Here is a 57671-nt window from a genome sequence, read left to right as displayed (position 1 = left end):
CATCGGTCAACTCCTGTTGAGAGAGTCCGATCAACTCCCCGGCCGCCACTGCTACGGCGTGGGCACCCCACGTGACGTAGTCGAATCCCCTGTTCCAGATGGTGCCGGTATCGAATCCACGACCCTGAATCTCGTAGGCGAGCACGATCGCTTCAAGAAGTTCTGCCCCGCTCGTATCTTCTTCTTCCGCCACCGAGACGAGCGCCGGTATGTGATCGCTGGGATGGCAGACCGACTCGCCAGTGGTGTTACATTCGTTGAAGTCCAGATACCGTCCCATCGTCGAGTTGACGAGCGCGGTGTACTCTGTCGGGATGGTTCGGTTGCTCCCGAGGATGGTCGCACCGTCGTCTCAAGGTGCTCGATTGCCGTACGTTCGACTGAGGCTCTTACTTGGCTGGCTGGTGAACCCTCCGATGGTACACCCAAGTGCATAGAGTGTGAGTGCGTTCGTCTGTTGGATTACCTCTCGGAGAAGTCGCTGATCTAAAGCGAGAGATTATACTCTGCGAAATCGGAGATTGTCAACGCTATGTCAAAACTATATATGATGACAAATAAACTTTCCGGGACCGAAAAAGAGCACCACTTGACTAGATCCCACCTCGTTCGTTCGACGATCAGCGATACAAAGAACGGGAGAGATGACGGCTCACGATTGACCTGATCGGTTACACACCAGTTAGACCGACCGATATTATTATTTGTGACGCACTCTGAAATCCACCACGTGTTATGAAAATCCTTGTCACGGTAAAGGAGTCCGCGGTCGTCGCTGACGACTTCGAAATAGACGGAACATCGATTGCGGAGAAGGATCTCACGTATTCAATAAACGAATGGGACGAATACGCCTTGGAGGCGGCTGTTCGGAGTCGGGAGGACGGTCTCGCCGATGAGGTCATCACGGTTACGATCGGGCCGGAGCGCAGCGAGGAGACGATTCGAACTGCGCTCGCGAAAGGTGCGGATCGGTCCATCCGAGTCTGGGACGACACACTCAAGACGCAGGATTTGCTCGACGTGGGATCGAAGACGGCGATCCTCGCGGCAGTAGTAGCACAAGAGTCGCCCGGTCTCGTTCTCACAGGCGTTCAGGCACACGACGACGGTTTCGGTGCGACGGGCGTCTCTTTAGCGGATGCGATTGGATTCGATTGGGCCGCGGTGGTTACTTCGCTCGACATCGATGCTGAAGACGAGACTGCAGAAGTACGGCGAGAACTCGAAGGCGGGCTGGAAGAACGGGTCCGGGTCCCGCTTCCCGCCGTCTTTTCTGTCCAGACCGGTATCAACGAGCCCAGGTACGCCAGCTTGCGTGGCATCCGACAGGCGCAGCGCAAGCCGGTCTCGATCCAGTCGCTCGACGACCTCGGAGTTGATCATGAACTTGCCGAGAGCACGATCACCCTTTCGGGACTATACGAGCCCGAATCGGGGACAGACACGGAGTACTTCGAGGGGGACGCCGAGTCACAGGCTAAGCGTCTCGCCGACGTTCTCGCCGACAGAGGGATCGTCCAGCCATGAGTGTCCTCGCCGTTGCCGAGCACCGGCAAGGTGAACTCCGGGATGAGAGCTACGAAATCGTCACTGCTGGCCACCAACTGGCCGATGCCGTCGGTGGCGAACTCGATCTCGTGGTCGTCGGTGGAAACGTTGACGAGTTCGCGAATGCTCTAAAAAAGGAAGGCGTCTCGACGATATACACGATCAACCACGGGATAGAGTTCCAGCCAACGGTCTACACGCAGGCGGTCACTGCGCTGTACGATGAGATCAGACCCGATATCGTCCTGACTCCCAACAGCGTGAACGGTCTGGGCTATGCCCCGGCTGTTGCGAACAGACTCGGCATCCCAATCGTCACCGATGTCGTTGATTTCTCCAGCGAGGCTGGCCTCGTGCTGACGCGTGAAATGTACGGGTCAAAGGTCCAGACGACTGTTCAGACGCCGACCCCGGCCGTCGTCACGATCCGCGGGCGGACGTGGGAGCCAACGGAAGCCGATGGGAGTGCAGAACGCGTCGACTTCGACTCGGGAATCGACGAGGCGTCCGTTCGATCGACGCTACTCGGATTCGAAGAGACGATGGAAGGCGACGTAGACATTTCTTCGGCGAACTTTATTGTCTCGATCGGTCGCGGGATCGAAGACGAGGACAACCTCTCGCTGATAGAAGAACTCGCGGACACCCTCGGAGCAACGCTCGCCGCGTCGCGTCCCATCGTCGACAACGGTTGGCTCCCACGCGCCCGGCAGGTTGGTCAGTCCGGTAAGGAGGTCACTCCTGATGTGTACATCGCCATCGGTATCTCTGGGGCTGTTCAGCACGTGGCCGGCATGAAAGGAGCAGATACGATCATTGCGATCAACACTGATCCCGACGCGCCGATCTTCGACATCGCCGACTACGGTATCGTTGGGGACTTGTTCGAGGTGATTCCGGAACTTATCGAGGCGTTCGAGTAAATAAGTATACACATCGAGCGAGTCGGTGATCTTCGATTCGTTATTTGACCAAAATTATAAAACGTCCTGTAGTGAACTATCTCAAACACGCTGTGACATTTACTAGCGAGCGGAGCCTAGTAACTGGCTGGCAGGGACGCTATGATGAAGATTTCGCCATCGGCGACATCTACAAACACCCGTACGGTCTGACGGTGACGGAAACGGACAACGTCTGGCTGACGAACTTGACGATGAACCTGAGTTCGATGCACTTCAACGAGGCGTACGCTGTCGAGGCTGAGTTCGGTGAACGCCTCGTTGACGGGACTTTCATCATCGCGCTGGCCATCGGAATGAGCGTCATCGACATTAGCGCGAACGCGACAGCCAACCTCGGATACAACGATATCCGAAACCATGCCCCCGTCTTCCACGGGGATACGCTGTTTGCCGAGTCTGAAATCATAAAAAAGCGAGAGGAGTGAGTCCCGCGAGCACGTCTGCTTCGTCACTGTGGAGCTACGAGCGTATAATCAGGACGACAGCAAGACACTTTCGCTCGAACGGACGGTCATGGTCCTCAAACGGTCACACACCAAACCGACGGCCGCAAAACCGACCAGCTGGCCCGAAGGTATCGGAACGCAACCGGAGACTCTTGATGAGTGAGTGGATTTCCCAGCGAATCAACGGAGACGTTCCTATCGTCGCCGTGACAGCGGCGGCGGCGCTCGTTGACCACTTCGGTCTCATTGCGGTCAATCCCGTCCCCTATATGGACCTCTACGGCCACGCGAACTCCACGCACTAACGGTACGAGGATGCTAAACGGCGTCGGCGGCAGTGGCGATTTCGCGAGGAACGCGCACCTCTCTGTCATGGCGTTGGGTTCGACGGCGAAAGGCGGCGAGATCTCGCGGATAGTCCCGATGGTGCCTCACGTCGACAATCCCGAGCACGACGTGGACGTCGTGATCACCGACCAGGGCATCGCCGATCTCCGCGGAACGGTGCCCCTCGAACGCGCGACGGCGTTGATCGACAACTGTGCGCACCCATCGTTCAGAGACAGGTTGCGTGGCTCCCTCGACAGAGTGGACGCTGGCGGTGGAAATATCCGGCACGACCTCGAAACGGCGATCTCGTGGCATCGTCGATGGATGGGTGGCTGAGGGAGCGACTGGTCGGCGGGTAGTAAGATCATGTCGATGCTCTTCAACACTCGAACATGGAGAAATTCACTATTTTTGAAAACAGTAAAGACTTTACGCTCTCTCAATGATACGCGGTTATGGTTGAGCGATTGACCAGACGGCAGTTAGTGCAGGTAGCAGCAGCATCGGGTATCGTTGGATTGGCTGGATGTACCGAACAGAGTCTTTCGGGTGGGGGCGAATATCCATCACAGGAGATCAGAACCGTTGTCCCGTGGTCCGCCGGTGGCGGAACGGATCAGACCGTTCGACAGTTGGTCAACGTCGTTGAAGACAACAGTGACCATCAGTTCGTCGTCGAGAATGTCACCGGTGCGTCGGGGACAGTCGGCCAGAGCGAGGTCTTGAACGCCGAGCCTGACGGATACACGATCGGGCTCATCTCGAGTACGCTCTGTATACTTCCGCACATCGGGCTGGCGGATTTTGCGCCGACGGACTTTACGCCGATCTTTCAGTACAATTCCGATCCGCGAACACTCATCGTCCACGAGGATACGCCCTACGGCTCCCTCGAAGAGTTCCAGCAATACGCTTCCGAGAACCCCAGTGAAGTCACTATCGGTCCCGGCGGGCTCGGGAATATCGATCACCTCGCGGCAGCTGGACTGGGCGACGTGATGAACGTGGAACTGAACATCGTCCCGTACGCTGAGGGAGCGGCGAACGCGATCCAGGCCACCCTGAACGGGGAAGTCCATGGCACGACCGTCGGTGCAGGCGATGCTATTTCGCAGATCGAAGACGGGCCACTCGAAGTGCTTGGCGTGATGGGAAATGAACGGCTTGATATCCTCCCTGATACCCCGACGTTCCCTGAGGCGGGATACGAGTGGGAAGTCGCAGTCTGGCGGATCTTCGTCGCGCCGCCGGACATGTCACAGGAGCGTGCTCAGACGCTATACGACATTCTAAATACAGGTTGGGAGACCGATGAGTACCAATCATGGATGTCCGAGCGCGGCTACGGGCTCGTCAACCGCGGTCCGGACGAGCTTCCCGAGTACATCGAATCACAGTTTAACTCCTTCGAGGAACCAGCCCAGCTGATGGAAACAGAGTGATCAATATCGACATGGTACACACGAGTATCGCTGTACGCGACGAACTCTCGTCAGTCCTGTTTATCGCTCTCGGAATTGCGATCGTCTACGTTAGCTCCTCGTTTCCGTCGGGTACGACCCGTGCTCCCGGTGCGGGCTTTTTCCCGCAGTTGCTCGGGATCGCGATCGTCGTGCTCGCGAGTATCGACATCGTTACGAGACGAAAGTTCGAGGCCGACTCACACCAGCAGATCGAGCTGGCCGATGCGAAGACGTTCCTCACCGTTGTCGGCCTGTTCGCTGCGTACATTTTTGTGATCCCGCTCATCGGGTTCATCATCTCGACGGCGATCTATCTCTATTTGATCGCGGCGTACTCCGGCGTGACATTCAAGCGCCGGGTATTGATCACCATCGTTACGCCGGTTGTGTTACATTATCTGTTCTCGGAATTTCTCTCACTACCGCTCCCCGAAATTCCGTTCCTCGCAAACCTCCTCTCTTGACCTGGATGATCGTCGGGTCACGCCGACCCGATACATCCCGGTCGTAGTAGCCGATCACCACACTGGAGCAGACGATCGTCCCGACAATTTGTAATCGTCAATCATGCAAAGATTCTTAGTAATGGATGACAGTACGTTTTGGAAATGAACATTCTAGCTAACCTTCTAGCGGCGAGTGAGCTGGTGTTACAACCGTTACCGCTGACACTACTAATTGCGGGCGTCGTCCTCGGAATCGTCGGAGGCGCGATTCCTGGCGTAAGCGGAACCATGTCTGTGGCCTTGTTCGTCTCGTTCACCTTTACCATGGAGCCTGTCCCTGGGTTGATGTTGCTGCTGGGGATCTACGGGGGTGCGATGTACGCGGGATCAATCCCGGCGATCCTCATCCGGACGCCGGGAACGCCCGCCGCGGCAGCAACGATCTTCGACGGATTTCCAATGTCGAACCAGGGACAGGCCGGTCGGGCGATCAGTATCTCGACAGTCGCCTCGGCGGTGGGGGGATGATCGGCGTCGTGATCCTGGCGGTAATGGCGCCGCAGATTGCCAAGGTCGCGCTCAATTTTCGCTCTCCCGAGTTCTTCGCGCTGGCGGTGTTCGGTCTCACTATCATCTCGAGCGTCAGTAGCGAGAACCTGAACAGAGGTCTGCTTTCGGGGCTGCTGGGGATGTTCCTCGCGACGATCGGCCTTGATCCGATGATCGGTTTCAGCAGATTCGCCTTCGGTATCCCGACGCTCACCGCTGGCGTCGACTTCATCGTCGCTATGGTCGGCCTGTTCGCCCTCTCTGAGGGGATCGACCGTTACATCAAGGGGATCGAAAAGTCGGTTCCGAGACAGGAACTACAACTGAGGAACATGCTGCCGAATACGAGCGACCTGAAATCGATCTCCGGAACGACGGTCGGTTCGAGCGTTCTCGGCGGCTTCCTCGGTGCGCTCCCCGGCGTCGGTGGGACTATCGCTTGTTTCGTTACGTACAACGAAGCGAAACGGTGGATAGGGATCCTGAAAGGAAAACTTCCTACGCCACCTTTTGGCGAGGGTAACATCCACGGTATCGCGTCGGCTGAGTCAGGGAATAACGCCAGTACGGCGGGCGCACTTATTCCGGCGCTAACCTTAGGTATCCCCGGTGACTCCGTGAGCGCGATTCTGATCGGGGCACTTCTGGTCCACGGGTTCCGACCGGGGCCGTCCATGTTCAGCGGAGACACAGCGCTCGTGTACTCCATCTTTTTCGGCTTCTTCCTCGTCTACGTCGTCGTCCTCGTTGTCGGACTGTTGGGTGCGTCAGTCTGGGCTCGCGTGATCAGTATCCCGCAACGATATCTCTGGCCGGTCATCTTTGTGATGGCACTTCTGGGCGCGTTCGCGATCCGGGGTAATCTCCTCGACATGTGGATCATGTTCGGAGTCGGTATCCTCGGGTATCTGCTTCGAACCAACGAGTACCCGCTCGCACCGATCGTCCTCGGGATGATCCTCGGCCCGATCGCCGAAACGAATCTCCGGCGCTCGCTCGCGCTCTCTGGTGGATCACTGGACATCATCTTTACAAGTCCGATCGCACTGTCGATCTTGGCAATCTCTTTGATTGTGTTGCTGTTCCCAATTCTCAAGCGAGTTATCGCGGCGGCGCGACTACTCCAGAACGATGCTGCTCAGTAGTACACGGCAGCAATTGACCGGAATTGCGTGTTCGACACGTGTTGTTTTCCGGACGACTGGTGCCTCCTTAGGATATCTGTCGAACTAACGAGATGATCCCCCATAATTAATATGTGCGTTTGAACAAGAGAGAGTGTAATATGCTGAAGAAAAGCATTGATATCGGAATGATTGGACTCGGGAAGATGGGGGGTAACATGGCGCAAAATCTCCTCTCGTCCGGCTTTCCCGTTTGCGGGTTCGACGTCAGCGACGCTGCTATCAGCAAGTTCCGTGAATCTGGCGGTACGACACGGGACTCACCCGCCGCGGTCGCTGCGGACGTCGACATTATGATCACAAGCCTCCCGAAGGCATCTGCTGTCAAAGAAGTATATCGGGGCGGCGACGGCATATTCCAGAGTGGTGACCCTGGCCTCATCGTTCTGGAGATGAGCACGATCAGTCCCGATATGGCGACAGAACTCGCTGAAGAGGCTGCTACGCACGATATCGATGTACTCGGCGCACCCGTGAGCGGGGGTCCCGAAGAGAGTCGCGATGGCACGCTGACAATCATGGTCGGTGGTCGTCAGGAGGTCTTTGACGACGAGCGGACCCAGACAGTCCTCGAGCACCTCGGTGAGGACCTCTACTATACCGGTGATATTGATTCGGGCCACATGATCAAACTGATAAACAATGTCATGACCATGGGGAACCTGCTGCTGGCGATGGAAGCTGTCTCGCTGGGTGCGGCCCGAGACATCGACGGAGAGGTCATGCTTAAGGTACTTGGAAAGAGCGGTGGCGCGTCGAACCAGTTTCACAAACGGATGCCGCGCGTGTTGAACCGCAACTTCGAGGCGGGGTTTACCATCGACTTAGGGAAGAAAGATGTGGGACTCGCACTCGATACGGCTAGGTCGATGGATCAATCGATGATCACAACGAGCGTCGTGTTCAATTTATTTACGCAGGCCAGTCGCGATGGCTACGGCGACGAAGATATCAGTGCGATCGTGAAACTGCTTGAGGAAAATCGCGGAACGACTGTCGACGCCGAAAACGAGGTTGACGAGGCTTACGATGGCTACTGACGCGCCGATGTCCTCGATGAGTTGTCTTCCGATCGGTTCCTCAATCGAACTATCCAGTTCCGCCCGTTTCGTCCCGCCCCCACAAGTTCCGTCGCGTGGCGGCACACGCACACCAGCAGGGTCTTCTTCGCGTTTTGTCCCTGATTAACGGACGACCGACTCTACGATGCTGTGAACAAGTTTTAAGTAGCGAAGTTCGGATTTCTTTCCATGGACCTCCAGTCAATTCGCGTCCTCGACCTGTCACATACGCTCCCGGGACCATACGGCACGCAGTTGCTCTGTGACATGGGCGCAGACGTTATCAAGATCGAACGTCCGGAAACCGGCGAACCGGGTCGCCAGCTCGGACGAACCCAGACGGACAGACGTCACGCACCGGTGTTTGAGGTGATGAACCGGGGAAAACGGAGTGTGACACTAGACCTGAAGCGCGAACGCGGGCTGGACGCGTTCCTCGAACTCGCACGAACCGCCGATGTCTTGGTTGAGCAGTTCCGCCCCGGTGTGGTTGACCGACTAGGCGTGGCCTACGACGACATGTGTACGGTCAACGACGAGATCGTGTACTGTTCGCTCTCCGGCTTTGGCCAGACCGGTCCGCTCAGTGAGCGCGTCGGCCACGATCTCAACTACGCGGGCTTTGCCGGCCTGATCGACATGAACCGACGTGACCCCGAGACGAAACCTACTCTCCCGGGGTTTCCCGTCGCTGACATGGCTGGTGGCGCGTTCGCCGCACTCTCAATCGTCGGCGCACTTCTCTCACGCGAACTCGGGGAAGGTGACGGCGAATACCTCGACGTTTCGATGACCGACGCATTGCTCTCGTTCTCACAGCTCCTTGCTGCACCGGCGATGGCCGGTGTCGAGCAGCGTCCGGGCGCAACCCGAACCACGGGTAAGTACCCCTGTTACGACGTCTACGAGACTGCCGACGGGCGATATGTGACTCTCGCTGCGCTCGAACCCGAGTTCTGGCAACGATTCTGTGAACTGATCGACCGCCCGGACCTCGTCTCAGACCACAAGTCCAACGACGAGACGACTCGAAAACGTCTTCGTAACGACCTCTCAGCGGTGTTCACACAGCGGTCGGCAGAAGAGTGGGAGACTCTTCTCGGCGACGAAGATGTGATGTTCGGCCCGGTACAGACTCTGGCTGAGGCGTTTGAGAGTGACCACTTTGAGGCGCGCGGCGTCATCGAATCGGACGACGGATTACTCAAGCGGATAGGATTCCCGGCTATAACGAATCGCGACCTAGGGCAGATCGAGTCGGCTCCCCCGGCCCTCGGCGAACATACTGACGAAGTCCTTCAGGAGGTCGGATTCTCTGCGGCGGAGGTAGCCACATTGCATGAGCAGGACGTGGTCTGATCAGCGAACGGTCAGGGCAGCGAGTTACCGAGGAAGGCCGCGTCGTGACCACCGACGAGTCTCCCCGCCTCGCCGACCCGTTTTCGGAGGCGTTCGATACTCTGATAGCACTCTTCGAGATCGACGAGTACCCCTGGGGGGAGATAGTCCCAGTTGAGCGGGGTCGTCTGTACTTCTCTGCCTGAGGCATCGACGAACGAGGTTGTCTTGGGGTTGAGGTTGTGCTCACAGTATGCCAGATCGCCGATCAAGGCGTGTGGTCCCGCGGCTGTCTCGACAATGACGGACTGCATCCCTCGTGAATGACCTGGCGTCAGTAGTATTTCGATACCCTCCCGAAGTCGATAGCCGCCGTCGACGATGGACGTCTCGACATGGTCGAGTGAATCGATATTTTCTGGGAGATAGTACTCTGCCATCGGTGGTAGCGGATCCTTCGCGGCGTCTAGCTCGGCGCGCTGGACGAAAAACTCCGCCTCCTCGAACAGGTCGTTGTTCGAGGAGTGATCGTGATGGAGGTGCGTGAGAATGACGTAATCGACGTCCGCTGGAGTGAGGTCTTGCTCGGCCAGTCCGTCCACGATCGGCTCCGGACCCCCTAGATCAACTTCGTTGCCGATGACGGTGCCGTCGCCGTCGGGTTCTTGTACACCCGTATCGACGACAATAACCGTGTCTTCGTCGGGGTCGTCCGCGGTAACAAGGAAGCTAATCGCCGGAATAGCCATCGCCGATCCCATGTCGGTCAAATACGTGTATTTGCCCTTGACCGAGTCGATCGTCGCACAGTGGATCGGATGGATGGTATACATGAGTACCCGATAGAGTGGCCCGAAGTCAAAAAGATTCGGGTGAGATTGTATCAGGTACGTCAGACGCGGCGGTCCCAGACCGCTCCCACGTCGCGCGAGAGCTTCGCTTTCTGAATCTTTCCGATCGCTGTTCCGCGTGGAATGGCGTCGACGAACTCGACGTACCGCGGAACCATGTAGCCGGGGAGTTCGGTTTCACACGCTTCGACGATGGTCTCCGGAGACAAATCGACACCATCGGCGAGCTGGATCACCGCCTTGATCTCTTCGTCGCCAACCTCGGCTGGAACGCCGATTACGGCGACGGCATCGACGCCCGGAATCTCCCCAATGCAGGTTTCGACGAGTTCGATGTTCACAAATTCGCCGCGGACGCGGATGCTGTCTTCCATCCGCTCGAGGAAGTGGATACGTCCCTCCACGTCGCGGTACCCGAGATCGCCTGTGTGGAACCAGAGGTTCTGCCAAGCGTCAACTGTCTTCTCGGCGTCGTTGTAGTAGCCGTCGAAGATAACGTGGGGTTCGGTAGGGCGAACGACGATTTCACCGGGTTTGCCGGTTTCGACCTCATGATCGTTCTCATCAAAAAACCTGACCTCCATGTCGTCGCGTTCGACGCCACCCATCTGCGTAAGCTTCTCGTCGTCTCGAATGTTGTCGTATGGTTTCGAAATCGTCGTGAGGCTCGTCCACGCGCCTGCTTCCGTCGACCCATACCCAGTGATGGTGGCTGGAATCTCGAACCGGTCGAGGAACTCTCTATCTCCTCCCTGGACGAGCCGAACAGCGTGTTGCGTCTCGATGTCCCGGACCGGTTGTGTTTTGAGGATGTCGATCATGCCAAGGTGGAGGAGTAACACTGACGGATCGAACGTTACCACCTGCTCCCAGAACGCTGACGCAGAGAACTGTTCGACTTTGATTGCTGTCGCTCCCGCGTGCACCGTGCCGTAGAGATGGAGGATCTGTGGACTGAGGTGGTACATCGCGAGCGGATCGAATATCCTGTCTTCGTTTGTCAGTTCGGCAGTCTCGCTGATGGCTGTACCCGCCGATATCGCGTACTGGTGGCTGAGCTGACACCACTTGGGTAGCCCCGTCGTCCCGGACGTGTGAATAAGGGCGAGCGGATGACCGGGTTTCATCTCCGGCGAATCAATCGGCTCGGTGTCGTACCTCGCCCGCAGGTCGGCCAGCGTGCCCGCACAGGTTGCGCTGGTGACGTCGACTTCTTCCTGTCCGCCTCTTTTCTCGACCACGACGACTGTCGACGGTGGTTGGTCGAGCCGTTTTGCGGCCGAATCGTACCGAGAGAGGAGGGTATCGCTGACGAACGTGAGATCTGCATCGGATTTACGGATTAGGTGTTCGAGCCCACCGCGTCTGAACTTAGTGTTCAACGACGCGGCTACCCCGCCCACTTTCGGAATCCCGAACAGCAGGGTCACGTACTCTATGCAGTTGGGTAAAAAGAGCAGGACAGTATCGTCGTCTTCGATTCCCTGATCAGTCAGTAGCCTCGCAATCTGCGTCCCTCGATTCGAGACCTCCCGGTAGCTCGCCTGTTCGTCCGGAAATTCGATGAACGTGTGCGCTCCGTATTGCTGGACTCGCTGGTTGAACCATTCGACGACGTTCATATTGACTCCAGCGTTCAGTGCCGTGATAAGGTTTGCCACTCCACACGTACTCTTCACAGTGCTAGCCGTCCTTTCCAGGGAACGATTATCACTGCACTATAGTAGCATTTGAAAGAATCCACTCACGCGATTGGTGAAACCTCTCATACACCCGCTGGAACAGCAACGTAGCCGGTTGCGAAGAGTTTCAAACGCTACTATAGCTCACTCCAGATGTGCACTCACGACGGTCTCGATATCTTCGGAAACCACCCGGGGATTCGTCTTCAATCGGCGCTCTTGGACGAGCGTCGCCTCGACGATTCGGTCGGCGTCGCTCTGGTCGAGACCGAGCTCCGAAAACGACGGGGGGAGACCGATGTCGTCGCGGACTCGCGTGATCTCGGCGATGAACGCTTCGGCGGTGTCGCCGACGCCGAACTCGTCTGCAAGTTCGGCGTACGCGTCGCGGCGGATCGGCAGGTTGTACTCTAGTGCAGGTTCGACTGACGCCGCGAGACATTCCCCGTGTGGTCGACCCGTGATTCCGCCGACTGCGGACGCAAGCGCGTGGATCGCACCCAGCCCGGAGTTCGAATGGGCGACCGCCGCAAGACACGACCCGAGACTCATCCCGCGCCGTGCCCCATGATCGTCACCGTCGAAGACAGCTCGTTCGAGCGATCCGTATACGAGTCCGAGTGCTCGGCGCGCGAGTGACCGGGAGATCGGGTTCGCCCCCTGGTAGGTAATGGGACGGTCTTCGACCCATCGGTAGTCCCGCGCGGTGAGACCTTCGAGAGAGTGCATGAGTGCGTCGAACCCCGACCGGGCAGTCACGGACTGGGGCAGATCGTAAGTTAGCTCTGGGTCGACGAGGGCGAGCATCGGCCGGAGCCGCTCGTCGCTAATCCCCCGCTTCACGCCTTCGTGGGTGACGACCGCGGTCTGGCTGACCTCCGAACCGGTACCGCTCGTCGTTGGAATGGCGACGAGCGGGGAGATTTCCCCCGGGATCTTCCCGGAACCGATATACTCGCCAGGATGGCCGCCGTGTGCGAGCAAGAGCGCGATTACTTTCGCCGTATCGAGCACCGAGCCGCCGCCGATGGCGACGACGCTGTCTACGTTCTCTGTCGGGAGATCGTCGAAGTCGTCTGTCGTCGGTTCCGTGGTCGATTCGTAGATGTGTTCCGCGTCGGTCTCGGCTATCACCCGATCGAGAAGCCCGGCCTCTCGGATGCCCGCATCAGTCACGACGAGCGGAGACGAGATGGTAAACTGGTCGAGTACGACAGGTAACTCGTCGACAATACCCTCGCCGAAGCGGAATCTGGTGGCGGTAAACGACAACGGAGTCGGATCTATGCTGTCCATTGCCACATCCACAGATGCCCACCATCTTAAAGATGTGAGGGCGACCATCGCGCTCACTTTCAGGATGTCGCCATGTCGAGATGGTGCTCCAGACGGGTGGAGCACCTGTCGGATGGGCCGTCTGCGTGCCGGTGTGGCGAACCCTTCGCCGGCACAACACTTTTGACGATACGAGTGATGTTTCGGCCAAGGTTCATGAAAGGCTACGACGCAGTACTTCGGCTTCTCGCCAGCGGAGATGTTGGAACGATTTTCACCCTCCTGTCCGAGGACACGATGCAGCTCGTTTCCACGCTCGATCACGAGTGGGGGGACGACATCGGAATGATCGATGTCAGGCACGAACAGGGTGCACTGGCGATGGCGGACGGCTACGCTCGGGCCACTGGCCGGATCGGCGTCTGTCTCGTCGGACGCGGCCCGGCGATCGCTCAGACGGGAACAGCGTCGGTGACGGCACGGAAGAATGGTTCTAACGTTCTCGTGATCGTTCCGGAAACGCCGCTAAAGGACGACTACGATGTAAAAGAGTTCGAACAGGAGAGCTACCTCCGGTCGACGATCGGGAACGTGATCTCGATCCGCAGCCACGAGACGCTGTGTTCGGACTTTCGGGAGGCGCTGCGTCGAGTAAAGGCCGGAAACGGGCCAATCGCCGTTCAGATTTCGTGGGATCTACTCGACTCGGAGATGGACGTGTCCGAGGACAAGTTTTTCGACCGGACTTCGGAATTAACTTCTGGTCCCTCTCGTGGACGCGTCCGACCGGATGCAGATAGAATCGAGCAGGCAATCAAGTTGTACGTGGACTCAAACGCGCACCAGCCGCCCCTCATTATCGCAGGGCGCGGTGCGATTGAGGCCGACGCGAAGGGGGTGATCGAGGAGTTCGCGGAGCGGACGAGTGCGCTGCTGGCGACGACCTTACAGGCGAGGGGCTACTTCTCTGATCATCCGTACTATCTCGGATTTACAGGCAGTTGGGGACGTACCATCGCCAACAAGTATGCCACCGAGAGCAACATTGTGTTCGCGGTTGGTGCGAGTTTGAATCCGTATACGACCGACAAAGGACGACTCTTCGATGAGGATGCGACTGTAATCCAGATCGACGAGGACCCGAGTAGCATCGGACGGTACACCGACATCTCCCTCGGTATCCACGGGGACGCTCTCCTGACCATAGACGCTCTGATTGAGGAGCTACGTCGGTTGGATATCGATCGAGCAGGGGAACTCTGGTCGGACGACCTTCGTGCGGAGCTAGAGACCGCTCCGGCGATGAGCGATCGGATTTTCCCCGAAGTCCCCGGAACGATCGACCCTCGCGACCTCGTTCGGACGATGGACGAGCTTTTACCGACGGATCGCACTGTCGTCTGTGGAAGTGGCCACTACACACGCTGGGTCCTCGACGGAATCCACGCCGATCCGGACGATTTCACATACGCTGGGGACTTTGCCGCCATCGGGCTCGGGCTTCCAATGGCCATCGGCGCTGCTGCTGCGATGAACAACAAGATGTGCATTGCTATCTGCGGAGACGCAGGACTCATGATGTCTATTCAGGAACTAGAGACAGCAGTACGAAACGAGATTCCTCTCATGATAGTCGTTTTGAACGATAGTTCGCTAGGAGCAGAATATCATAGTTTGGATAGTGTCATCGGAGACGGCGAGGTCGCACTCGTCGAAGCACCGGACTTCGCTGACGTGGCAAACTCTTTCGGTGCCGAGGGATTCACTGTGAGGAGCATCGACGAACTCGATGCGCTCGCGGATCGAATCAGCAACCGACCCACCGGGCCGATGGTCGTCGACTGTAAAGTGAACCACGAGGTTCGTCACCGGAGTAAGCTGTAACACTTGGCCGTGTCTTCGGGTATGGTACCGCGCTCGTCAGGTACCAGTCGAGTTTCAGGAGTGTTTACATGTTAGCCCTTAGTAACGAATCAATGCGCCATATCGAGAATCTCCCCAAGCGGAGATACTTGTACATAACCGACCCATCCGATTTCACGCGAGGTCCTCGACCGCGTCGCACCAACAATCGGGCGAGCGGTGACGCAACTACCACCGCTGTACGAAGCGATCGATCCCGACGCGCTCGTCGCACTGGTTGATTCCGTTGAAACAGACACTGAGAGTCCTCGACCCGACTTAGCTATTCTGGACAGCAATGCGTTGTTGATTCGGACGGAGCTCTTAACGTAGAAAAATCACGTCTGGAATATCCTATACACGGAAATGAGCAGTTAAGGGTCGGGCATTGTGCGTTTGAGCTCCTTCAGATCGACACCGAGTCAAGCGAGCCTGCGAACATCCACTATAATTATAAGTGATGAATACCAAACCTGGAAAACATGGCCCTAGTTAAATGTGAGAACCTCACAAAGGCATTCTCCACTCCGAACGGGGAAGAGATCGCTGTCGACGGGATTGATCTGACGATTGATGACAACTCCTTCGCGACCATTCTCGGTCCTAGCGGCTGTGGGAAGACGACACTCCTTCGGCTGATTGCAGGGCTCGAAACCCCGACCAGTGGTGAGATTTACTACGATAGCGTCCGGGTGACCGACAAACGCCCACAGGACCGTAACATCTCGATGGTCTTCCAGCAAGTCGCTCTCTTTCCGTTCTACACTATCCGGGAGAATATTCAGTATGGACTGAAATATGTCTCGGATCTGTCGAGCGCCGAGCAAAACGAGAAAGTCGAGGAGATGGCGAAGATACTCGATATTCATGAATTACTGGACAAGAAGCCTGGCCAACTGTCTGGTGGGCAGCGCCAACGTGCCGCGCTGGGTCGTGCACTCGTTCGCGAACCCGATGTCTTCCTCCTAGACGAACCAATGAGCGACTTAGACGAAAAACTGAAAGTAGCGATGCGATCCGAGCTGAAGAAGATCCACCAGCAGTTCCCGATCACGAAGGGATACGTAACTCATGATCAAGAGGAAGCACTGACGCTCTCTGATGAGATCATCCTGATGAATGACGGAAAAGTCGTCCAGCAATCCTCACCGGGCGAAATTTATCAGGAACCCAACAACGTATTCGTCGCTCAGTTCATTGGCAACCACGAGATCAACCTCATAGACGGCACGCCCGAGAACGGGCAGATATCGACTCCCGCGTTCGATATCGACGTTCCGGAGCAACTCGCTCAGTCAATCGCGTCTGAGGCCACCGACGGCGTGACCCTCGGCATCCGACCACTGGACGTGCAGGTGGTTGACGACCCCTCTGACGCCCTGTTCACTGTGACGATGCAGTTCTTTGAACACATGGGCGACTCGCTACTGGTTCACGCCGAGACCCCTTCGCTTTCCGACATCGTTCGGTTTACCATTCCTGAAGTGGCCGAGCCGATGGATGGAGAGCAGTATCATCTGACGTTCGAACTGGACGACGTGTTCGTCTTCGACCAGCAAAGTGGCGAGGCGATCACTCACTCCCTTGCAGAGCCGCCCGCCCAGGAGATGCTGTAGTCCGGAACTACTGTTACATTCAAGCTGCTGATATTACGTTCGGTGAGGTGTTGCTTGATTTTCAGTTGAATCGGATGGGTTGGCTACGTCCTAATCTGCCCGGAACAAAATGCACTCGACTCACTTCGATCTATCAATCAGGTGTTTTATTCATACATTATCGATTCTCAAATACCAATACATTTATAATGATAGATGCTGGACCTCAGTTATGGCAGGACGCGAGTCTGTCCAGAGTGGCATGAATCGACGAAATTTCGTAAAAAGCGCTGGTGCTGCGGGCGTCATCGCGTTAGCAGGATGTACGAGTGACGACGGTAGCGGCGGCAACGGTGGTAGCGGCGGCAACGGTGGTAGCGGCGGCAACGGTGGTAGCGGCGGCAACGGTGGTAGCGGCGGCAACGGCGGGAGCACTGGTGGCGGTTCTTCGGTCGAACTGAGCCTGATGATCGGTGGGGGAACCCCTCCACCCAGGACGCGTTTACATCCGCGTTTGACAACTGGGCGGACGGCATCGACCAGAACGTCTCCCGTAATATGACTTTCCCCGGTGACACGGCGATGCAGAACCAGCTGAACACGCAGATGGCGACTGGTGATACAGAGGATCTATATTTCGGGAACGGGCAGAACCTGATCAGGTTCCACCAGCAGCTGGCCGATCATTCGCCGGTGACCGACGAAATTTCATCCCTTCCAGAAGAGCTCCTCGTGGTACTCGAAGGCGGGAAGGTTCCGACGATTCCCACGTCACTGGTCCCCTCGTTCCAGTATCACCGAATTGATGTCCTCGAAGAGGCGGGACTTTCGGTTCCGACCACGTGGGAAGAGAACCTACAGGTCCACGCCGATCTCCGTGACCACCTCGAAGGCCAGAATATGCAGAACATGGTGCTGGCGACGAACCCCGAGGTGTTCTCCTCGATGTGGTATCATCAGTCGGATATCAAGTCGAACAACGCGAACTGGTTCGCGCGGGACTCCGACGGTGTCATTCAGGTTGCTCTCGACGACGAACCGAACACGGCGAACATGCTTGAGGCTCTCAGATACTACCGCGACTGGGGGAAGTCGCCGGCACCGGCCCAACTTGGGGCTGGACGGACAAGCTTGAATCCTACGCCAACGAGCAGGTCGCGATCCAGCGGTACTCCCCGCGACTGCTTAATTCCCTCCACGAGCGCGAGGCAACAGATCTCATCAATAATACGCAGATCACCATGTTCCCGCTCGAAGACCGGCCGAACCGTATCTTCAACATGAGCAGTAACGGCTTCGCCGTGCCAGAAGGCGAGAACAAGGATCTCGTCTTCGACTTCATCAGGTACTTCATGACGAGCGATGCGTTCATTACGTACCTGCACGCCGTTCCGTTCCACTTCTGCCCGACCAACCGGGACGTCCTCAAGACCGACGAGTACGAAGACAACGAAATCGTCTCACAACACCTCGACTTCCGTGATATGATCTACGAGGAGCACTCGAACTTCCGGACGGTCCCGCAGTACCAGAACCCGCCATTTGTCGGATGGTATGAAATTCTCGCAACCAAGCAGGTTGCCTCGAAGGCTATCTCGAACTCTATCGAGGGGCGCCGGACGCCTCAGCAGGCGGTGAATACCGCTATCGATGAGCTCAACGGAATGATCGGCGAGTACCGGAACAGCTAAGCCTGCCCTCGGTACCATTGTTTGCATGTCTCAAACATACCCATCGTTTATCAAAGACGTTGGTAAACGGGTGAACGGCGTCCTCCAGTCGGATCGGTGGGGCGGGATAATCCTCGTCTCGCCTGTCCTGCTAGTCTGGGTGTTCCTCGTTGCGCTGCCCGTTCTCTTCGGGATCTATCTCGGTTTCACGACGTGGGATCCACAGACGGGCGCGTTCGAGTGGGTCGGTCTCCAGAATTATCAGGAACTCATCGCTCAGCCAGCATTTTGGGACTCGGTGGCCATCGGTGCCGTATACGCCGGGTACTCGGTCGTCCTACAGATGGTGCTCGGCATCCTAATCGCCCTCGTGCTCAACGAGACTTTTAAGTTCGAGAACATTATCCGGGCGCTCATCCTGCTGCCGTATCTAGTGCCGACGGCGATCATCGCACTGATTTTTGCTTGGCTGTTCAACGAGACCTTCGGGACGGTCAACTGGTTCCTTACGACGACCAATCTCGTTGAGCAACCGGTCGGCTTCCTCTCCGAGGAAGGGCTCGCGATGCACACGGTCGTCTGGGCGTCAAGCTGGAAGTACACGATCTTCGTCGTGTTCATCGTTCTGGCCCGACTACAATCAATTAGTTCGGAGATGTACGAAGTCGCACAGATCAACGGCGCGGGAATGGTTCGGCGGTTCTTCGACGTGACGTGGCCGAATATTAAGAACATGGTTTACCTGATCGTTTTCCTCCGCGTCATCTTCATGTTCACCAAGTTCGATGCGATCTTCCCGCTGACCGGTGGTGGTCCCTTCGGTGCCACCACGACGATGGTCATCTACGGCTACCGTCAGGCGTTCCGACTGTTCGAGTTCGGGACGGCTGCGGCCGTGACGACGATGCTATTCCTGATCCTTGCCACGTTCGGCGTGATCTGGCTCGGGATAACGAAACCCGGTGAGGAGGTTGAAGTAGAATGACGACATCAGAAGCCACGGGTCAAGAGGAACAGGCGAGTAACTGGTTCGACTTTGCGACCGACCGCTTCACTGCAGGATCGGTCGGCAAGCGACTCGGTATCGGGATCATCGTCACGTTCTGCCTCGTCGTATTCGGCTTCCCGATTTACTGGGTTGCACTCGCTTCGTTCAAGCCCATCGGGGTCATCATGAACCTCCCGCCGGAGTTCTTCCCGGCAAACCCGACGCTCGATAACTTCACACGACTGTTCACGACGACGCAGTTCCCGATGTGGTTGATGAACAGCACGCTCATTACGGCCAGTACGATCACCCTAACATGTATCTTCGCACCGCTTGCAGGATACGGCTTCACGCGATATCACGTACCTTACAAGAAGTATATCGCGAACCTGCTGTTGTTTAGCTACATGTTCCCTCCGATCATGCTTGCCATCCCGTACTTCGTCATCTACGACTTCCTTGGTCTGACGAACACGCGTATCGGGCTGATCCTCGCACACGTCTCACTGACGCTGCCGTTCGGGATCTGGGTGATGTGGCAGTACTTCCAGACAGTGCCCAAACGATACGAAGAGAGTGCGTGGATCTCTGGTGCCTCTCGCCTGCGGACGATGTACGACGTCTCGTTCCGGGCTGCTGCGCCAGGGATCGTCACCACGGCGCTGTTTACCTTCGCGTTCTCTTGGAACGACTTCACCTACGCGCTTATTTTGACCACCGACCCATCGAAGACGGTTCTCACCGTCGGACTTGACTCCCTGCGCCTCTCACAACAGGTGTTCTGGGGGCTATTGTTCTCTGGGTCGTTGGTCGCGATGATCCCGCCGTTCATCATCGTGTTCGCGCTGAGTAAGTACATCTTGGCCGGATTCGACCTCAGGGTCTAGATCGGTCACTTCTACTTTTGATTCGATTTCTGCGCTTTCAACTAGTTGGTCGCCACACTGCACCGCACCACTTGTTGCCCTAATTACCGCACAGAAGAAGTGATCGATTTACCCAGTGAGTCCGTTATTTGGTGACGAACAGTTCGAGCAGTTCACTTACGTCGTCGAGTTCCTCAAGATTCCGGATGACGTCGGCGATTTGTTTGCGACGTTCGTCGGAGTAAACCTCGTCGCCAAGGGAAGCGAACTTCTCCTCGATCTGATCAAACGATAACGGCTCTCTCGGGTCGCCTGTCGCGTACTTGCGGTGGTGGTCGTACGTTTCTCCGTCTGTCGTCTGGATGGTGACTGTGACGGGATAGCTCTCAGGCCAGTACTGTTCGAATTCCTCGCGCTGTTCGAACGTGATGCGGTCCATCATCTCGCGAACGTCGTCACTTGCGATCCGTTCCGGCGTGAATTGGCCGAGACCGAGTTCGCGGTCGAGGATCGAGACGGCGGTGACGTATGGCAGGCTGTGATCGGCGGTCTCTTTGTTTTCGGGGTGGGTTCGTGGCGTGTCGCCCATGCCTTCGACCATGTCTTCGAGCAGCCAGCCGAACGTCTCGACGTGAACCGACTCGACTTCTTCGGGGTGAATGTCGTTTTCGGTCACGAGTTCGAGTGTCGTCTGGATTGGTGTGTTCATGACGTACGCTGCAGGATAGCGTTTGATACAGGCGCCCTCGAGGAGGTACTCCTCGGGTGGTTCCGAGAAGAGTGCCTCGTTCCCACCGCCAGCCAGCATCTGGAGATAGCCTCGGTTCCCTTCGATGATCTTTTTCGGTCCTGTGAATCCCTTTCTGGCAAGTTTCGCCGCCTCGACTCCCCGCTCGGCGGCAAAGCCAAAGGCGGGCGCTTTGATCATCGAGATATCCCCGACTCGCAACTCACCTAGGACCACAGAGCTGCCAGCGATCCCGACCGCATTGAGCAGCTGCTCGTTGTCCAGTCCCATGAGCATCCCGGCCGCGATCGGCGAAGAAATGTGTGCTGCCGACGTGTGGTCCCATCCGACTTCAGTGAACGTCGAGACCTTCGGTGCTTCGTACAGACGGAGTTGAGCCTCGTAGCTCCCGACAATTGCCTCAACGAGTTCTTTGCCACTCGCGCCTTCGTGTTCCGCGACGGCCAGTGCCAGTGGAATATTCCCACTCGGATGGCCCGCGTCACCGGCCGAGGACCAGTACACGTCGTTGATATCGAGATACCGTGCGTAGGTGCAGTTGATTAGTGACGCCCCTTCGATAGAGACGGAATCGGTCTCGCCGAGGATCGTCGCCTCGTCGCCGCCGCGCTCTTTGACGTATTCTCGAACAATCTCACAGGGCTCAGCCCCATACCCACCGACCGAACAGGCCAGCGTATCAAGAACCAGTTTCTTGGTCGCCCGGATTGTCGAGTCCGGGAGCGATTCATATTCGATCGAGTTACAGATCTCTACGAGATCCGCTGTGGCTCCTGCCATGGGTTAATTCAACCGATTGCGTACTATTAAGCATGGTGGATATTCACGTTGTATCTGTCCCGATTGGGTCTTATCACTTCTTTCACGACTTCTGTCGTGCTGCCTGAGAATCTGACGGGATACCTCTCACTGCGAAATGCATCACCCGTGTACGACCAGTATCGCTCCTCCGACGAAAACACTCAAACCGATTGCAGTCCATCCGGTAACGACTTCGAGACGGGGACGATACCACCCGAGAGAGCGAGCTTTCGGAATATGACCGCGATCGCTGCGAACAGTGCGCTCCTGACCGGATAGAGTACGACGAGAAGTGAGCGATCAGCACGCTCTGCCTGCGTGCGTACGTCCTTCAAGAGCGCGATGATACCTACGACGATGGCGAGGGTTCCAAGCATCGTGAGGTAAGTGATCGTCGCCCAGCACGATCTAGGCGAAGAGGGCCCTGAACAGTGGTGAGACGGCGTTGATCAAGAGTGGCTTCCCGGGACCGAGGTGCGCGATCCCGAGAAAATATAGTGATCGGCACACGATCGAGCCGATGACCGCACCAATCCCTGCGTACGCGATTCCCAGAACCGGAGTGTTCACGAACCCGGTGGTGACAGCGGTGAGAAGCAGGAAGATTGGTGAACTGATCGCAAGGAAGAACCCGGGGAGTACGGCGAACGAGCCGTGTTCGAGGCCGCGACGCAAAAAGATACTCGCGGTGCCGATCAGTAGCGCAAAGAGCAAAGCGAAGGCGAGTTCTACCCCGAACGAGAGTCTCCGTAGACAGATGGTTCAGACGCTTTTGATCCCGAACCATGCCATTTCACGTTCGCAGCAAAGTGGACCCGAGCGTCTTGCCGGACGACAGTCGATATTCGCGGTGTTTCAATCTGTCTCGTACACCGTCGTCGACCGTCCATTCCCTCGTAGACCACGGTTCAGGCGCCTGATTACGGCTCGATCACGACTTTGATCGGCGGTTCGTCCACATCCTCCTCACCCATGACCGTCTTGATAGCTTTCTCCGCATCGTCGAGGTCGAAGACGTGTGTCACGAGATCCTCTAACGGGTAGTCGGTCTCTTCGATAAATCGCATTGCCTGGCGTGCGTGCGGAATTCGATGCGACCGGAAGTTCTCTATCGTCACGTCTCGCGAGATGAGACTATCGAATTCGACGGGAGTTTCGACGCCTGCGCCACCCTGTCCGATCATGACGACCGTCCCTTCTCTCCCGACCACGTCTAGCGAGTTCTGCATCCCCGCTGGATGTCCAGTCGTGTCTAGTACTCGCGGGGACAGCTTGCCGTCCAGCACGTCCCGGACTTCGTTTTCCAGTGGTCCATCCAGCTCCGATACATTGATTGTCAAGTCCGCCCCGAGCTGCTCCGCCATCTCCAGTCTGGCCTCGTCACCGTTGACGCCGGTTATGATGATCGGCGACGCACCGGCCTCTTTGGCGGCGATGACTGCACCGAGTCCCTGTGGACCCGGCCCCTGAATGACGATGGGATTCGCAAAGAGATCTGCGCCTTCTTGCGTCCAGCGAATGCTATTTCCAAGCACTGCCGGACCGAGAATTGCGGCTTCCGGGGTAACGGAGTCGGAGATTTTGATGACCGAGGAGACGGGCGCAATGTACATGTACTCGCTGTAGCTTCCCCAGAGGTGAGGTGGCTCGGTCGACGGAACCGTAATGCCGTAGTTTCGTCCATGCTCGCAGAAGATCGGGCCGTTCGTAAAGCACTCTTCACACTGGCCGCAGGCAATCTGCGGGCGCGCGACGATCCGGTCGTCTACATCGACGTGGTACATCTCTCGCGCGTCGTCGCCGATCTTGGCGACGCGCCCGACCATCTCATGGCCGGGGATGACGGGGAGTGTTACGTCCGCCCGCTTGTGCTCGTAGATCTTTGGATCAGTGCCACATACGCCAGTCATCTCGACTTCGAGTAAGAGGCCGTCTGTCCCGACCTCGGGCATATCGAACTCTTGGATAGTGATGTGGCCCGGTTCGTCGACTACTGCCGCTCTCACTGATTCAGGGAGTGCCATAACCTTGGCACAAATGACCACACCATAGTACATAAACGTTCCGGAGGTATTCCCCGGAAACGGTTGTTTCAGTCGCTGTGAGCGACCGTTCTTGGCATTCGATCCCTTCGAGAAAAATATCCAGTGATCAGATCAACTTGAACGGATCGCTGACAATTCCTTCGGTCTCGATCCAGACGCTCTTTCGCTGAATGTACTGCTCGATGGCGTCTTTCCCCTTTTCGATCCCGATCCCGCTCTTTTTGTACCCGCCCGAGGGCGTGGTGAACGACGACTCGCGGTAGGCGTTCACCCACACGACACCGGCTTCAAGTTTCGAACTCACCCGTATCGCGCGCCGGACGTTCTCGGTCCAGACGCCAGCGGCGAGCCCATACTCCGTGTCGTTCGCAAGCTCGATGACTTCCTCCTCATCTTCGTAGGTAAGAACGCTGAGCACCGGACCGAAGATTTCCTCCTGTGCGATGCGCATGTCGTTCTCGACGCCGGTGAAAATCGTTGGTGCGTAGAAGAGTTCGCCCGAGAGATCCGTTCGTTGCTCCCCGCCGGTCACGAGCGTCGCTTCTTCTTTGCCGATGTCGACGTACTTCTGGACTTTCTCGAACTGGCCGTCAAAGGCGACCGGCCCCATCTCGGTATTCTCGTCTCGGGGATCGCCTAGAGCGAGCGATTCGGCACGCTCTACGAGCCGATCGACGAATTCGTCGTGAATCGACTCGTGGAGGAACAGCCGCGACCCAGCGATACAGGTCTGGCCGGTTGCGGCGAAAATTCCTTTGACTGCACCGACTACCGCGTTGTCGAGGTCGGCGTCTGGAAATACGATATTCGCGCTCTTCCCACCGAGTTCGAGCGTGGCGGGAATGATGTTCTTCCCAGCGGCAGCGCCGACTTTGCTCCCGGTGTCGGTGCCGCCGGTAAACGCGACTTTGTCGATGTTGTCGTGTGTCGAAAGGGCGGCACCGGCATCGCCGTATCCGGTCACCACATTCAACGCGCCAGGTGGGAAGCCGGCGTCGAGGGCAAGTTCGGCCAGCATGATCGCCGAAACGGGCGTGATCTCCGAGGGTTTCAGCACTGCGGTGTTGCCGGCCGCGAAGGCAGGTGCAAGCTTGTACGTCGCCAACATGAGCGGCGAGTTCCACGGGGTGATGACACCCACTACGCCGTATGGTTCGGTGAGCGTGAAGGTGAACATTCGCTCTTTGTCAGACTGGATCGTGTCGCCGGTCACCTTATCGGCGAGTCCGGCGTAGTAGCGGTACCACCCGGGTAAGGACTCGACCTGTGAGCGCATCGCACTCAGGAGCTTCCCGTTGGCCAGTGTTTCGGCCCTAGACAACCGGTCGATGTTAGCTTCGATCTCGTCGGCCAGCGCGTCAAGTAGCTCGCCCCGTTCGGTTGCCGTCAGCGACTGCCACTCGTCGCTCTCGTAGCAGCGCCGAGACGACGCGACTGCTCGGTCGATGTCTTCTTCGCCGCCCATCGGAACCGACGCCCATACGTCGCCTGTGAAAGGAAACGACACCTCCAGTCTGTCCCCGAATCGGCTTGGACGTGTTCTCCGTCTATCAGCATCTCGTACGATTCCGGCTCCGCTGGGATGTCCACAGATACCATGGTTCATACGTATGAGTGAGATGTTTATATCCATTATGATTGTTCTGCTCTCGCTATGGCCCCTCTTGTCCTCAGTCGGCTGAGATAACGCCCCGTCCGTCTTCGAAGCGAACGTCGGTCCCGTACGCCGCTGATTTCTCCGCGATGTCATCGATGATCCGCTCTGCTACGTCTCCAGTCGCTCGCTCTGGAATACCGACGTTCGCGGCAGACGGATCGGCGGGCCAATAGCCGGGGTACACCTCGATCCGGCTCAGTTCGCCATCTTCGAACGTGCAGACGGGGAGGACGTTACCGGTCTCGGAACCGGCCATCGACCCGCCGGGAGGATTGATGACGCCGAGCCACGGTGTATCCGCGCCCGGACCACTTCCTCCCTTCCGCGCCGTAAAGCCCTCGGAGGGTGTCGCGTCCGCGGGATGGCCGGGCAACCCATCTTCGAAATGGTCGTAGAAGTCCGCTGGAAGACGCTCGACTGTGTCGTTCATCCGGAAGAAATCGCCCGGATCGTGGAAAATCGGCCGTCCCTTGTAGAGCTCGATGCCGCGAATCGGCGAGTGGGTTCCCTGCACGACAAACACGTCAGCGCCGGCGTCGATACAGGCCTTCGAGACCGGCGAGACGAAATCTGCGGGGTCGCCAACGTCACCGCCGGGCTGGAACTCGTGGGTGTGCAGGTGCGCGATGACGAAGTCAGCCTGCGTGGCCGCGTCACTGATCGCACGGAGGTTCCCTTTCAGGTCGCCTTCGTGGGGGACAGTCGTCTCCGCTCGACCGTCTGCCTCCTCTATGCGGAGACGGGTGTTGTGCAGGCCCGCTGGATTCAGTTCCAGCGCACCGTCGCCGGCGTCGTTGATCCACCAGCCCAGCGCGTCTGCGATTTGCTGGATCTGTACTTTGGTGTCTGTGTCGACGACGTGGTGATAACGGAGCGGGTTGACGCCGGGTCGACCAATCACGTCCGGCCTCGACTGCCCCGCACGACTCCAACGGGGATACGACGACGACATTGAGACCAGTGCGACCCGTTGCTCTGGGATCTGGAAGTACGCGGGTGCCCGCGCGTCCCCGAGGTTTTCTCCCGTTCCGGCGTGGGCGATCCCGGAACGGTCAAGCACTTCCCACGTGTTCGCCAGGGCTCCATACGAGTAATCGAGCGCGTGGTTGGACGCGTGTGAGACGACATCGATCCCAGCCCAGGCGAGCTCGTCGGCGACATACTCGGGCGAGGCCATCCATGTCCCGCCAGCCTCTGCTGCAGGATAGGCGTCATCCCGATCGAACTCGTGAATCACCGTCTCCAGGTGGGTGAATCCAATATCTGCTTTGCGGAACTGCTCGACGAGTGCGAGGAAGCCCTCGCGTTCACACGTCGAAATACGTCTGTTGATGATTGCGTCTCCCGAGAGTGCTAACGTCGTCTGCATCGGTGTCTACATCCTCGTTCGCACGTGTTATGAAACTGTGTCCTCCTCGCAATAGTTAACGGCCCTCCATTCGTCGACGTTTATACAGTCTGTTTCGAACGACACGGCTACCGCTACACATGCGAGACACTGATTCCAGTCCTCGATCCGCTTCGCCTCCCCCGGGGTACCACGAAGACGACCCCTACGAGGGCGAAGACTTCTCGACGTATCCGGCGCGGTGGCGCAACTACATCGAAGAGTTTCCAGACCACGGCCTCCGGCCGTATCGGCCAACACGGTTCAGTGATGGTGCTTACGTTCCCGTGGTTATCGACTCACTTGAGGCCGAGCTTGGCGTTGATATCCGCGTTCGGTCGACCCGCAAAACGGGAGTGAGTGGGAGTTTCTCGTCGACGGGGAACCAGTCGTCTCTGCAGTACATCGGCGTGAAGAGCAGGGATACTCCAAGATACATGGTATCTAGTTACACCCTCTGGAAGGCCGTTCACGAGAGTTTGTAACCCGGCGCTTTGAGGATGCAGAAACCGAGTCAGGGCGTTACGTAGATAAAGCCGTCTTCGACCACTACCTCGTACGTCGGGACGATGTACCAGGGATCGTCGACGCTCTGGACGACGACCGTCGTTTCGATAGTCGATTCCAGATACGTCTCCTGTTTGAACCCCTTGGTGTCGTATCGAGACGAGACGGCCGAACTGGGAACGAGTACCATGAGCTTTGATCCCCGCTTTTTCGCGGTCACCAGCGACGTGCCTGTCTGGGCAATATCCGGTCCTCTGCCGACGACGCAGACACTGATGTCGTCCGATGCGCGAGTGTATCTGTCCACTATCGCCATTGCACCCTGCTCGTGTCGCGAGTGAATCGTTCTGATCTCGTCGCCCCACTTCTCTTCTATCTCGGCTATCGATCCCATGAAGTCGCCGGAGAGCAGCGTAAAAAGGATGTCAACGTCTTCGAATCGCAGCAATCGAATCATCGCTTCACGCGCCTTCATCGCTCATTCACCAATGTCGCTACCAGTAGAACTCGGTCACTCATGAGCCACCCATAGCGAGAGAGATGATACTCTTATTAACGATTGAGTATCCGTGCCTGGTCCGATCGACACCGATGATCGTCATCTCTGCGGTACCAATCGTCTTCATTCGACGTACTCGACCACCGATACTTATTTTGCTCTCTCCTCGGAATCTGAACCCTAATGACCGAAAAGTTAGTCGACATCTTACAGAACGCTCCCAGCAACTGGGGGAAGTGGGGCGACGCCGACGAACTCGGTGCCGTGAACTACCTGACCAACGAGGCGGTGCTCCGAGGCGCCCAAGCGGTCGAGACGGGCGACGTGTACGCGCTCGGCACGCCGATCGGTCGGAAAGCGGGGGATCCGAAATCACCATCGCGACAGGGCGCCCAGCACTTCATGGCTCGTGACGAGGGCCACTACGAGGCTGGCAAAGTCGAGTCAGCATCGGACGACTACATGAACTGGGCTGACGACGTGCTCAACACCTACCTCCACGGGACTACCCATATAGACGCGCCAGGGCACGTGTGGTACGACGGGCAGCTCTACAACGGGTTTGACGCGACCACGACGAAGGGCGGACTGGACCGCTGCGGGATCGAACACGTCGCGGACCACGGCGTCGTGGGGCGGGGCGTGCTGATCGACATCGCACGCCACCGGGGCGTCGATCACCTTGGCCGCGGTGAACGGATCGAACTTTCGGAGCTACAGGAATGCCTCGACGCGGAGGGTGTAGAACTCCAGAAGCGTGACATTCCGATCATTCGGACCGGCTGGATCGAGGCTTTCTACGACGGCGGTGTTCCGACCGAACTCGAAAAACTCGACGAACCGGGGCTCACCTACACCGACGCCGTCGCCGAGTGGTTCCACGAAATGGAGATCCCCGCCTTCGGGACCGATACGATTGCCAACGAGCAGACGAACTCGGAGGAGACCAGCTCTCGTCTCCCGCTCCACCCCGCGCTGATACGCGATCAGGGCATCCTCTTCAACGAGATTCTCAAACTCGACGAACTCGCTAACGGGTGCGCGGAGAACGGAACATACAGTTTCCTGTTCGTCGCCTCCCCATTGAAGATTCTCGGTGGTACTGGATCGCCAGTCAATCCGACTGCGATTACGTGATCAAGTTCGATTTCAGACTGGTGGGCCGTGGGCGCTATCTCGTGACCGGGTCCATATCGAGTTGCTCCGCCACATCCTCTCGAAGTTTGTATCGCTGAATCTTTCCGATCGCGTTTCTCGGGAATTCGTCGATAAGTTCGAGCCGCTCGGGAAGACGTTGGGTAATATATCCACGCTCAGTGAGGTAGTTGATTACCTCCTCGAACGACGGCGGAGTGGCCGGGTCAGCGGGACGAACGTACGCGCACGCCCGCTCTTGCAATCTCTCGTCGGGCATCGCTACGAGTGCGACCTCGCCAACGCTCGGGTGATCGCGGAGATCCGCCTCAACCTCACGAACGGGGATATTCTCACCGCCGCGGATGATTACGTCTTTCAGCCGTCCCTCGATCGTCACGTACCCGTCGTCGTCGATAGATGCCTTGTCGCCAGTCTTGAGCCAACCGTCCGCCGTGAACGACGCGGCGGTCCGCTCGGGGTCGTCGTAGTACCCGAGAAAGAGAAAAGGTCCCCGGACCTGCAGTTCGCCGGTCTCCCCGGGGAGCGCCGCATCGAACGTCTCCGGCGACGCGATGCGAACCTCCATCCCGTCATACGGTCGGCCGTCTTTCGTCCGTAGTGCTTCCGTCGGATCTGTCGGGAAATTGATTGTTGGGAGGGTATTCTCCGTCTGTCCCCAGCCGCGACACACCGTCAGGTTCTCGAACTGTTCGTGGGCCTCCTGCACGGCCTCGGGTGGGATCGGTGCACCACCGGTCATCATTAGTCGGAGACTCGATGTATCGTATTCCTCGAAGTTTTCAGAGTTCGTCATGTCCGTGAGGAACGTCGTCGCGCCGGCCGTGTACGTGGCTCCCTCGGATTCGATCCATTCAAGCGCGCGTGACCCGTCCCACTGTTCCTGGAGGACGCAGGCTGTCCCCAACATAAAGGCCGCCCGATAGCCGTTCTGGATCGCCGTCAAGTGTCCGATCGGTGACGGTGCGAAGATCACGTCGTCCGAAGTCAAGCCCAGCACGTCGATCTGGCTACTCATCGCGGACAGGAGAGTGTTCTCAGTGTGCATGACGCCTTTCGGCATTCCGGTCGTTCCCGAGGTGAAGAGGACGAGCGAAGTGTCGTTCGGGCCGACCTCCCGATCGTCCAACGTCCTGTGGTCGCTGTCGGTCTGCGCCGCCCAGTCCGTCTCGAACAGTGCTGTCAGACTCCGTGTCTCGTCGACCAGGGCCTCGCCGTCATCGAGGACAAATACGTTCTCCAGCGCGTCGAACTCGTCTGCGATCCCGCGGATCATCCGCTCGAAGTCGAACCCGCAGTGTTCTTTTACCGCAAAGTACGCGACGGAGTCCAGTTTATCGAGCATATACCGCAACTCGTTCTCTCGATAGATGGTAACGATAGGGTTCGGGATCGCGCCAGCCCGAATCGCCGCGAGGTGTACCACGACGCCCTCAATCCGGTTCGGGAGTTGCACCGCGAGCATGTTGTCCGGTTCGACACCGTGAGCGACCAATCCGAGCGCGACGTTATCCACGGCGTCGGCGAGTTCCGCGTAGGTATAGGTCGTTCGCTCGTCCACCAGAGCGACGCGGTCGGGAGTGTCCGTAGCGGAGTCGGAAACGTAGTCGAGGATAGTCTTGTTGGGCCACCAACCATTTTCGACGAACGACTCGCACTTCTCAGGTGTCCACAAAGACGGTCTCATGGCTTCAGATATGTCCGTCCAGTACTTGAAACTACCCGCCACTCAACCCTTGCTACGTCGGCGGAGCCTCCCAGGTTTCACCGTTGTCTTGCGGATCGTAGCCGAGGACCTCGCGGGCGTGATCGATGTCGAACCACCGCCGATCGTTGTCGCTGACGCCGTAGAATACGTCGAACTCCACGGAGTCGTCTTCGAGACAGCATTCAACCAAGTGGGCGTGATCGCGCCGGGAGTGCCACATCCCACGAATGCGAGCGACCTGCATCGCATATTCGTCGCTGTCGCGCTCCCAGTCGCCACGGTCGACGCCAGCCTCGGCGTGCCCGAACGGATGGTCGTACTCCCGATCACAGACGGTGCAGATCCGAAGCGCGTAGAACCTGACCCTGTGGGACTCGGCCGCCAGCCGACCGAGTCCTTCGCCGTACAGCTTCTCAGCCCCGTAGACAGAGTCGGGGCGGGGTTGTACCGTATGATCGACAATCAGATCGGAGTCCGGGAAGTAGATGTCGGGCGCGTTCGCCACTTCGTACATGCCGACGGCGTGATTCGACGACGCCCAGATCACCGACTCGACACCGGCGTCAACTGCCGCCCGCATGACGTTCGCGTGTATCCGGATATTCTTCCCGTGTGCCTCGGTCCACTCAATCGTTCGGTCTCGCGAGTGACCGGTTTGTAGCGGCGTGTTCGCGAGGTGAACGACTGCGTCTTTCTTGTTTAAGTGCGGCCGGATTGCGTCGTACTCAGCCACGTCTGCCACGACGGATTCGACGTTCGAGTCAGAGTGGTCGTCCAGATCGAGGCTAGTAAACGAGTAAGCTGGACGATCAGCGAGGTGATCTGTGATTGCCGTCCCGACGGTCCCGGCGCCACCGGTTATGAGCACTTTCATACTGCTAAGTCACAGACACGCCGCTTTAACATTGTGGCGTGGCCCGTGACTCATTCGTCCCTCACTCATCCCGTAAGGAGGTCCGACCACCGTCGAGATACCCATTCCACCCGCCCACATCGAGGATCGACCGTATCTCCGCCTGCAATGATTCGAACTCGAACGCCTCACCGGTAGTGGCGTTTCGAACGACGCCATCGGCGAGATCGATGTCGATCACGTCATCCTCCGAGACGTGCTCACTGACGCCGCAACACGTAACGACCGGCAGGCCAATCGCGATGGCGTTCCGGTAGAATATTCGTGCGAACGACTCCGCCACGACCGAGACAATCCCAACGGTTCTAATCACCTCGGCTGTGTTCTCGCGGCCGCTGCCACAGCCGAAGTGTTCCTCTGCGACGATAATGTCCCCATCGCGAACGGTCTCGTAGAAGTCGGGCTGAATTGGCCCGAAGAGTGTTTGGCTGGCTTTCTCGACATTCGTGGAGGTTCGTGTGCGTGTCGATCGACAGGATCACGTCCGTGTTAATATCGTAGCCAAACGTGTTCGCTGTTCCTCTCATACACCCACCTCCCATGGATCGGTGATATGTCCAATTATCGCGGAGGCTGCGGCGGTTTCTGGACTGGATAAGTACACCTCAGCATCGTAGCTACCCATCCGCCCCTTGTAATTGCGATTTTGTGTGGCGAGACACACCTCGCCGGCGGCCAGTGCCCCCATGCTCCTGTCGTCGCAGGTCCCGCACGTGGAGTTCGTGACGATCGCTCTCGCCTCGGTAAAGACGCGAACGAGACCGGCCCGTTCGGCATGCGCGTAAATGTCGCGCGAGGTGGCCATAACGATCATTCTGACTCCGGGGTCGACTTCGGCACCCTTCTAGACGCTCGCGGCGGCCCGTAGAATATCGAACTTTCCGTTAGTACAGGAACCGACGAACACCTGATCAAGTTCAACCCCTGCCACGTTGTCCACGTCGACGACGCTACTGATTTCAGGTGGTTTCGAAACCTTCGGTCAAAGGCCACAGTCGTTCCAAAGTCGTGGGCCATCGCAATGTCAACATCACAGACGACGTGATAGCCGGGCGAGAGATCGTCTTCGCCGGACGCCTTTGCAAGATCGTATGTGTTTAGCCCGGACTGATCTCGTCACTGCCTCGTAGGAGGCGTTCAATGGGGGGCATGTACTGGCAGCAGAGATCTGGTGCGGCTCTGAGGGATGGGCTCCGATAGTGATTAAGAACTAACATACGAGAATGAGATGAGAGGCACTGAATACCGTCTACCGGTTATTCTTGTGGTAGATAGTAAGAATTAATTATATTGTCGGCTCGCATATATCTATGCATATCGTGTTACAGATTGGCAGTGAAATAACGCGGCCGACGTTCTGGTTGATCGGTCCAGTCGGGAAGGCCGTCTTCTACTATCTTGCAGCAGTCGCTATCCTCGTGTTTCTTGCGGGCGCATCCGAGCGAGTCAAGCGGTATACGAAAGGGGACGCTGATCATGCCGACCGACTTGATGACCTTCCGAGTCGGGTCGTGGAGAGTGCGCGAACGGTCCTTTCGAATAGGACGCTATTCGACAGGGATTTCGTCGGCGGTGTGATGCACCTGCTCGTTATGTGGGGTTTTTTGACGCTGCTGATCGCGACAATCATCCTCGGTATCGATATGGACCTTTACCGGCCATTGACCGGCGAGTCGTTTTTCATCGGTGACTTCTATCTCTCGTACTCCTTCGTCGCCGACGCGATGGGCCTGCTGTTCATCGTCGGACTGGGAATCATGCTGTACCGTCGCTATGCCGCTCGAAACGAGCGGCTGTGGGGGCACCACACGAGCCTCGAAGACGATCTGTTAGTATGGACGCTCTTCCTATTAGGTGTCGGCGGCTACCTCACTGAAGCCGTCAGAATCATCGGGCAAGACTTCCCGCCGTTCGAAACCGCGAGCTTCGTCGGGTGGGCCGTCGCGCTCATCATTGCTGCGGTCGGCGTCACGCCCGAACTGGCGCGTACACTCTACCCAATCACGTGGTGGGCGCACGCGCTACTTGCACTGGCGTTCATCGCGGCGATTCCGATGGGCAAGCCGTTCCACATGCTCTCGTCGTTTGCGAACGTGGTCACGCGCGACGGAGACGCCGGCAAACGTCTTCCGGGAATTCCTGCCGACCTCGACGCCACGAACGCCGAGACGATCGACGACTTCTCATGGAAGGAATTGCTGGATCAGGACGCCTGCACGAAGTGCGGCCGGTGTTCCTCGGTTTGCCCGGCTAAGGCGTCTGACCGGCCGCTCGACCCACGGAACGTCATTCTCGACCTGAAGACCTACCGGGAGGAGCGAGATGCCGGTGGCGAGGACCTTCCGATCATCGCCGACGGGGGTGCCGCTGTCATCGACGCGGCCACGATGGAGTCGTGTATGGCCTGTATGGCCTGCATGGATTCCTGTCCCGTTGAGATCGAACATCTGTCGAGCTTCACCAAGATGAACCGCCAACTGGTTGATCAAGGCGACGTGGATTCGAACGTCCAAAACGTATTCCAGAACGTGATGCAGCAGGGCAACACGTTCGGAGATCAGGCTCGCGCTCGAGCCGACTGGACTGCGGAACTGGAGTTCGAAGTTGACGACGCCCGCGAGACCGAGGTGGAGTTCCTCTGGTACGTCGGCGACTATCCCAGCTACGACGACCGGAACAAGCAAGTGGCCCGCTCGCTCGCGAGGTTGTTCGAACTCGCCGGCGTTGAGTACGGCATCCTCTACGAAGACGAGGTCTACGACGGTAACGACGTACGTCGGATCGGTGAGGAGTTTCTGTTTCTCGAACAGGCTGGCACTCTGGTCGATACGTTCGAAGCATGCGAGTTCGAGAAGATCGTTTGCACTGACCCACATTCGTTCAACACGTTCAAAAACGAGTATCCGGAGGTCGACTTTGCTGAGTTCGCCGACGATCCAATGATGGCCTTCGAGATTGAGGAATCATGGGACGGCGCACCGGTATACCATTGGACACAGGTCGTCGAGGAACTCGTCGACGACGGCCGTCTGGGCCTTCAGGGCGATGAGCTCGCCTACACAGTCACCTACCACGACCCGTGCCATCTCGGACGGTACAACGACGAGTACGAAGCACCGCGCGAACTCGTCCGTGCGACGGGCTGCAAGCTCGTCGAGATGCCGCGGAACCGTAACGACTCCTTCTGTTGTGGCGGTGGCGGTGGCGGTCTCTGGACGGACTTCGACGACGAACCGAAACCGAGCGAAGAGCGGTTGCGTGAAGCCCTCGAAGATACCAGTGCTGGCGATGCCATCGAGAAGTTCGTCGTCGCCTGTCCAATGTGCATGACGATGTACGAGGACGGCAGAAAGACCGGCGGCTACGAGGACGAAATCCAGATCGTCGACGTAGCGGAACTCCTGATAGAGGCGGTTGAGATACGCGACGGACGGCAAGCCTGAACGTACATCGACCGTCGATTGATCGGGCCGCTGTCTGTCGGTCGAGATATCGGACAGCAGTACAGTTATGTGCCGGTCAGCGAACAGGAGTGTATGTCCTATCGAGTAGCCGTCATTGGTACAGGACCTGGACGAGAGTACGACATCAGCGGCCGCACGCACTCGTGGGCCTATCACCACGGCGACGGCTATGCGGGCCGAGAGGATAGCGAACTTGTTGCCTGCGTTGATCTGGTTCGTGAGTACGCCGAGCAGTACGCTCGGGAGTTTTCGATCCCAGAAGACGGTGTCTTCCGTGATCACGAGGCGATGCTTGACGCAGTGCGTCCCGACATCGTGAGTATCGCCACCCCGATCCCGAAGCACGCACCGCTCACTATCGACTGTGCCCGAAGTGGTGTGCAGGCGGTCCACTGTGAGAAGCCGTTTGCGAGAACATGGGCGGAAGCACGGGCCATGGCCCACGTGTGTGACCGTCACGACGTGCAGTTGACGATCGCGCACCAGAGGCGGTTCGGCGCGCCATTTCGGACGGCGAAAGTCCTCGTGGACGACGGTGAAATCGGGGTGCTCAAACGCGTCGAGATCTCCTACGGCAACTTCTTCGACCGAGGAAGTCACGCCGTGGATATGGCCGGCTACCTAGTCGACGAATCGCGCGGCTCATGGGTGCTGGGACAGGTCGACTACTCGAAGTCACACGTCAGGTACGGCGTTCCGGTGGCCGATCACGCATTCGTCAGCTGGCAGTACGAAAACGGCGTCCACGGCGTCACTGCGACCGGGGGCGGTGACGATCAGTTCGATACACCTCACGAATTCGACTTCTTCGACTGCTTCCTGCAACTTATCGGCACGGACGGCGAGATTGTGATCGACCGCAACGAGGGGCCGGCCCTGGAGATACGTCGAGACGGTGGCGGGTACGAGACGGTCGACGTCCCGGCAGAACAGCACGACCCATCGCTGGTCACTCGAGCGATCGACGACGTGATCGACTCGCTCAGCAGCGGCCGAGAGAGTACGCTCAGAGCGGCTAACGCCCTCAATACTGCCGAGATACTTTTCGCAGGACACGAGTCCTCGCGCCGACGTCAGCGCGTTGAACTTCCCCTCACCGGCGTCTACGACCATCCACTCGAAAGTCTGGTCGAATTGGGAGAGGTTTCTCCCATCTATCCTGATGATCGGCCGGCACATCCGGCGGACGAGCGGTAACGTGTCTCCAAGCGATCAGTTCTTCGGTGGGGGACCAGCGACCGTGTCCGCCCATTCAGACGCTCGCAAAGCAGAACCGGTTGCGGCCTGCTCGGATACATGGATTCTACCGACCCCGCTCACTACCTCTTTACCCGCGTCGCCGCACCCGCACGCGCCTATCATCAGAGACCCTTGGCCGACGGAAAGGGATGGATCCTTATCCTCGTGGGCGGCGGGTGGTTCCTCTCGATCAGCGTTCGGTTCGTTTATCCTGCTGTTCTGCCGTTCTTACCGAGGACGTCGCGCTTCAGGTTCTTCTGATCTTCGTCAATCAGGGCTTCATCGGCTTCTATCCGACGTATCTCGTGGAAGTCAGAGGGCTATCGCCGCAAGTCGTGTCCATAGTGTTCAGTTCGTACTCCGCACTCGTGATCTTCAGTCAGTCTGTGACCGGAATTTGCATCGGTCGGTTCGGCGCGAAGCTGACTGTCGGGATACTGACCGGCCTGTACGTTCTCGGCCTGATCGCGGTTGGGTTTGCACGTCCGCCGTTGCAATTCCTGCTTGTCACGGTCTTCTTGAGCCAGCGTCCCGGCACGTCAGTTGTCAACAACACCTTCCTTGCCGAGGTGCTTCCGGATGATATCGACGACTCAGGGGTCGGCCTCCTCAGAACCGTCTAGCTTCTCAGCGGTGCACTCAGCCCCGTCCTCGTCGGATATCTCGGTGATCTTGGGCAGTTAGCGGACGCCTTCATCCTACTTGCAGGTGTCTCCGCGAACGCCTAGCGCTATTCTACCCCGAATCCCAGCGCCAGTAGCAATCGCGGCTCGGCTGAGAATGGCTGTCACTTGCCGGCATGCCTGAGGGACACTAATTTGGTTACAGTATTTGGCTCGTTAGCAGAATGCTCTAAACTAAATACTACATACCTTTTACAATGGTCTTTATGATTGCGGAGATAGAAGTAACTACTATCTATGGTCAAAAGTAACAGTGATTTTACATTAACGGCCACAGGAGACGCACTGATTACCAAGCCAATCGATCCGTTTGTCGGAAAGCCGAGGTTCGATTCAGTCGTCGAGATATTACAGGATTCCGACGCGTCTATTGGACATCTCGAAGTCACACTACCCGACGAGGGAACCTACGCTACACCTCCGCGTGCGGTGCCCGATCGCCACCAGTACTTATCGGCCCGACCTGGCATCGTGCTGGGAGCAGATAGCGCAGTCCTCGATGACCTCTCGCGGATGGGCATCAACATGATTACGGGGGCAGGCAACCATGCTTTCGATTACGGCCACGCCGGTGTCGAAGATACTGTCGCTGCATTGCGGGAGAGTAACCACGTCTACGCGGGCATCGGAACCGATCTCTGGGAGGCACGGTCCCCGTCCTATCGTGACACCGGCAATGGTCGTGTTGCGTTAGTGAACACGACTACAAGCATGGCACCGGGAAGCGAAGCTGATGAACAGTCGCCACTCTCACCGGGACGCCCTGGGATCAATCCGTTACACGTGCGGTGGATCTACAAGCTAACGAACGAGCAGATCAGTACGCTCCAGGAAATCAGCGAAAGCGTCGGGATTGAGGATATAAAGGAGACGTGGTTATCTCGGGACTATCCCAGTTGGGAAGACGAGGATTACTTCTTTTTTATGAATTTGGCGTGTAAAGCAGTTGAGGATGTCGCTCATACGGGTATTGATTACCACCTCTACGAACCCGACCACCAAGCCGTCCTCGAACAGGTCAATATTGCTCGTGACAACGCTAACTGGGTTGTGATGGGATTACACACCCATCAGGGGCCATCTGGGACACGTAACGTCTCCGGGGTTCCCGACTTCGTTCGCGCATTCGCCCATGAATGTATAGACGAGGGGGCTGACGTGGTCGTTGGAACCGGACCACGGGTACTCAGACCCATAGAGATCTACAATGGTAAACCAATCTTTTACTCACTTGGCGCGTTCTTCTACCAGACCCAGCCAATTTCTCGATTACCGCCCGAGTGCTTCCGGTACTACGGTGTAGAAGACTTCGCCAGTCCACACGAACTATGGAAAACTCGGTATTACGACGATGATGGGACCCCGATCGGATACATGGGACGAAGCGAGTGCTGGGAAACTATCATTCCAAAATGCAAATTTATCAATGGGGAATTGAAAACAATTGAATTGTATCCAGTAGTCCTGAAACACGAGCGACATCCGGACCAGCAGGACTCTCCTGCATATGCCGATGACTGTCATGGCCTCCCAATGATAGCCGATGGAGAACGCGGTAAGGCGATATTGGAGAGATTAGCGTCCAAATCTGAAGAGTTCGGTACCGTAATAACTTTCAAAAATAATATTGGTATGATCAATTTGTGATTCTGATATATAAATTGTGGGGACGCACTGTCTAGTTGATGTAGTTTGAAAAGCGGGCAGGTCGTAGCGAGAAGTGTTCATGCGACTCGTTCCGTCGATACCTATATACCAACTGTCCGATGGATTATGTCAGAAATGACAGTTACGATCGCTGCAACTGGTGACGTTATGATCGACCGAGACGACCCGAACTCGATTTTCACACACGTGAGAGACCGGTTGCAAAATGCAGATATCACTCTCGGGCAACTCGAGACGGCGTATTCTCATAAGGGTCCTTGGACTCATCCGGTCCACGGGGCGCAATGCCGAATGATCCTCGAACTATCCCGTAATTCCCGCGCGGGATTCGACGTCATTTCACTCGCCAGCAACCACATCCTGGACTGGGGTTGGGACGCGGTTGAAAACTGTCAAAACCGTCTCCAAGCAGACGGCATCGAGCCGATCGGTGCTGGAGAAGATCGGGAGGCTGCCGCCCGTCCCGCCGTGATGACTCGCTCGGGTACTCGTATCGCCTTCCTCTCGTTTTACTCGGTCGCTCCCGACGGCTACTACGCGGCGGCTGGAAAGCCCGGAATCGCACCAATGCGGGCGATCACACACTATGAACAGGTCGAACCCGACTAGCCCGGCACGCCCTGTGAGATCATGACGTTTCCACGAGAATCGGATTTGGACTTGCTGGCCGAGAGAGTGGTAAAGGCGAAACAGGGGGCGGATGTTGTCGTCGTCTCACTTCACTGGGGCGTCCACTTCGTCCGCGCTCGTATCGCGGACTATCAGACTACGGTCGCGAGACGTGTCGTCAACGCGGGAGCTGATGCGGTCATCGGCCACCATCCCCCCATCCTGAAGGGAGTCGAGGTCTACCGAGACACACCGATCCTCTACAGTATCGGAAACTTCGCGTTCGACTTCACCGGCGGAGACGGCGACGAGGAGTACAACGCACGGCGTCAAGCTGTCTACGACTCACTTTTCCGACTACCGAAAACCAGTTTCAGGACAATTCCCGTTACAGCAGCATTGCGAACCTCGTCGTGACGGACGGAGGAATTGATCAGGTGAGCCTCACACCGGTCTGGATAAACGGCGACAGCGAACCGTGCCGGTGTCGCCGAACTCGCCGAGGGGGGCAGAGATTGTAGAGTATCTGCGGGCCGTCACGACCGAAGCGGGTCTGTCCACGTCGTATCGAGTCGACGGCGAGGAAATCGTGGTCGAATTGTAGTGCAACGATCGCAGTGAGTAAGCGACTCACTGTTCGGCTCTCGATTCCGAGTCTATACATCGTTTTCAAAATAGTTATGCGCGAGTCGTTTGCTCTACTATAGTAGGCGTTAGAACTTTCTACCCAAGTATTATTGGTCATTCATCGACCATCTTGACGAGATTTCTGTCGAGGAACTTCAACACGCGCTCAACAACGTTGAGGGAGATAAACCGACACAGCGGCAGACAGCAGCGGTTGCGTACAAAAACGGTGTCACACAAACCGAGCTTGCCGAGTGGTACGGTGTGCAGAGACGAACGATTTACAGTTGGCTCAAGCCGCTCGAACAAGAGCCGCTTGAGCAGGCTGTTCAGGACGATCATCGGTCAGGAAGACCGCGTAAACTCACCGAAAAACAACAGAAAAAATTGGAACGAATCCTTCAGCAGCTACCCACTGATGTAGGAATTGACGCGCCGGCGTGGACGCCGGCGCTTCTCGACGAATTTCTCGAAGAAACGTTCGACATTGACTACTCACTCCCCAGCTGTCGGCGGATAATGAAAGAAGCGGGATTGAGTTATCAGAAGCCTCGTCGAACAGCCGCCGAAACTGAGCCTGAGGACCGAGACAAGTTCCACGACGAACTCAAAAAAAGCGACGAGAGATGGACGCCACAGTAGTTTGTATCGATCAGACCATGAAATCTGTGCGAACCGAGGCGTGCCGCGTGGTTTCCGCACGGCACGCGGCCGTCGGTCGAACTTTCTGGTCAGCGTGACTGGACGTGCGTGCTTGGCGCGATCACCGAGGACGGTGATCGCTTCTTCTCCCGATTCGAAGAATACGTTACCGCCGAACACGCGAAGCATTTCATTCTCGCTCTGTGCGAAGAATTCCAAGGAGATCTAATCGTCGTCTTCGATAGTTCGCCATACTTCCGGGCGTCGGCCGTCACGGACCTAACGGCCCGTGACGACCTCGCCCTGGTGAGATTCCCGGCGTATTCTCCCGAACTCACTCCAGTTGAAGAGTGCTGGAGACAACTGAAAGACGCTCTCGGCAATCGATTCTTTGACTCTCTCGACGAACTAACCGCAGCGATCGACAAAGCACTCGATCGAGTTGTTGTTCCAAACATGAGCAACTATTTTTGATTGTTACTATAGTAACGATTTCGCGAGACGGGCTTGGCCATCACCGGAATAGACAATAGCGACAAGAATACCGAGATGTTCGGTGGCAATGGCGAACCGGGTGACCAGCTACCGCTAAGTCGAAGCGTGGACAGGTCGGATACCGGCGTCGGGTCGATCCCGTTCTTCAAGCAGTGGCGGAACTCCCGCGCCAAATCAACGTCGAAGCAAGCAAGATTACCGACCGGATACGTGAACAACTGACGGGCCTGCCGAGTGAGCGGAGTGACGCGATCGATGTGTCCGACGTCGACGGTGAGCACGTGTTCTGTTTTTAGGGTCCGCGAGAATCACTCCGTAACACTCACTAAATCCGGAACTTATTTAATATCAAGATGAATAACGGGCAGCGTAGAACACCATACAGTACGTGTATATGAATAACTAATTATGATAACCCGGCCAGTCACCATCGAAGACATCGATTATCTGTACCTGATGTGGAACGACCACATCAACGCCTCCACGCTCTCCGGGAGGAAATGGAAGTCCGCGATGTTGACCCCAACGACCTCCGCACCCTCCTCGAACGGGCCCGCGAGCAGGGTACACGGAAGAAGACATTGCCGACGAGACCAATTGGTACGTCGATTTGGTGGCACTGGTCGAAGACACAGAAGAATAACCCACTATGACGCAGGATAGTACAAGCTCCGAGACGTCTGAGAATCGCGCTGACAATCAGTCCACAGTAGTAAGTAAGGTCCCCAAACAAGCCGTTCTCACCGTTGCACTGCTGACCCTATTCGCTGTCCAACCCGCCGCGGCGCAGACTAGCGCGGTCTGCAGTGCGGATAACCTCCCCAGCATGATTGAGGGGTTCTTCCAGCTGACTACCGGACTCGGCATCGTCGGTCTTGCCGTGGTCTGGCAAGCGGACTCTCTCGTCGAGATGTTCACTCTCAACCCTGAGCAAAAGAAGGGGCTCAAACGCCACAAACGGTCGGCGATGAAATCCGCTGTTATCCTCGTCATCCTCGGCCCGCTGTACACGGTCGCAGGGTCGATGATGGGCCTCCCGCTGGCGCAGTGTGTTGATCTCGTCCCCTGGTAACCAGGTCACGTTAGCTAATCCACGAACTATATGGACCGAGACGTGTCCCTGCTGGTGGTTGCACTCCTCGTCACGAGTGTAATTGCTCCCGTCGCGACTGCCCGTCCACCGGCATCAGGCACTGATGATAACGGACTCAACAAAAACGAGTCCGCAACGCTCTGGTCTCGGGACACGGACGCCTTTGTGAATAACACCGAGTTCCAGCGTCGAACTGGTGACGACCGGACCCTCACGGGAGCACTCGCGAACGGGACCGACATCACGTTCAAACGACCGCCAGCAACCGCGGCCACCTGGACTCGAAACGACTTCGAGGATCTCCAGCCGGGTAGTTCCAAAACGTCCGTCTATCCCTCTCATGCGAATCTCTCAGACGGGGCGTTCATTCAGGACGCTCACGCAACTGTGTTCAGTGTGCATCCGTCGACTCGGGGGCACCTCACATCAGGTGAAACACCACTGTATGTCGCCCCCAACGGGACGCTCCGTGGGTTCGTCGACTATCGCGTTTTGATCCCGGAAGGGGACGATTCTGGAGCAACAACCGTCCAGTGGTCGCTGACTACCTCCGAGATCGAGGAGGTGCGTCTCACGAACGAAACCACGGTTCTCGCCAGCGCTGACGGGAGCCCTACGCCCACGTTCGACTACAATCTCTCTGGGAATCGAAACACGACACTCATGCTCGAGGCTGAAATCTCGGTCCAGCTGAAAGAAGTAAGACGCACTGACCACGGCACTCACACCAGCACCGACGTTACGTACCATACTGAACGCCGCAACGTCTCGGATTCGATTGACATCGAGGTGTACAACCTCACCGCGTACCCGTCGTACGCCGAGTATCCGAATGGTGACCATGGAATTGCGATGTTTCAGACTCGTCCGTGGCAGGGCTACACGCTCACAGAGGACGGGAATGTGAGCGTTCGCGGTGTCTGGCGGTTCTACACTGCGCGGGATACCGACTGGGACACGCTTGTGAAAACAAACGGGAGTACGGATGAAGAGATGGACTCAGACGCGCTCCCGGTCTACGTCCACGCGTATCCGTCGCGAATCGGTCCACGGGCAGAACCGGTGCGAGATGGACCGAAAATCCTCGACGTCTGGGGACCAACTCGACCAACTCCTGCTGACACAATTGGAGAAAACGTCAACGTCGAAGTCGTAAACCAGTCGTACACGTCGTCGTACGGACTGGCAGCTCGGGCCGACCAAGTCAACCGCGAGAGTGTGCACGTTGCTGGTATCGTCCGTAACGTGAACGCAACCGTCATCCAACCAGAGGCCGGAGCAGAGCGTCAGGTTCGTGAGAGCGCACTCACTGTCGAGGTGCTCGAACAGAACGAGAATCAGGCGACCGTTCGGATCGAGCTTCGTGATAACGAAACTGGCGCTCCGATCGTTCTCGGGGAGAACGATTCACGAGTCCAGCCGATCGGTGACCGCGCTCGTGCGGGATACGTCACTATTGCAGACCGGCGCGTCAGAACGAACGCTTCGGGTGTTGCCACGGTAACTCTCGATCAACCCGGCATCTACACCGCTCGCTATCATCCGGGGTCGTGGCTCGGACACAACCCGGCCTACGTGAGTGATACGGCGACCGCCCGGTGGCACCCACTCGGAACCATCGACGGCTGGTTCGCGTTCATCTTCGAGGTCGGCTGGCAGTTCATCCCCTTCTTCGTGATGTTCTACGCAGGACGCCGTCTCCTCCGAATGCTCGGCCCAGAAGACATCTTCCAACGAAACCCATGACCAGAAACCATCCACACATCAGTCGACGAAACGCCCTCCGAACAGTTGCAGGCGCGGCGCTTGCGAGCGTGGCTGGCTGTCTGAACGACGGTGGTAGCTCCGGAACCCCCGGTGACGGGACAGCCACTACAAACAGCCAGGGGCCGCTCACGCGAGTCGCCGTCGAGGGAACGACGCTCGTCGTCGAGCTCTCGGCAGAAGCCGACGTCGACCAAGTCAACCTCATCCAGCCGAACGGAGAGCTGTTCGGAAAGCGTGACGTGGCTGCAGGGGCCCGACAGGTCTCGTTCGAGATTGGAACCGCATACGAGCCCGGCGAGTACCGCGTGGTCGGTCTGAAAGGGGAGGAGAGAGTAGCAGAAAGTACGAGGGATATCGAACCGGAAATCCAGATTCAAGACGTTGGACTCTACCGAAACAATCCCGACAAACCGTGGGATGAGATCTACGGAGACACAGAGACAGACCGGTTGAAGAACGGCGAAGCGTTCGTTACCGTATCAAACGCTGGCACAGGCCCAGATGCGATTGTTGAGCTCGTGTTCTCTGGAGATGTTCCGAACCCCATCGAAGATCCCCGGGGAAGCGGGATGTACGAAACAGAGCAAGTGGTTGTTGCCCCCGGAGAGACAGCAGATATCTTCAGCAATTCGTTCCCCTTTGGCTCAGAGTCTGAGAAAGGAATGGGGTGTTCGCCTGACGGAAATAGCGGACAATTCACCGTTCTCGTTGAGTCAAGGGTCAACGGGAACGAGAGTGCGAAAGCGTTCGATGTGGAGTACTCTGGATCTGAGGAGATGAGTGATTGTGAGGTCGCAATCGCGGAGGCCTGACGATGGTTGACTTGATCGACGTCGTACTGGAAGGGTTCAAAGACGTCGTTGAGTGGGTTATCGGTCTCTTCATGGATGGGCTCCGGTCAGGGTATCAGACCCTGACTGAGGCGATGTTTGGTACACCAACGCCACAGACTGATGGAACGTTCATTTTCGGTGACCCAAGCAATGCACCGTGGCCAGCGATTCAGGATGGACTCGTTGGTGGCGAGATCATGCTCATTGCTCTACTCCTGCTCGTAATGAGTGTACAGGGCCGCCATACCATTCGAATATTCAACGTGGGTAGTGCCTACGAAGCCCGAAAGACCAAGAAAACTGCATGGGTCGGTGCTTTCCTTATCATCACATGGTACTGGATTGGCGCTCTTACCCTGTACCTTGTAGATGGGTTCACCATTGCCCTAATGCCCGACCTCTCCTCGGTATCTGCAGCGATGCTACGGTTCTTGGGCGTCTCTATTACCAATCCAGGTCTGGGGCTATTATTCGCCCTCTCTGGTGGTATCTCGATGTGGGCGTTGGAAGCCCTCTTCTACATTCGCGAGATCCTGCTCTACGTCTACCTGTACGGAATGCCGATTGCGTTTGCTCTATCCTATGGGAATATTCCCGTCATTTCTGAGATTGCGATGGGTTTCGCTAAGCGATTTGTTCCTTTGGCTGTCCTACCACTTCCAGCAGCAATCGTACTCAAGGGATACGACCTCATCTATGCTGGAGGCTCACTAACGCCGAGTACCGAGTTTCTCAAGTACCTCGTTGCTGCGTCTCTCCCGTTCGTCGCTCTCTATGTGACCTGGAAGACGTTCAAGTACGCGACTCCGCTGACTGCAAAGGTCGTCGGAGGCGCGACGAAAGGGGCGGCACTCATCGGTGGAGTCGCAGCGGGTGCGTACGTCGGTGGCACTGGCGTCGCGACGACCGCGGCCCGTTGGGGACCAAAGGCAGCTGCTGGTCACGCTGTCGCGCAGAAAGCCGCAGCTCGAGGAGAGAATAGTGACGAAGAGAACAGTACGCCGTCGTACCGGCGGACCGAGAACGACCCTGGAATCTACTAAGCACCCATGTCGATGGATCAAGACGCAGCCGCACGGCGCATCATGGACCAGTTCGGCGAAGAGAGTCGCATCCCCTACCTCAACATCGAGGAAGGAGACGTCGGCGTGCTCATCGCCTTCCCGATCATCGGGCTGTTCGTCGCTGGGCTTACCGGAATCGAATCACTTGCCCTCCCGTTCGTCGCAGGAGGATTCGGGTTTGGCGTTGCCGTCATCTACGTCTCTCCCGACCATCTGAACGCGTGGACGTGGACGAAGGACGTCTATCGCTACGCCAAGCGGCCGCGAGTCACGTTCAGTGCCCCAGAAGAGCCCGAGAGAACCACGAACGAGACAGAGCGAAACGAGGGCGGGCTTGCGAACTACACGCCGTTCAAACCGGACGAGCGAACGCAGGACCTTACAAACGTCAAGCGGGCGTGGCCCGGTGCTGGAGCGATCCAGCGGGCAGACGGAACGATGGAAGCGTTCATCGAGATCGACCCGGGGAACATGGATTTCGCCATGTCCGACGACTGGGCACAGCTCCAGGAGGCCGGGGAAGAGTTCGCCAACAAGGAACTCGACTCGAAGCTCAAACTGCACGCGACTACCCGGTCATTTCCGGTGGAACAAATCACCGAGACGATCGAGGAGCGGCTCAACGACGAGGACGTCAAGCAGAACCCGATCTTCCGGGAACTCCTCGAAGAGTATCGTGAGACGCGTCCCAAGGAGATGCGTGATCGTGGCATCCAGCAGGTTCGCTACTACATCGGCGTCGAGGTCACGCCGCTCGAAGTTTACGACAGATACCGAGACGAAGGGACACCCGCGGAGAAACTGACGCAGTTCCCCGTCATCGGGTTCCTGTTCAACCCGTTCGTGACGCGGCGTGAGGACCTCACGGATGTCGAGCGCCGGGCACAGATGTTCGAGAAGCTGGACAGCCGCGTCAACGACGTTCGCGCCGAGTTCATCCAGCAGGCATCCGGCTGGTCTGCTCGTCGGCTCAGTACGGTCGAGCTGTTCGTCCTGAACATGGACTTCTGGAACGGGCGAGAGCACGACTACGACGAAGCAGAGCGTGTTGTTCGCGAGCAACCGATTATCGGCCACTCGCGCCGGGAGGATGAGACCAATGCATAACGTCGTCCTGCAGGCGGGTGGCGGGCCCCTCGCCCAGCTCACAGAGTGGCTGCTGAACCCAACGTCATCCGAAGGTGCGGCGATTTACCTCCTGTTAGTTGTGGTCCTCGGAGTCGTCGGGAAACTCCTCTGGGACCGCCACACCGCCGACGAGGAACCCGAAGTCGACTTCTCGGACGTCCTCGACGAGGAGACACTCGAGGAGGGGCAGGCAGAGGGGCAGCTCCTCGATGACATCTCCGAGTCCCACAAGACGGTGACCGCGCCGGCAGCCATCGAGTGGGAGACACGAGCTGCACGTGTTGGCGAGCAGTGGACGACGACGCTGTACATCGCTGACTACGCCGACTACCCGAACGACGGGTATCTGAGCGACCTCTTCGAGTTGACCGACGTCGAGTTCGACCTCACAGCGCACATCACCCCGAAGAACCAGCAGCGTGCGCGGAATGAACTGCAGGATATCGCTGACGACCTCCAGGTAGACGCGGATCTGGAACAGAGTGTCCGTAGTGCGTACCTCCAAGAGCGGGCAAATGAAGCCGCTGCGACGTACAAGGCCGTCGAGAGTGGTGCGAACGTCTTCGACCAGGGGATGTTCGTCACGGTCCGCGCCGACGACAAGGACGACCTCAGGGACTCGGTCCAGAAGGTCAAGAGTGCGCTCCGCGACGACCCGGCAAACCTCACGCCGAAGACTGCGATCTGTCGGCAGGACCTCGCGCTACAGTCAGCTGCACCCATCGGAGACAACGTATTCGGGCGCGAGTCAATCGCCCTCGGTGGGGCCGTCGGCGCACTCCTTTCGTCGCCGCATAACGCGACCATCCTCGAAGAGGGCGGGGTCGAGTTCGGGATCCACAAGGACAACCAGAGCCCGGTCGTCATCGACCCGTTCGCCCGTGACAACGGGTATGCGATGTTCACCGTCGGCGATACCGGGTCTGGGAAGTCGTTCGGGTCGAAGCAGAACTTCATCCGCTCTATCGAGCAGAGTAAGGACCGCATCGGTATCATCCTCGAACCGCTCAATAACTGGGCAGGCGTCTCCGAAGCACTCGGAGCGAAGCGCATCACCGTCGGTGGGACGCTCGGGCTGAATCCCCTGGAGATCCGCCAGACGCCCGACCACGTCCAGCGAGCGATGGGCGAGGACGCGAGCCCGTTCAACGAGAAGCTCGACGACGCCATGAGCTTCCTGACGAACTTCTTCGCACTGCGCGGTATCTCACTCGGTGACCGCCGGACGACGCTCGAACTCGGCCTCAAACGCGCCTACAAGTGCAACGACATCACCGACGATATCTCAACGCACAGCAATCCCAGTCCGACCATCCGAGACATGATGGACGTCTTCGAGGACATGGTCGACGACCCCGAGTCGTTCGTGGTTAGGTCCGACGAGGAGGCCGGGAAGATCCGCGAAGACGCGACATGGCTTCTCGACCAGCTTCGCCCGTTCGAGGAGGAGGGTCGCCACGCCAATCTCGGGAAGTCCTCAGAGTTCGACATCCGTGACGAGAAGGTCATCTACCTCGACCTTGCACAACAGGAGGGCAGCGTCGACAGCAGCACAGCCCTGACGATGCAGTTGCTCATCTCGCTCGTGTACGAGCGGGCGAAGGAGACTGACAAGGAGGTCGTGTTCGTCATCGACGAGGCGCGGTACATCATGCAGGACGCCGCGAGTCTGGCGTTCCTCGAGACGGTGTTCCGCCATCACCGCCACCACGACCTCTCGATTCGTCTCGTCACCCAGACTGTCGACGAGTTCTTCGAACACGCTGAATCCGAGGCCATCCTTGATCAGTGTGCCGTCAAGCAGTTCCATCGCCTGGACGGGATGGACGATCAGTGGGCCGACGAGTTCGGGCTGAATTACGCCCAGATGCGCTACGTGCAGGACGCGGTCCCGGGGAACGAGGACGCAGGCTTCTCCGAGGCGCTCGTCGGCGTCGACGGCGAGTGGCGTGGCATCAAGGTCGAGGCGATGCCCAAGGAGAAGCAAGTCATCGACTTCGATCCGACCGAGCAGGTGCGGTCCTCACTCCCCGGTACTGGCGACGATGCCGTCGATAGTGAGATGCAAGAGTTCCAAGCGGAACTCGAGGACCGAGCGGCGAACGGAACGAATGGAACGAGCGAAACGAACAGCGGATCAGATGTCGTCGCTGCGGAACCCGACGGCGGTTCCACGGAGGGGAATGACGATGGCTGAATACCTGCGCGTACGGCCGACGTCCGAGCAACTCAATCCGGAGAGTATCCCTCGAGTCCTCAACAGTCTCCACAAATTAACCACGCCCGGATCGTCGGGGCTGGGGGCGAAGCTGAACCCCCTCCACAGTGAGACACCACCCCGATTCGAGTTCCTCGCAATAAGTGATGGCCCGGACGATCCAGTGGAGTTCTTCTACGGGGCCGATGCCCATCTCGACACACTCGAGAAGCGGCTTCGCTCGATTTACCCGGCTACGTTCAACATCGAACGCGTCGACATCGACGTCGCCGCACGCCTCATTCAGCACGTCGAGTTGACGCCTGAGCAGTTTGTCAGCCACTACGAGAACGGGCAGCTTCAGTACGAGTTTGGGGCTGACGAGCGGTACAAAATCGTCGAGGAAGACGGGGAGCAAGCAGAATCGACAGCTGTGGGGTCGGCGACAGACGGTGGTGTTGCTGTGGGTTCGGTCCCCGACCACCACGTTGTCATCGGTGAGACAGCCCTCGAACTAGCTCCGCCAGCGGCACTCGATACGGACGACTCTCCGGACACCATCGAGAAGCCGACGATGACCCCTGGCGGGACGATTCTGACGCGGCCAGCACCCGAGGACGTCTCGCCGCTCGGTGTCCGGTGGTGTGGCTCCGCAGCACGGAAGCAGGACTGGATGACCTCGCTGACGCCGTTCACAGCGGAGGAAACGAACGGCGACCTCTCGTCCATGGACCAACCGGGGGCAGCGCTAGCATCCCTGATCGACCACCTGATGGAGGCGACAGCGCCGACCGCGTTTCAGGTCGTCTTCCAACGGCGAGCTAGCTGGCAGTCCGACGCGGAGGTGCGGAAAGAAGACCTCATCGACGGCCGAGACACGTTCTTCCAGGAGGTCGTCGGGTCGTTACTCGAAGTCGAGGACCAGCGGAGCGATCAGGACGAACGACAGCTCAGCGAATCTGTCGAGAAGCGCATCGAGTCCATCGACGCAAAGAACGCCAAACGGTCGTTCACGGTCAACATCCGGGCCGTCGGCGTCCCCACCGACGATATTCGTGACGACCTCGATGCCCGAATGGACTCGCTCCTCCCCGTGTTCGACCCGCTTGATGGGCCGTTCTACGAGGTCAAGGGGCAACGCTTCCGGGACAGCGGTTTCCGTGAGAAAACTAAGGAGAAGAAGGCACGGGCCGCACTTCAGCGCCTACTCAATCGCGAATTGACAACGGGGCGAGGGAAGACCCGTCCCGAGCTGGTCCTCTGTGGGACGGAGCTCGGGAACTTCATCCTCGTCCCCTCCTCCGAACAGTTGACGGTCGAAGGGGCACGGGGGACCAGGGCCGAGCAGCAGAGCCGCAATCCGCTACCGTGGCCGAATCCCGACCTGATCCAGCAGTTCCAGGACGGGATGGAGATCGGGTATGCCCTCGACGATAACGGGGAGCCGAGACCGGATCCGATCCAAATCCCGCCAGACCTGTTGCCCACGCATTACGGGCGGTTCGCGTCGACTGGCGGTGGGAAGTCGAAGGCCATTATCAACGACGCCCTCTCGCTTCGGGAGACAACCCGTGGCCCCGTCGTCCTCGTCGATCCGAAGGGTGACGGTATGTGTGAGAACTACCTGCGCTGCCACTACGAGCGATTCGGGGGCCTCGACGACGTCTACCACTTCCGCGTCCCGGAGACGATCCCCGCGTTCTCGTTCTTCGACATTCGCCCAGCGCTCGAAGCGGGCCGCAACCGGGAGGACGCGATTCAGGACAAGGTCGACCACTTTCACGACATTCTCCGGATGATCATGGGCCGCGAGCGGTACGGCCAAGCGTTCGTCGCGAACGAAATCCTCAGCTACCTGATCAAGGCACTCTTCGACGATGAGTACGGGAGCGAAGTATTCGGGCTGGATGACCTCTTTGCCGCCGCCATCCGGATGCAGCGCGACCAGACGATTCCCCCGGTCTCAGCGGACAACCAGAACATCGAGGAATCGCTGACCCGCCACTTCGCGAAGGATAACCACCAGTTCCAGGTGTCGATGGACGCTGTTGGGAACCGCCTCGACAAGCTCAAAGAAGACGCGCATCTCCGGCGGATCTTCAGCCACGTCCCCAAGCAGAACGACGCCGGCGAGTACATCGACAACCGCTTCGACTTCCGCGAGTTCCTCGATGAAGACGCAACCATCATCTTCGACCTCGGCGATCTCCGCCCGGAGGCACAGCGAGCGATCACGCTTCTGCTGCTGAGCAACCTCTGGGACGCCGTCCAGGTACGCCGACGCGACGGTCAGACGGATTACGAGAAGCTCACCAACCTCATCATCGAGGAGGCGGCGCCGGTCGCGTCGACGAAGCTCGTCTCCGAGCAGCTACTGCCGCAGGGCCGGTCGTTCGGCCTGAGTATGGGGCTCGTGATGCAGTTCCCCGGGCAGGTGCGGAATCGGAACGAACGCGCCTACGACGAGGTGCTGAACAATATCAAGACGAAGCTCATCGGCAACATCTCGATTGAACGCGATCTCGCGGAGTCGCTCGCCCACGAGGACCTCAGCCCGACCGAACTCCGCAACCGGATCAACACGCTTCCGAGCGGCGAGTGGATCGCCCAGCTCCCGAGCCCGTCGTTCGGGGAGACTGGGCCGCCGCCGTTTTCGCTCAAGCCGCTCCCGATTGCACCGGGGCATCCAGAAAGCGACCAGCCGCTCACAGAGCCGCAGGTAGACCATTTCGAGTCCGTGACCCGGCCACGGATGGTCGAGCGCACAGCGGCCCAGCACGGACTGACAACGACGGCTGAATCGAGCCCTGCTCCGGAGGAGACTGGCTGGGGAAGTTCAGGAGCCGGCACGGTGGTCTCGTCGGAAGATGAAGATACGGGGAGCGACCCGACCCAATCTGCGTTCATCAGCCACGCGACGACCGAGGACGGGTCGGCGTCGACCACCCAACCCGAGACGGACAACGAGTCCGATGGCGACCACGGGGAGGTCAGTTCGTTGTTCGGGGAACCCATTGATAGCGACGAGGACCCAGCTGGCGACCAGCCAGAGCAACCGGCGAACGGATCAACACCCGTTCAGGACAGCGGCGTGCCCGTTCCCGATGACGAGCTTCGAGAACGCGGGCTCAGTCGCGACGATGTCCGATTCCTGGGTCGGGTCCTCGACGTGATGAACAGAGAGGACGACGAGTACACGCTCTTGAAAAGTATGCGCCAGCTGCGGAACGACTACGACGACCTCCATGTGGAGCGGCTCACAGACCAGGACCTACTGGAAGAGGGATCTGCAGCGGGGCGCAAGTCCTATACCGTTCTCCCGGCCGGGCGAGACCTCCTCGGTAGAGAACTTCACACCGGCCCCGGCAAGGGTGACCTCGGCGAGAAAACCCCGCACAAGGTTGGCATCCGGCTCCTTGAGTTGTGGATCCAGCAGCAGGACGACGTTGTTCGCGTCGAGCCGTACTACGAGTACGACGATGGAACGGTGCTGGATGTGGCTGGGTTCGACGATGAGGGCGACCTCGTCTGGGCTGGTGAAGCAGAACTTGCGAGTAACAATCGGCACGCTCCGGTCAAGGATTACGACAAGCTCAGCGCCGTGGACGGTGACGCAGTCTGGGCATTCAACACTCGGGAGACGGCTATCGACGTGCTTGACGCGCTGGCAGACGCCGACAGGATCGACGAGCGTGTCAGTGGGCGGTCGGCGCGGTCGTTCGCGAACATCAGAGATGCCGTCGACGAACTCGATGCTGACGGCCTGAGCACCGTTCGAGGCTTCAAAAATCTCAAAGAGGAACTCAACGAATGACCGGTAACGAGCGGAAGCTACCTAGTTTGACGAATGGTCTGGGTGTCAATCCTTCCATAGTGATTCCCGACAGTATTCACTCTGGCGTCTGTTCCCGGATTCGGAACTCTCATTCAAGAAACAGCCACTTCCGAGGGAGTCCATACCGGTGTTTCAGATTTATATGCCATTCCGGCCAAAGAATGCCTGATGGAGCGGACCAACACGCTCGTCGTACGCCCGCGTTCCGAGCAGGACCGGGAATTACTACACGAGCTGTTGGACGCTTCTGCGAGCCTCTGGAACGAACTCACCTACGAACGCCGCCAGAACTACTTCGACGGCGAATCTGTTTGGGACACCGCCGACTACCGAAAACGGTACGTCGACGTACTTGGGTCTGCAACCTCCCAACAGATCATTCGGAAGAACAACGAGGCGTGGCGGTCGTTCTTCGCCGCCCAAGAAGGTGGCGAAGAAACCGCGCCACCCGGCTACTGGGGCAACGAGGAGGATGGTCGAGAGTGGCGAACCTATATTCGAAACGACCAGTACACCCTCCAAACCGGCGACCGATCACGGTTAGAAATCCCCGTCGGAAAAGCTCTCAAAGACGAATACGGACTCGACTATCACGACCGGCTACGTCTCGAAGTAAGCGGTGTTCCGAAGTGGGAAGGCGAACAGGGCCGGTTAGAACTGTACTACGACGAGGTCAACGACACATTCAGAGCCATTCAACCTGTTACCGTCCCCGATTCTCAACAGGATTCACCACTGGCCGACGAAACGGCCGCTCTGGATATTGGCGCCAACAACCTCGTCGCCTGTACGACTACGACCGGCCAGCAGTATCTCTACGAGGGGCGTGGGCTGTTCGAGCGATTTCGCAAAACCACGCGAGAAATCGCTCGTCTTCAGTCCAAACTCAACGATGGACGGTACTCCTCGCAGCGGATACGGTCACTGTACAGACGTCGGACACGCAGACGCAACCACGCCCAGAACGCGCTGGCCCGCGACCTCATCGAACGGTTGCACACCGAAGGCGTCTCCACGGTGTATGTTGGGGCGCTCACCGACATTCTCGAGACCCACTGGTCGGTAGAGGCAAACACCAAGACACACAACTTCTGGGCATTCCGGAAGTTCATCGACAGACTCGCGTGTACGGCGGAAGAGTACGGTATCTCGATAGAAGCTCGACCGGAGGCGTGGACATCTCAAGAGTGTCCACAATGCGGTGCGACCGATCGGACAACACGCCACCGCGACAAACTCACCTGTCAATGTGGGTTCGAAGGGCACGCAGATCTTACGGCGTCCGCGACGTTCCTGAGGCGGCAGACAGACGTATCAAGGCCGATGGCACGGCCCGTGCGATTCGAGTGGGACGACCACGAATGGTCGGAGTTACCACGCTCTCGCGAAAGTCCCAAAGAACAGCGCACAAACCAGAGTATCCACGGTTAGGAGAATCTCGCTCACGTCGGGGTGGCGCTAATGGCAGACCCCGAACGCGAGGAATCGCACGGCGTTGGCCGTGAGGAGGATGTCAAGTGGCGACAGGCAACTCGTGAAGAGATCTACGCCTACTACGCCGAGGAGTTTCCCCGCTATGTCGATGACCTGCCGGACTTCATATCGGCGACGGGCCCGAAGCAGTACGCCGTCGCCTTCCGAGAGTCCCATCCGGTACGCAACGACGAGGTGCCGGACAAGGACTTCATCCGGCGGGATACGTGGCAAACGGATCCATCAGGCGATCGGACGACGGCGGAGTTCAGTAGCTTCGAGGACGTCGTTGAGTTCGTTCGCCATCCCGCACGGAACGACCCACTCGGCCGAAGCGAATTCGCACTCGCTGACCCAGAAGTCTTGGAGCAACCAGATCCACGCCCCGATGCCGTCTACTACGCGCTCGATCACTGGGAGCGGCCGTGGGTTCTCCTCGTCGATATCGACGCCAAGAAAATCGCTCGGGAACGAGCCACGGATGCCGTCTCGGACGACGCCGACGACCGGGACGACGATACACTCCTCGACGCCGCCGGCATCCTCGACGCCGAGCCAGCCGGATATCCGTATGCCTTCGAAGACGTCGACCAGGCCATCGAGTACGGATTCGAGGTGCGCGACATCTTCCAGGATGATTTTGACGCCGAGGAGACGATGGTCGTGTACAGCGGGCAGGGGGTTCACGTCTACCTGCTGGATACCGACCCGGCGCACCGATACGACGAACAGAGTCGTGAGGTATTGAACGACCTCCTCCTCGAGACGTACGACATCCCGATCGACCCCGTCGTGACTGCCGACCGCCGGCGTGTCGCCCGCCTGCCCTACTCACTCCACGCCGACGTCTGCAGCATCGTCCAACCAATAGAGAGCCCTGGTTTCGACGTGCAGTCGGCAACTCCGGAGGTGATCGACGAATGAGTCCGAGAACACCCACGGACGACGAGGACATGGCGTATCGGGTTGCGTCACTCCCACCTGAGTACGGTGACACCCGTATCAACCAGCTGTTTACGCGTGGCTACAATCGATACGTCGTCGACGGCGAGGACCAGCCCGAGGACCTCGTGAACGACATCGAGCGGTTCGGCACCGCGGCGTTCAAAGAGCAGGTTCGTGCCGACGCCGCCGAGGAGCCGTTCGTCGACGAGCCCGCGACGCTCGCCGTGCTCGCGACGTTGAGTGCGATCTGCGTGAAGGAACACCCGAAGTTCGAGCACGCGTCGCCCCGGAACATCCAGGTGCTCTACGACATCCGAGAGCTGTACGTCAACAATCTCGCCTCACTCATCCGAACCCACGGTGATGGTTCGCTCCAGCAGGACATCGCCGAGGTGCTGTACAGCAAGGAACCTGGCGAGGATGGCCCACACCCTGGTCGGGTCTGTACGGGCATCATAGAGAAGCCGGAGTTCGGAGACGGCCTGTACCTCGAAATCCCGATGGCGGCGGCGTCACGCAAATGCCTCGTTCGAGAGGACGAGGCGTGGACGGGGACGGGCGGTGGCGGGGAGATACTGACGCGAGTGAAAGACAACAACCTGTACGTCCCGGTGGGTGATTTCGATAGCAAGTATCGTGACTACGCCGAGCGGGCGTTCAAGAAGCTCTTGCGGGTTCAGGAGGACGGTCTTTCGGACGACCAGCTGACGTGGTTGACCACGAACGAGTCGGCAATCACGGAACGGATCGACCGCTTTCTCGAAACCGGGCATCACGAGCGGATCTGGCGGAACTGGGACCGTGGCGAACGGACGATCCGCGTCCTCCGCCGGGCCCTGAGTGATGCGCCCGACGACGTCGCCCAGAAGGGGAAGTACCATTCAGCGAAAGAGCTCTATCGAGCAGTCGAGGCGTACGCGGCCGAGGACGACTGGGAATCATCTGTGACGGATTGGATTTCGAGCCCGAGCAGTCTCGCAAAGACGCTGGCCGACCACGAGTCACATTCGGCGGTCACGATCGACCGCGACGGGCGCGTCAATACGTATCGAATCGGGCGAGCCGGGACTGGCGCCGAACAGATTGAGGTGCGAGAGATCGAGGACCTCTTCGAACTCCCCTGTATGGCGAATATGGAGGAACGGCTACACGAGAAGAAGCCGGTCCGGAAGGACCTCTACAACTTCGCGCGGATGGTGATGTGGCTCCCGCAGTATCAGGACAGCAGCCTCGACGAGATTGTCGCAGATCTCAAGGACGTCTTCTCCCGGTGGCCGTGGTACGACGAACAGGAGACGGAATACCAGGTCCGCTACGAGTTTTCGAACACTATCGGCGGCAACACGCCGCTGCCGATGAACTGCGATAACGACGATATGCAGCGCTACTGCATTGGCCAAGACCAATGTCCCTATTCGATCTGGGGCAGCCTCCCGTTCCCTGATGAGATGTACGAGCAAGTCGACGAGCATTCCGCCGGCCCCGCAGAGCAATTCTAAATCATAGCCTTTTCTCAGATATTCGAGAATTGTGTTGCAGACCAAAGGCAGTCTCTTCAGAATCCCCGTCGAGCAATTTTTAGCGGCTAACACAACCGAAATTGGGAGAATTGGGGGCATTTCACGATTCGAAGTGCCGAGCCGGAAGACCTCAAGAGACTCAGAACAGGTGAAGCAGTGGCCCTAGTAAATCCTGATACGCCCGATATCACCTCCATTACCCCTCCGTCGAGCAATTTTTGAAATCGGCGAGTCATCCTCGTACCCGTCGAGGTGATTTCTACGCCCTCAAATCGACCCGACGGGGTTCTCCTTCGATTTGAGGGCGTCATAGAGCCTTGCATATCGCGGGTTTCGTCCAAAGAAAGAGGCGATATGCAATGTGCGAAGGCCGCCGGCTCTCTCAGGCCGAGGGGCCATCACAGGGATACGGGATTCTCAGATGTGTCAGATTTAGCGCATAGAGTGAACGGGTGTATCCCGGTGATGTTTGTCGCCCCCGCGAGAGGGTGGCGGGGCACATCACGTGTCCCTGATAGACGATGGCTTCGGAACGACGCAGCAAGACACGGGAAACGTATCACGCAGGAACAACCGACGACGATGAGGCGCCGTGGGCGGACCTCGAGGTGACCGTCCCGACCAACCGGGATCACGCGTCAGTCGTCGCCCTCGTGGAGTGTGCCCTCGTCGAGCTGACGCACGAGGCCGTGGGCGCCGTCTTCGTCTCCCGGCAGGTCGGACGGTCGACGCGGACGCAATACGTCGCCGGCGACGACGTCGGCGAGCAGTTTCAGAAGCGGCACTTCGACGACCGGCTGGGCTGGC

At 58.1% G+C, this 57671-nt stretch carries 47 protein-coding genes and 6 pseudogenes (2 of these 53 cut by a window edge); 37 read left to right on the top strand and 16 right to left on the bottom strand.

Features of this window, described 5'->3' with window-relative positions:
- Positions 1-316 carry the 5' portion of an MmgE/PrpD family protein gene (locus C2R22_RS24360; RefSeq protein WP_245903130.1) on the bottom strand. Its footprint begins 416 nt before the window's first position, so 316 of the gene's 732 nt are visible here — the first part of the coding sequence; its start codon is at positions 314-316; its stop codon lies off the left edge, out of view.
- A 419-nt stretch (positions 317-735) separates the two neighbouring features.
- Between C2R22_RS24360 and C2R22_RS24355 the strand changes: the two genes are divergently transcribed.
- From C2R22_RS24355 to C2R22_RS24315, 10 genes and pseudogenes are all read left to right on the top strand, one after another.
- On the top strand, positions 736-1530 hold the full coding sequence (locus C2R22_RS24355) for an electron transfer flavoprotein subunit beta/FixA family protein (protein WP_103428337.1): 795 nt from the start codon (positions 736-738) through the stop codon (positions 1528-1530).
- The gene (locus C2R22_RS24350; RefSeq protein ID WP_103428336.1) at positions 1527-2474 is read left to right on the top strand and encodes an electron transfer flavoprotein subunit alpha/FixB family protein; all 948 of its coding nucleotides are present in this window, start codon (positions 1527-1529) and stop codon (positions 2472-2474) included. The genes C2R22_RS24355 and C2R22_RS24350 overlap by 4 nt, the downstream gene beginning before the upstream one ends.
- A gap of 56 nt (positions 2475-2530) precedes the next feature.
- Positions 2531-3125 (top strand): annotated as a pseudogene (locus C2R22_RS24345) (MaoC family dehydratase).
- Entirely contained in the window at positions 3118-3267 is a 150-nt protein-coding gene (locus C2R22_RS27630; RefSeq protein WP_394342411.1) for a hypothetical protein, read from the top strand. The pseudogene C2R22_RS24345 and the gene C2R22_RS27630 overlap by 8 nt, the downstream one beginning before the upstream one ends.
- A 10-nt stretch (positions 3268-3277) precedes the next feature.
- Positions 3278-3628, top strand: a complete 351-nt coding sequence (locus tag C2R22_RS24340) for an acetyl-CoA hydrolase/transferase C-terminal domain-containing protein (protein ID WP_394342410.1) — start codon at positions 3278-3280, stop codon at positions 3626-3628.
- 149 nt (positions 3629-3777) lie between these two features.
- Positions 3778-4734, top strand: coding sequence for a Bug family tripartite tricarboxylate transporter substrate binding protein (locus C2R22_RS24335; RefSeq protein WP_162562669.1), 957 nt, complete (start codon positions 3778-3780; stop codon positions 4732-4734).
- Positions 4731-5219 (top strand): tripartite tricarboxylate transporter TctB family protein, encoded by a 489-nt coding sequence (locus C2R22_RS24330; protein WP_103428334.1) that lies wholly within the window; start codon positions 4731-4733, stop codon positions 5217-5219. The genes C2R22_RS24335 and C2R22_RS24330 overlap by 4 nt, the downstream gene beginning before the upstream one ends.
- A gap of 144 nt (positions 5220-5363) precedes the next feature.
- Positions 5364-6895: pseudogene (locus C2R22_RS24325) on the top strand (tripartite tricarboxylate transporter permease).
- 140 nt (positions 6896-7035) lie between these two features.
- Positions 7036-7974 carry an NAD(P)-dependent oxidoreductase gene (locus C2R22_RS24320; RefSeq protein ID WP_103428333.1) on the top strand — a complete coding sequence of 313 codons (939 nt, stop codon included), beginning with the start codon at positions 7036-7038 and terminating at the stop codon, positions 7972-7974.
- A 210-nt stretch (positions 7975-8184) separates the two neighbouring features.
- Positions 8185-9354: a CaiB/BaiF CoA transferase family protein gene (locus tag C2R22_RS24315; protein ID WP_103428332.1), complete on the top strand. Its 1170-nt coding sequence runs from the start codon at positions 8185-8187 to the stop codon at positions 9352-9354.
- Between the two features lie 11 nt (positions 9355-9365).
- Here C2R22_RS24315 and C2R22_RS24310 read toward each other — a convergent pair whose 3' ends face one another.
- From C2R22_RS24310 to C2R22_RS24300, 3 genes are all read right to left on the bottom strand, one after another.
- Positions 9366-10166 carry an N-acyl homoserine lactonase family protein gene (locus C2R22_RS24310; RefSeq protein WP_103428331.1) on the bottom strand — a complete coding sequence of 267 codons (801 nt, stop codon included), beginning with the start codon at positions 10164-10166 and terminating at the stop codon, positions 9366-9368.
- A 59-nt stretch (positions 10167-10225) separates the two neighbouring features.
- Positions 10226-11806: an AMP-binding protein gene (locus tag C2R22_RS24305; RefSeq protein WP_103428330.1), complete on the bottom strand. Its 1581-nt coding sequence runs from the start codon at positions 11804-11806 to the stop codon at positions 10226-10228.
- 204 nt (positions 11807-12010) lie between these two features.
- A complete protein-coding gene (locus C2R22_RS24300; protein ID WP_162562668.1) occupies positions 12011-13162 on the bottom strand; it encodes an iron-containing alcohol dehydrogenase in 1152 nt (383 codons plus the stop codon).
- Between the two features lie 195 nt (positions 13163-13357).
- Here C2R22_RS24300 and C2R22_RS24295 point away from each other — a divergent pair, with 195 nt between their 5' ends.
- The 7 genes from C2R22_RS24295 to C2R22_RS24265 all read left to right on the top strand — a co-directional run bounded on the left by C2R22_RS24295 (position 13358) and on the right by C2R22_RS24265 (position 20183).
- Positions 13358-15025: a thiamine pyrophosphate-binding protein gene (locus C2R22_RS24295; protein ID WP_162562667.1), complete on the top strand. Its 1668-nt coding sequence runs from the start codon at positions 13358-13360 to the stop codon at positions 15023-15025.
- Between the two features lie 198 nt (positions 15026-15223).
- Complete coding sequence (locus tag C2R22_RS25510; protein ID WP_245903123.1) at positions 15224-15376, top strand: HalOD1 output domain-containing protein; 153 nt, start codon at positions 15224-15226, stop codon at positions 15374-15376.
- 149 nt (positions 15377-15525) lie between these two features.
- The gene (locus tag C2R22_RS24290; protein WP_103428327.1) at positions 15526-16659 is read left to right on the top strand and encodes an ABC transporter ATP-binding protein; all 1134 of its coding nucleotides are present in this window, start codon (positions 15526-15528) and stop codon (positions 16657-16659) included.
- Positions 16660-17220: 561 nt separating this feature from the next.
- Entirely contained in the window at positions 17221-17922 is a 702-nt protein-coding gene (locus C2R22_RS24280) for an extracellular solute-binding protein (protein ID WP_162562666.1), read from the top strand.
- On the top strand, positions 17919-18329 hold the full coding sequence (locus C2R22_RS24275; RefSeq protein ID WP_162562665.1) for a hypothetical protein: 411 nt from the start codon (positions 17919-17921) through the stop codon (positions 18327-18329). Before C2R22_RS24280 ends, C2R22_RS24275 begins: the two co-directional genes overlap by 4 nt.
- A gap of 25 nt (positions 18330-18354) precedes the next feature.
- Positions 18355-19293 (top strand): carbohydrate ABC transporter permease, encoded by a 939-nt coding sequence (locus tag C2R22_RS24270; RefSeq protein WP_103428323.1) that lies wholly within the window; start codon positions 18355-18357, stop codon positions 19291-19293.
- Positions 19290-20183, top strand: a complete 894-nt coding sequence (locus C2R22_RS24265) for a carbohydrate ABC transporter permease (RefSeq protein ID WP_103428322.1) — start codon at positions 19290-19292, stop codon at positions 20181-20183. Before C2R22_RS24270 ends, C2R22_RS24265 begins: the two co-directional genes overlap by 4 nt.
- 124 nt (positions 20184-20307) lie before the next feature.
- On the opposite strand, the gene C2R22_RS24260 is transcribed toward C2R22_RS24265, so the two are convergent.
- From C2R22_RS24260 to C2R22_RS24235, 6 genes are all read right to left on the bottom strand, one after another.
- A complete protein-coding gene (locus C2R22_RS24260) occupies positions 20308-21690 on the bottom strand; it encodes an MmgE/PrpD family protein (RefSeq protein ID WP_103428321.1) in 1383 nt (460 codons plus the stop codon).
- A 182-nt stretch (positions 21691-21872) separates the two neighbouring features.
- Complete coding sequence (locus C2R22_RS24255; RefSeq protein ID WP_103428320.1) at positions 21873-22088, bottom strand: hypothetical protein; 216 nt, start codon at positions 22086-22088, stop codon at positions 21873-21875.
- A 31-nt stretch (positions 22089-22119) separates the two neighbouring features.
- Positions 22120-22425 (bottom strand): hypothetical protein, encoded by a 306-nt coding sequence (locus C2R22_RS24250; RefSeq protein WP_103428319.1) that lies wholly within the window; start codon positions 22423-22425, stop codon positions 22120-22122.
- A gap of 206 nt (positions 22426-22631) precedes the next feature.
- Positions 22632-23735 carry a zinc-dependent alcohol dehydrogenase gene (locus C2R22_RS24245; protein WP_162562664.1) on the bottom strand — a complete coding sequence of 368 codons (1104 nt, stop codon included), beginning with the start codon at positions 23733-23735 and terminating at the stop codon, positions 22632-22634.
- A gap of 127 nt (positions 23736-23862) precedes the next feature.
- Positions 23863-25221: an aldehyde dehydrogenase gene (locus C2R22_RS24240; protein WP_245903122.1), complete on the bottom strand. Its 1359-nt coding sequence runs from the start codon at positions 25219-25221 to the stop codon at positions 23863-23865.
- Between the two features lie 205 nt (positions 25222-25426).
- Positions 25427-26782 carry a CapA family protein gene (locus C2R22_RS24235; RefSeq protein ID WP_103428317.1) on the bottom strand — a complete coding sequence of 452 codons (1356 nt, stop codon included), beginning with the start codon at positions 26780-26782 and terminating at the stop codon, positions 25427-25429.
- A gap of 119 nt (positions 26783-26901) precedes the next feature.
- On the opposite strand from C2R22_RS24235, the gene C2R22_RS24230 reads away from it, so the two are divergent.
- Entirely contained in the window at positions 26902-27285 is a 384-nt protein-coding gene (locus tag C2R22_RS24230; RefSeq protein ID WP_103428316.1) for a hypothetical protein, read from the top strand.
- Between the two features lie 29 nt (positions 27286-27314).
- Here C2R22_RS24230 and C2R22_RS24225 read toward each other — a convergent pair whose 3' ends face one another.
- Positions 27315-27782: a thiamine pyrophosphate-binding protein gene (locus C2R22_RS24225; protein ID WP_103428315.1), complete on the bottom strand. Its 468-nt coding sequence runs from the start codon at positions 27780-27782 to the stop codon at positions 27315-27317.
- Positions 27783-28070: 288 nt separating this feature from the next.
- Here C2R22_RS24225 and C2R22_RS24220 point away from each other — a divergent pair, with 288 nt between their 5' ends.
- Positions 28071-28943, top strand: a complete 873-nt coding sequence (locus C2R22_RS24220; RefSeq protein WP_245903121.1) for a cyclase family protein — start codon at positions 28071-28073, stop codon at positions 28941-28943.
- Between the two features lie 34 nt (positions 28944-28977).
- Here the strand turns inward: C2R22_RS24220 and C2R22_RS24215 are convergent, their stop codons facing one another.
- The 4 genes from C2R22_RS24215 to C2R22_RS24200 all read right to left on the bottom strand — a co-directional run bounded on the left by C2R22_RS24215 (position 28978) and on the right by C2R22_RS24200 (position 32396).
- Positions 28978-30690 carry an AMP-binding protein gene (locus tag C2R22_RS24215; RefSeq protein ID WP_216824877.1) on the bottom strand — a complete coding sequence of 571 codons (1713 nt, stop codon included), beginning with the start codon at positions 30688-30690 and terminating at the stop codon, positions 28978-28980.
- Positions 30691-30700: 10 nt separating this feature from the next.
- A complete protein-coding gene (locus C2R22_RS24210; RefSeq protein ID WP_103428312.1) occupies positions 30701-31543 on the bottom strand; it encodes an NAD-dependent epimerase/dehydratase family protein in 843 nt (280 codons plus the stop codon).
- A 61-nt stretch (positions 31544-31604) separates the two neighbouring features.
- Entirely contained in the window at positions 31605-31991 is a 387-nt protein-coding gene (locus tag C2R22_RS24205; RefSeq protein WP_103428311.1) for a LeuD/DmdB family oxidoreductase small subunit, read from the bottom strand.
- Positions 31992-32105: 114 nt separating this feature from the next.
- On the bottom strand, positions 32106-32396 hold the full coding sequence (locus C2R22_RS24200) for an aconitase family protein (protein WP_103428310.1): 291 nt from the start codon (positions 32394-32396) through the stop codon (positions 32106-32108).
- 496 nt (positions 32397-32892) lie between these two features.
- Between C2R22_RS24200 and C2R22_RS24195 the strand changes: the two genes are divergently transcribed.
- The 6 genes and pseudogenes from C2R22_RS24195 to C2R22_RS24165 all read left to right on the top strand — a co-directional run bounded on the left by C2R22_RS24195 (position 32893) and on the right by C2R22_RS24165 (position 40988).
- On the top strand, positions 32893-35025 hold the full coding sequence (locus C2R22_RS24195; protein ID WP_103428309.1) for a (Fe-S)-binding protein: 2133 nt from the start codon (positions 32893-32895) through the stop codon (positions 35023-35025).
- A 93-nt stretch (positions 35026-35118) separates the two neighbouring features.
- Positions 35119-36243, top strand: a complete 1125-nt coding sequence (locus tag C2R22_RS24190; RefSeq protein WP_103428308.1) for a Gfo/Idh/MocA family protein — start codon at positions 35119-35121, stop codon at positions 36241-36243.
- A 191-nt stretch (positions 36244-36434) separates the two neighbouring features.
- The gene (locus C2R22_RS24185) at positions 36435-36908 is read left to right on the top strand and encodes an MFS transporter (protein WP_162562663.1); all 474 of its coding nucleotides are present in this window, start codon (positions 36435-36437) and stop codon (positions 36906-36908) included.
- 297 nt (positions 36909-37205) lie between these two features.
- Positions 37206-38615, top strand: coding sequence for a CapA family protein (locus tag C2R22_RS24180; RefSeq protein ID WP_103428306.1), 1410 nt, complete (start codon positions 37206-37208; stop codon positions 38613-38615).
- Between the two features lie 126 nt (positions 38616-38741).
- Positions 38742-39662 (top strand): annotated as a pseudogene (locus C2R22_RS25505) (CapA family protein).
- Positions 39663-39992: 330 nt separating this feature from the next.
- A pseudogene (locus tag C2R22_RS24165) lies at positions 39993-40988 on the top strand (IS630 family transposase).
- 113 nt (positions 40989-41101) lie between these two features.
- Here C2R22_RS24165 and C2R22_RS26785 read toward each other — a convergent pair.
- Positions 41102-41296, bottom strand: a pseudogene (locus tag C2R22_RS26785) (hypothetical protein); the annotation flags it as partial.
- A gap of 121 nt (positions 41297-41417) precedes the next feature.
- Between C2R22_RS26785 and C2R22_RS26780 the strand changes: the two are divergent.
- The 12 genes and pseudogenes from C2R22_RS26780 to C2R22_RS26775 form a co-directional block, all read left to right on the top strand.
- A pseudogene (locus C2R22_RS26780) lies at positions 41418-41652 on the top strand (hypothetical protein).
- 6 nt (positions 41653-41658) lie between these two features.
- Positions 41659-42081 carry a hypothetical protein gene (locus C2R22_RS24150; protein WP_103428303.1) on the top strand — a complete coding sequence of 141 codons (423 nt, stop codon included), beginning with the start codon at positions 41659-41661 and terminating at the stop codon, positions 42079-42081.
- Positions 42082-42111: 30 nt separating this feature from the next.
- The gene (locus tag C2R22_RS24145; RefSeq protein ID WP_103428302.1) at positions 42112-43848 is read left to right on the top strand and encodes a hypothetical protein; all 1737 of its coding nucleotides are present in this window, start codon (positions 42112-42114) and stop codon (positions 43846-43848) included.
- A complete protein-coding gene (locus C2R22_RS24140; protein ID WP_103428301.1) occupies positions 43845-44681 on the top strand; it encodes a hypothetical protein in 837 nt (278 codons plus the stop codon). Before C2R22_RS24145 ends, C2R22_RS24140 begins: the two co-directional genes overlap by 4 nt.
- A 2-nt stretch (positions 44682-44683) precedes the next feature.
- Positions 44684-45745: a hypothetical protein gene (locus tag C2R22_RS24135; RefSeq protein WP_103428300.1), complete on the top strand. Its 1062-nt coding sequence runs from the start codon at positions 44684-44686 to the stop codon at positions 45743-45745.
- Between the two features lie 6 nt (positions 45746-45751).
- Positions 45752-46873 (top strand): hypothetical protein, encoded by a 1122-nt coding sequence (locus tag C2R22_RS24130; protein ID WP_103428299.1) that lies wholly within the window; start codon positions 45752-45754, stop codon positions 46871-46873.
- Positions 46857-49091: a VirB4 family type IV secretion system protein gene (locus C2R22_RS24125; protein ID WP_173862857.1), complete on the top strand. Its 2235-nt coding sequence runs from the start codon at positions 46857-46859 to the stop codon at positions 49089-49091. The genes C2R22_RS24130 and C2R22_RS24125 overlap by 17 nt, the downstream gene beginning before the upstream one ends.
- Positions 49084-52905: an ATP-binding protein gene (locus C2R22_RS24120; RefSeq protein ID WP_103428353.1), complete on the top strand. Its 3822-nt coding sequence runs from the start codon at positions 49084-49086 to the stop codon at positions 52903-52905. Before C2R22_RS24125 ends, C2R22_RS24120 begins: the two co-directional genes overlap by 8 nt.
- Before the next feature lie 189 nt (positions 52906-53094).
- On the top strand, positions 53095-54357 hold the full coding sequence (locus tag C2R22_RS24115) for an RNA-guided endonuclease InsQ/TnpB family protein (protein ID WP_103428297.1): 1263 nt from the start codon (positions 53095-53097) through the stop codon (positions 54355-54357).
- 30 nt (positions 54358-54387) lie between these two features.
- Entirely contained in the window at positions 54388-55323 is a 936-nt protein-coding gene (locus C2R22_RS24110; protein WP_103428296.1) for a bifunctional DNA primase/polymerase, read from the top strand.
- Entirely contained in the window at positions 55320-56843 is a 1524-nt protein-coding gene (locus C2R22_RS24105) for a primase-associated protein (RefSeq protein ID WP_103428295.1), read from the top strand. Before C2R22_RS24110 ends, C2R22_RS24105 begins: the two co-directional genes overlap by 4 nt.
- 542 nt (positions 56844-57385) lie before the next feature.
- Positions 57386-57671: the 5' portion of a hypothetical protein gene (locus C2R22_RS26775; RefSeq protein ID WP_103428294.1), read on the top strand. Its footprint extends 155 nt past the window's final position; only the first 286 of its 441 coding nucleotides appear in the window; its start codon is at positions 57386-57388; the stop codon falls past the right edge of the window.

It is taken from the genome of Salinigranum rubrum (assembly GCF_002906575.1).
In the GTDB taxonomy this organism is placed as follows: domain Archaea; phylum Halobacteriota; class Halobacteria; order Halobacteriales; family Haloferacaceae; genus Salinigranum; species Salinigranum rubrum.
Note: the sequence above shows the minus strand (reverse complement) of the source record. Positions and strands in the feature narration are given on the sequence as shown.

Excerpts from the sequence above, each read along its gene's own strand:
- C2R22_RS24355 (WP_103428337.1), top strand. The coding sequence starts at position 736 with ATGAAAATCCTTGTCACGGTAAAGGAGTCCGCGGTCGTCGCTGACGAC.
- C2R22_RS24350 (WP_103428336.1), top strand. The coding sequence starts at position 1,527 with ATGAGTGTCCTCGCCGTTGCCGAGCACCGGCAAGGTGAACTCCGGGAT.
- C2R22_RS27630 (WP_394342411.1), top strand. The coding sequence starts at position 3,118 with ATGAGTGAGTGGATTTCCCAGCGAATCAACGGAGACGTTCCTATCGTC.
- C2R22_RS24340 (WP_394342410.1), top strand. The coding sequence starts at position 3,278 with ATGCTAAACGGCGTCGGCGGCAGTGGCGATTTCGCGAGGAACGCGCAC.
- C2R22_RS24320 (WP_103428333.1), top strand. The coding sequence starts at position 7,036 with ATGCTGAAGAAAAGCATTGATATCGGAATGATTGGACTCGGGAAGATG.
- C2R22_RS24315 (WP_103428332.1), top strand. The coding sequence starts at position 8,185 with ATGGACCTCCAGTCAATTCGCGTCCTCGACCTGTCACATACGCTCCCG.
- C2R22_RS24310 (WP_103428331.1), bottom strand. The coding sequence starts at position 10,166 with ATGTATACCATCCATCCGATCCACTGTGCGACGATCGACTCGGTCAAG.
- C2R22_RS24305 (WP_103428330.1), bottom strand. The coding sequence starts at position 11,806 with ATGAACGTCGTCGAATGGTTCAACCAGCGAGTCCAGCAATACGGAGCG.
- C2R22_RS24300 (WP_162562668.1), bottom strand. The coding sequence starts at position 13,162 with ATGGACAGCATAGATCCGACTCCGTTGTCGTTTACCGCCACCAGATTC.
- C2R22_RS24295 (WP_162562667.1), top strand. The coding sequence starts at position 13,358 with ATGAAAGGCTACGACGCAGTACTTCGGCTTCTCGCCAGCGGAGATGTT.
- C2R22_RS24290 (WP_103428327.1), top strand. The coding sequence starts at position 15,526 with ATGGCCCTAGTTAAATGTGAGAACCTCACAAAGGCATTCTCCACTCCG.
- C2R22_RS24280 (WP_162562666.1), top strand. The coding sequence starts at position 17,221 with ATGCAGAACCAGCTGAACACGCAGATGGCGACTGGTGATACAGAGGAT.
- C2R22_RS24275 (WP_162562665.1), top strand. The coding sequence starts at position 17,919 with ATGAGCAGTAACGGCTTCGCCGTGCCAGAAGGCGAGAACAAGGATCTC.
- C2R22_RS24270 (WP_103428323.1), top strand. The coding sequence starts at position 18,355 with ATGTCTCAAACATACCCATCGTTTATCAAAGACGTTGGTAAACGGGTG.
- C2R22_RS24265 (WP_103428322.1), top strand. The coding sequence starts at position 19,290 with ATGACGACATCAGAAGCCACGGGTCAAGAGGAACAGGCGAGTAACTGG.
- C2R22_RS24260 (WP_103428321.1), bottom strand. The coding sequence starts at position 21,690 with ATGGCAGGAGCCACAGCGGATCTCGTAGAGATCTGTAACTCGATCGAA.
- C2R22_RS24255 (WP_103428320.1), bottom strand. The coding sequence starts at position 22,088 with ATGCTTGGAACCCTCGCCATCGTCGTAGGTATCATCGCGCTCTTGAAG.
- C2R22_RS24245 (WP_162562664.1), bottom strand. The coding sequence starts at position 23,735 with ATGGCACTCCCTGAATCAGTGAGAGCGGCAGTAGTCGACGAACCGGGC.
- C2R22_RS24240 (WP_245903122.1), bottom strand. The coding sequence starts at position 25,221 with ATGGGCGGCGAAGAAGACATCGACCGAGCAGTCGCGTCGTCTCGGCGC.
- C2R22_RS24235 (WP_103428317.1), bottom strand. The coding sequence starts at position 26,782 with ATGCAGACGACGTTAGCACTCTCGGGAGACGCAATCATCAACAGACGT.
- C2R22_RS24230 (WP_103428316.1), top strand. The coding sequence starts at position 26,902 with ATGCGAGACACTGATTCCAGTCCTCGATCCGCTTCGCCTCCCCCGGGG.
- C2R22_RS24225 (WP_103428315.1), bottom strand. The coding sequence starts at position 27,782 with ATGAAGGCGCGTGAAGCGATGATTCGATTGCTGCGATTCGAAGACGTT.
- C2R22_RS24210 (WP_103428312.1), bottom strand. The coding sequence starts at position 31,543 with ATGAAAGTGCTCATAACCGGTGGCGCCGGGACCGTCGGGACGGCAATC.
- C2R22_RS24200 (WP_103428310.1), bottom strand. The coding sequence starts at position 32,396 with ATGATCGTTATGGCCACCTCGCGCGACATTTACGCGCATGCCGAACGG.
- C2R22_RS24195 (WP_103428309.1), top strand. The coding sequence starts at position 32,893 with ATGCATATCGTGTTACAGATTGGCAGTGAAATAACGCGGCCGACGTTC.
- C2R22_RS24190 (WP_103428308.1), top strand. The coding sequence starts at position 35,119 with ATGTCCTATCGAGTAGCCGTCATTGGTACAGGACCTGGACGAGAGTAC.
- C2R22_RS24185 (WP_162562663.1), top strand. The coding sequence starts at position 36,435 with ATGGATCCTTATCCTCGTGGGCGGCGGGTGGTTCCTCTCGATCAGCGT.
- C2R22_RS24180 (WP_103428306.1), top strand. The coding sequence starts at position 37,206 with ATGGTCAAAAGTAACAGTGATTTTACATTAACGGCCACAGGAGACGCA.
- C2R22_RS24150 (WP_103428303.1), top strand. The coding sequence starts at position 41,659 with ATGACGCAGGATAGTACAAGCTCCGAGACGTCTGAGAATCGCGCTGAC.
- C2R22_RS24145 (WP_103428302.1), top strand. The coding sequence starts at position 42,112 with ATGGACCGAGACGTGTCCCTGCTGGTGGTTGCACTCCTCGTCACGAGT.
- C2R22_RS24140 (WP_103428301.1), top strand. The coding sequence starts at position 43,845 with ATGACCAGAAACCATCCACACATCAGTCGACGAAACGCCCTCCGAACA.
- C2R22_RS24135 (WP_103428300.1), top strand. The coding sequence starts at position 44,684 with ATGGTTGACTTGATCGACGTCGTACTGGAAGGGTTCAAAGACGTCGTT.
- C2R22_RS24130 (WP_103428299.1), top strand. The coding sequence starts at position 45,752 with ATGTCGATGGATCAAGACGCAGCCGCACGGCGCATCATGGACCAGTTC.
- C2R22_RS24125 (WP_173862857.1), top strand. The coding sequence starts at position 46,857 with ATGAGACCAATGCATAACGTCGTCCTGCAGGCGGGTGGCGGGCCCCTC.
- C2R22_RS24120 (WP_103428353.1), top strand. The coding sequence starts at position 49,084 with ATGGCTGAATACCTGCGCGTACGGCCGACGTCCGAGCAACTCAATCCG.
- C2R22_RS24115 (WP_103428297.1), top strand. The coding sequence starts at position 53,095 with ATGGAGCGGACCAACACGCTCGTCGTACGCCCGCGTTCCGAGCAGGAC.
- C2R22_RS24110 (WP_103428296.1), top strand. The coding sequence starts at position 54,388 with ATGGCAGACCCCGAACGCGAGGAATCGCACGGCGTTGGCCGTGAGGAG.
- C2R22_RS24105 (WP_103428295.1), top strand. The coding sequence starts at position 55,320 with ATGAGTCCGAGAACACCCACGGACGACGAGGACATGGCGTATCGGGTT.